Annotated in this window: 47 protein-coding genes and 1 pseudogene (1 of these 48 cut by a window edge); 24 read left to right on the top strand and 24 right to left on the bottom strand. The window is 72.7% G+C overall.

Annotated elements, in window-relative coordinates:
• From AQJ64_RS02715 to AQJ64_RS02735, 5 genes are all read left to right on the top strand, one after another.
• On the top strand, positions 1-834 hold the 3' portion of the coding sequence (locus AQJ64_RS02715; RefSeq protein WP_059202373.1) for a glycoside hydrolase family 2 TIM barrel-domain containing protein. It extends 3,081 nt beyond the left edge of the window; the window shows 834 of its 3,915 coding nt (coding positions 3,082-3,915); the start codon falls outside the window, past its left edge; it ends in the stop codon at positions 832-834.
• A gap of 93 nt (positions 835-927) precedes the next feature.
• The gene (gene lpdA, locus AQJ64_RS02720; RefSeq protein ID WP_059202374.1) at positions 928-2,340 is read left to right on the top strand and encodes a dihydrolipoyl dehydrogenase; all 1,413 of its coding nucleotides are present in this window, start codon (positions 928-930) and stop codon (positions 2,338-2,340) included.
• A gap of 141 nt (positions 2,341-2,481) precedes the next feature.
• A complete protein-coding gene (locus tag AQJ64_RS02725) occupies positions 2,482-2,970 on the top strand; it encodes a DUF7144 family membrane protein (RefSeq protein ID WP_059202375.1) in 489 nt (162 codons plus the stop codon).
• Between the two features lie 96 nt (positions 2,971-3,066).
• Positions 3,067-4,560: an AlkA N-terminal domain-containing protein gene (locus tag AQJ64_RS02730; protein WP_059202411.1), complete on the top strand. Its 1,494-nt coding sequence runs from the start codon at positions 3,067-3,069 to the stop codon at positions 4,558-4,560.
• A 10-nt stretch (positions 4,561-4,570) separates the two neighbouring features.
• Complete coding sequence (locus tag AQJ64_RS02735) at positions 4,571-5,056, top strand: methylated-DNA--[protein]-cysteine S-methyltransferase (RefSeq protein WP_055638904.1); 486 nt, start codon at positions 4,571-4,573, stop codon at positions 5,054-5,056.
• Between the two features lie 4 nt (positions 5,057-5,060).
• Here the strand turns inward: AQJ64_RS02735 and AQJ64_RS02740 are convergent, their stop codons facing one another.
• Positions 5,061-5,771: a MerR family transcriptional regulator gene (locus AQJ64_RS02740; protein ID WP_055638908.1), complete on the bottom strand. Its 711-nt coding sequence runs from the start codon at positions 5,769-5,771 to the stop codon at positions 5,061-5,063.
• A 47-nt stretch (positions 5,772-5,818) separates the two neighbouring features.
• Here AQJ64_RS02740 and AQJ64_RS02745 point away from each other — a divergent pair, with 47 nt between their 5' ends.
• Complete coding sequence (locus AQJ64_RS02745) at positions 5,819-6,271, top strand: DUF6194 family protein (RefSeq protein ID WP_055638905.1); 453 nt, start codon at positions 5,819-5,821, stop codon at positions 6,269-6,271.
• Positions 6,272-6,276: 5 nt separating this feature from the next.
• Here AQJ64_RS02745 and AQJ64_RS02750 read toward each other — a convergent pair whose 3' ends face one another.
• From AQJ64_RS02750 to AQJ64_RS02765, 4 genes are all read right to left on the bottom strand, one after another.
• Positions 6,277-7,011 carry an SIR2 family NAD-dependent protein deacylase gene (locus AQJ64_RS02750; RefSeq protein ID WP_055638906.1) on the bottom strand — a complete coding sequence of 245 codons (735 nt, stop codon included), beginning with the start codon at positions 7,009-7,011 and terminating at the stop codon, positions 6,277-6,279.
• Positions 7,012-7,075: 64 nt separating this feature from the next.
• Positions 7,076-8,854 (bottom strand): endo alpha-1,4 polygalactosaminidase, encoded by a 1,779-nt coding sequence (locus tag AQJ64_RS50480; protein WP_079061425.1) that lies wholly within the window; start codon positions 8,852-8,854, stop codon positions 7,076-7,078.
• A gap of 255 nt (positions 8,855-9,109) precedes the next feature.
• Positions 9,110-9,610: an NUDIX domain-containing protein gene (locus AQJ64_RS02760; RefSeq protein WP_055638907.1), complete on the bottom strand. Its 501-nt coding sequence runs from the start codon at positions 9,608-9,610 to the stop codon at positions 9,110-9,112.
• Between the two features lie 135 nt (positions 9,611-9,745).
• Positions 9,746-10,825: an ADP-ribosylglycohydrolase family protein gene (locus tag AQJ64_RS02765; RefSeq protein WP_059202376.1), complete on the bottom strand. Its 1,080-nt coding sequence runs from the start codon at positions 10,823-10,825 to the stop codon at positions 9,746-9,748.
• Between the two features lie 216 nt (positions 10,826-11,041).
• Between AQJ64_RS02765 and AQJ64_RS02770 the strand changes: the two genes are divergently transcribed.
• On the top strand, positions 11,042-12,160 hold the full coding sequence (locus tag AQJ64_RS02770) for a glycerate kinase (protein WP_055638322.1): 1,119 nt from the start codon (positions 11,042-11,044) through the stop codon (positions 12,158-12,160).
• 7 nt (positions 12,161-12,167) lie between these two features.
• On the opposite strand, the gene AQJ64_RS02775 is transcribed toward AQJ64_RS02770, so the two are convergent.
• The 10 genes from AQJ64_RS02775 to AQJ64_RS02820 all read right to left on the bottom strand — a co-directional run bounded on the left by AQJ64_RS02775 (position 12,168) and on the right by AQJ64_RS02820 (position 24,496).
• The gene (locus AQJ64_RS02775) at positions 12,168-13,385 is read right to left on the bottom strand and encodes an alpha/beta hydrolase (protein ID WP_059202412.1); all 1,218 of its coding nucleotides are present in this window, start codon (positions 13,383-13,385) and stop codon (positions 12,168-12,170) included.
• A gap of 206 nt (positions 13,386-13,591) precedes the next feature.
• Complete coding sequence (pssA, locus tag AQJ64_RS02780; RefSeq protein WP_240512876.1) at positions 13,592-14,446, bottom strand: CDP-diacylglycerol--serine O-phosphatidyltransferase; 855 nt, start codon at positions 14,444-14,446, stop codon at positions 13,592-13,594.
• The gene (locus AQJ64_RS02785) at positions 14,433-15,089 is read right to left on the bottom strand and encodes a phosphatidylserine decarboxylase (protein WP_055637322.1); all 657 of its coding nucleotides are present in this window, start codon (positions 15,087-15,089) and stop codon (positions 14,433-14,435) included. Before AQJ64_RS02785 ends, pssA begins: the two co-directional genes overlap by 14 nt.
• A 170-nt stretch (positions 15,090-15,259) precedes the next feature.
• Positions 15,260-16,465, bottom strand: a complete 1,206-nt coding sequence (locus AQJ64_RS02790) for an acyl-CoA dehydrogenase family protein (protein WP_055637321.1) — start codon at positions 16,463-16,465, stop codon at positions 15,260-15,262.
• Positions 16,465-16,977: a MaoC family dehydratase gene (locus AQJ64_RS02795; protein ID WP_055637320.1), complete on the bottom strand. Its 513-nt coding sequence runs from the start codon at positions 16,975-16,977 to the stop codon at positions 16,465-16,467. The genes AQJ64_RS02790 and AQJ64_RS02795 overlap by 1 nt, the downstream gene beginning before the upstream one ends.
• A gap of 2 nt (positions 16,978-16,979) precedes the next feature.
• A complete protein-coding gene (locus AQJ64_RS02800; RefSeq protein WP_055637319.1) occupies positions 16,980-17,939 on the bottom strand; it encodes an HpcH/HpaI aldolase/citrate lyase family protein in 960 nt (319 codons plus the stop codon).
• Positions 17,936-19,984 carry a protein meaA gene (locus tag AQJ64_RS02805; RefSeq protein WP_055637318.1) on the bottom strand — a complete coding sequence of 683 codons (2,049 nt, stop codon included), beginning with the start codon at positions 19,982-19,984 and terminating at the stop codon, positions 17,936-17,938. Before AQJ64_RS02805 ends, AQJ64_RS02800 begins: the two co-directional genes overlap by 4 nt.
• A 17-nt stretch (positions 19,985-20,001) precedes the next feature.
• Positions 20,002-21,345 carry a crotonyl-CoA carboxylase/reductase gene (ccrA, locus tag AQJ64_RS02810; RefSeq protein ID WP_055637317.1) on the bottom strand — a complete coding sequence of 448 codons (1,344 nt, stop codon included), beginning with the start codon at positions 21,343-21,345 and terminating at the stop codon, positions 20,002-20,004.
• Positions 21,346-21,714: 369 nt separating this feature from the next.
• Positions 21,715-22,530, bottom strand: a complete 816-nt coding sequence (locus AQJ64_RS02815; RefSeq protein ID WP_240512875.1) for a TetR family transcriptional regulator — start codon at positions 22,528-22,530, stop codon at positions 21,715-21,717.
• Positions 22,531-22,690: 160 nt separating this feature from the next.
• Entirely contained in the window at positions 22,691-24,496 is a 1,806-nt protein-coding gene (locus tag AQJ64_RS02820; protein WP_055637315.1) for a 3-hydroxyacyl-CoA dehydrogenase family protein, read from the bottom strand.
• A gap of 387 nt (positions 24,497-24,883) precedes the next feature.
• Here AQJ64_RS02820 and AQJ64_RS02825 point away from each other — a divergent pair, with 387 nt between their 5' ends.
• Together AQJ64_RS02825 and AQJ64_RS02830 are read left to right on the top strand one after the other, a co-directional pair.
• Positions 24,884-25,459 (top strand): adenylosuccinate lyase, encoded by a 576-nt coding sequence (locus tag AQJ64_RS02825; protein WP_055637314.1) that lies wholly within the window; start codon positions 24,884-24,886, stop codon positions 25,457-25,459.
• A 163-nt stretch (positions 25,460-25,622) separates the two neighbouring features.
• On the top strand, positions 25,623-26,771 hold the full coding sequence (locus AQJ64_RS02830; protein WP_240512874.1) for a tryptophan dimethylallyltransferase family protein: 1,149 nt from the start codon (positions 25,623-25,625) through the stop codon (positions 26,769-26,771).
• Positions 26,772-26,920: 149 nt separating this feature from the next.
• On the opposite strand, the gene AQJ64_RS02835 is transcribed toward AQJ64_RS02830, so the two are convergent.
• Together AQJ64_RS02835 and AQJ64_RS02840 are read right to left on the bottom strand one after the other, a co-directional pair.
• A complete protein-coding gene (locus AQJ64_RS02835) occupies positions 26,921-28,495 on the bottom strand; it encodes an alpha/beta hydrolase (RefSeq protein WP_055637313.1) in 1,575 nt (524 codons plus the stop codon).
• Positions 28,496-28,640: 145 nt separating this feature from the next.
• Positions 28,641-29,693: an Rv2578c family radical SAM protein gene (locus AQJ64_RS02840; protein WP_055637312.1), complete on the bottom strand. Its 1,053-nt coding sequence runs from the start codon at positions 29,691-29,693 to the stop codon at positions 28,641-28,643.
• A gap of 210 nt (positions 29,694-29,903) precedes the next feature.
• Here AQJ64_RS02840 and AQJ64_RS02845 point away from each other — a divergent pair, with 210 nt between their 5' ends.
• The 4 genes from AQJ64_RS02845 (at position 29,904) to AQJ64_RS02860 (ending at position 36,501) form a co-directional block, all read left to right on the top strand.
• A complete protein-coding gene (locus tag AQJ64_RS02845; RefSeq protein ID WP_055637311.1) occupies positions 29,904-30,347 on the top strand; it encodes an SRPBCC family protein in 444 nt (147 codons plus the stop codon).
• A gap of 151 nt (positions 30,348-30,498) precedes the next feature.
• Positions 30,499-32,964, top strand: coding sequence for an MFS transporter (locus AQJ64_RS02850; RefSeq protein ID WP_059202377.1), 2,466 nt, complete (start codon positions 30,499-30,501; stop codon positions 32,962-32,964).
• Positions 32,965-33,106: 142 nt separating this feature from the next.
• Positions 33,107-35,638 carry an ATP-binding SpoIIE family protein phosphatase gene (locus tag AQJ64_RS02855; protein ID WP_055638538.1) on the top strand — a complete coding sequence of 844 codons (2,532 nt, stop codon included), beginning with the start codon at positions 33,107-33,109 and terminating at the stop codon, positions 35,636-35,638.
• A 137-nt stretch (positions 35,639-35,775) separates the two neighbouring features.
• Entirely contained in the window at positions 35,776-36,501 is a 726-nt protein-coding gene (locus tag AQJ64_RS02860; RefSeq protein ID WP_055638537.1) for a class I SAM-dependent methyltransferase, read from the top strand.
• Between the two features lie 70 nt (positions 36,502-36,571).
• Here the strand turns inward: AQJ64_RS02860 and AQJ64_RS02865 are convergent, their stop codons facing one another.
• A complete protein-coding gene (locus tag AQJ64_RS02865; RefSeq protein WP_055638541.1) occupies positions 36,572-37,126 on the bottom strand; it encodes a rhodanese-like domain-containing protein in 555 nt (184 codons plus the stop codon).
• Positions 37,127-37,283: 157 nt separating this feature from the next.
• On the opposite strand from AQJ64_RS02865, the gene AQJ64_RS02870 reads away from it, so the two are divergent.
• The gene (locus AQJ64_RS02870; RefSeq protein ID WP_055638536.1) at positions 37,284-37,562 is read left to right on the top strand and encodes a metal-sensitive transcriptional regulator; all 279 of its coding nucleotides are present in this window, start codon (positions 37,284-37,286) and stop codon (positions 37,560-37,562) included.
• Between the two features lie 54 nt (positions 37,563-37,616).
• Here the strand turns inward: AQJ64_RS02870 and AQJ64_RS02875 are convergent, their stop codons facing one another.
• The gene (locus AQJ64_RS02875) at positions 37,617-38,360 is read right to left on the bottom strand and encodes a sulfite exporter TauE/SafE family protein (protein WP_055638535.1); all 744 of its coding nucleotides are present in this window, start codon (positions 38,358-38,360) and stop codon (positions 37,617-37,619) included.
• On the bottom strand, positions 38,357-40,045 hold the full coding sequence (locus AQJ64_RS02880) for an MBL fold metallo-hydrolase (RefSeq protein WP_059202378.1): 1,689 nt from the start codon (positions 40,043-40,045) through the stop codon (positions 38,357-38,359). Before AQJ64_RS02880 ends, AQJ64_RS02875 begins: the two co-directional genes overlap by 4 nt.
• 176 nt (positions 40,046-40,221) lie before the next feature.
• On the opposite strand from AQJ64_RS02880, the gene AQJ64_RS02885 reads away from it, so the two are divergent.
• From AQJ64_RS02885 to AQJ64_RS02915, 7 genes are read left to right on the top strand one after another with little or no spacing between them, the layout of a single operon-like run.
• The gene (locus AQJ64_RS02885) at positions 40,222-41,223 is read left to right on the top strand and encodes an Lrp/AsnC family transcriptional regulator (protein ID WP_059202379.1); all 1,002 of its coding nucleotides are present in this window, start codon (positions 40,222-40,224) and stop codon (positions 41,221-41,223) included.
• Between the two features lie 32 nt (positions 41,224-41,255).
• The gene (locus AQJ64_RS02890) at positions 41,256-42,089 is read left to right on the top strand and encodes a M55 family metallopeptidase (protein WP_055635132.1); all 834 of its coding nucleotides are present in this window, start codon (positions 41,256-41,258) and stop codon (positions 42,087-42,089) included.
• Positions 42,090-42,142: 53 nt separating this feature from the next.
• On the top strand, positions 42,143-43,459 hold the full coding sequence (locus AQJ64_RS02895) for a M20/M25/M40 family metallo-hydrolase (protein ID WP_055635133.1): 1,317 nt from the start codon (positions 42,143-42,145) through the stop codon (positions 43,457-43,459).
• 15 nt (positions 43,460-43,474) lie between these two features.
• Positions 43,475-45,526 (top strand): prolyl oligopeptidase family serine peptidase, encoded by a 2,052-nt coding sequence (locus tag AQJ64_RS02900; protein ID WP_055635134.1) that lies wholly within the window; start codon positions 43,475-43,477, stop codon positions 45,524-45,526.
• Positions 45,523-46,452, top strand: coding sequence for a S66 peptidase family protein (locus tag AQJ64_RS02905; RefSeq protein WP_055635135.1), 930 nt, complete (start codon positions 45,523-45,525; stop codon positions 46,450-46,452). Before AQJ64_RS02900 ends, AQJ64_RS02905 begins: the two co-directional genes overlap by 4 nt.
• Before the next feature lie 36 nt (positions 46,453-46,488).
• Positions 46,489-46,764, top strand: coding sequence for a LapA family protein (locus tag AQJ64_RS02910; RefSeq protein ID WP_055635136.1), 276 nt, complete (start codon positions 46,489-46,491; stop codon positions 46,762-46,764).
• A 19-nt stretch (positions 46,765-46,783) separates the two neighbouring features.
• Positions 46,784-47,362: a GNAT family N-acetyltransferase gene (locus tag AQJ64_RS02915; protein ID WP_055635137.1), complete on the top strand. Its 579-nt coding sequence runs from the start codon at positions 46,784-46,786 to the stop codon at positions 47,360-47,362.
• Here the strand turns inward: AQJ64_RS02915 and AQJ64_RS02920 are convergent.
• On the bottom strand, positions 47,334-47,681 hold the full coding sequence (locus AQJ64_RS02920) for a DUF6204 family protein (protein ID WP_055635138.1): 348 nt from the start codon (positions 47,679-47,681) through the stop codon (positions 47,334-47,336). The genes AQJ64_RS02915 and AQJ64_RS02920 overlap by 29 nt on opposite strands.
• Positions 47,682-47,739: 58 nt before the next feature.
• On the opposite strand from AQJ64_RS02920, the pseudogene AQJ64_RS45210 reads away from it, so the two are divergent.
• A pseudogene (locus tag AQJ64_RS45210) lies at positions 47,740-48,662 on the top strand (arginase family protein); the annotation flags it as partial.
• A gap of 22 nt (positions 48,663-48,684) precedes the next feature.
• On the opposite strand, the gene AQJ64_RS02930 reads toward AQJ64_RS45210, so the two are convergent.
• On the bottom strand, positions 48,685-49,038 hold the full coding sequence (locus AQJ64_RS02930) for a VOC family protein (RefSeq protein WP_055635140.1): 354 nt from the start codon (positions 49,036-49,038) through the stop codon (positions 48,685-48,687).
• A 315-nt stretch (positions 49,039-49,353) separates the two neighbouring features.
• Between AQJ64_RS02930 and AQJ64_RS02935 the strand changes: the two genes are divergently transcribed.
• Both AQJ64_RS02935 and AQJ64_RS02940 read left to right on the top strand, forming a co-directional pair.
• Positions 49,354-51,207 (top strand): transketolase, encoded by a 1,854-nt coding sequence (locus AQJ64_RS02935; protein WP_055635141.1) that lies wholly within the window; start codon positions 49,354-49,356, stop codon positions 51,205-51,207.
• Positions 51,208-51,525: 318 nt separating this feature from the next.
• Entirely contained in the window at positions 51,526-52,299 is a 774-nt protein-coding gene (locus AQJ64_RS02940; RefSeq protein WP_055635142.1) for a GvpL/GvpF family gas vesicle protein, read from the top strand.
• 65 nt (positions 52,300-52,364) lie between these two features.
• Here AQJ64_RS02940 and AQJ64_RS02945 read toward each other — a convergent pair whose 3' ends face one another.
• Together AQJ64_RS02945 and AQJ64_RS02950 are read right to left on the bottom strand one after the other, a co-directional pair.
• Positions 52,365-52,535 (bottom strand): hypothetical protein, encoded by a 171-nt coding sequence (locus tag AQJ64_RS02945; protein WP_055635143.1) that lies wholly within the window; start codon positions 52,533-52,535, stop codon positions 52,365-52,367.
• A 53-nt stretch (positions 52,536-52,588) separates the two neighbouring features.
• Positions 52,589-53,410, bottom strand: a complete 822-nt coding sequence (locus tag AQJ64_RS02950; RefSeq protein ID WP_055635144.1) for a class I SAM-dependent methyltransferase — start codon at positions 53,408-53,410, stop codon at positions 52,589-52,591.
• Positions 53,411-53,678: the final 268 nt, after the last annotated feature.

Raw genomic sequence — 53,678 nt, forward strand, 5'->3', positions numbered from 1 at the left:
GTCATCACCTCCTACCGCTTCGGCGGCTCCCCCCTGATCGTCTCCGGGCCCGCCCCCAACTTCTGGCGCGCCCCCACCGACAACGACCGCGGCAACGGCCAGCACACCCGCAACCAGACCTGGCGCGACGCCGGCGCCCGCCGCAGGGTCACCGGGACCGCCGTACGGGCCCTGCGCGACCGGGCCGTCGAGATCAAGGTCACCGGCACCCTGCCCACGACCACCGAGTCGGCGTACACCACCACCTACACCGTCTTCGGCAACGGTGAGATCAAGGTCGACCACACCCTCCACCCGGGCGCCTCCACCCTGCCCTACCTCCCCGAGGTGGGCACGCTGCTGTTCCTGCCCGCCCGGCTCGAACACCTGCACTACTACGGTCGCGGCCCCGAGGAGAACCACTGGGACCGCAACGACGCCACCGACGTCGGCCTCCACTCCGGCACCGTCACCGGCCAGTGGACCCCCTATCTGCGCCCGCAGGAGAACGGCAACAGGACCGACGTCCGCTGGGTCGCCCTCACCGGCCGCGACGGCACGGGACTGCTCGTCAGCGGCGAGCCGCTGCTGGAGTTCAACGCCTCGCACTTCACCCCCGAGGACCTCTCCGTCGGCGCCCGCCACGACTACCAGCTCACCCCGCGGGGGGAGGTCGTCCTGCGGGTGAACCACCGCCAGATGGGCATCGGCGGCGACAACAGCTGGGGCGCCCACACCCACGACGAGTACAAGCTCTTCGCCGACCGCGACTACGCCCACACCTACCGGCTGCGCCCCCTGACCGACCTCGCCCGGGCGACGCGGGCCTCGCGCCGGCCGACGGCCACGCAGTAGCGAGCCGCCCTCCCCGTGGCTCGTCCGCGGCCCCGCCCTGGGTACCGTTTCCCCACGGAACACGAAACGGTACCCAGGGAACAGGAACCTCTCATGACCGAGCAGGACGAGCGATTCGACGTTGTCGTACTGGGCGCCGGCCCGGGCGGCTATGTGGCCGCGGTCCGTGCCGCCCAGTTGGGCAAGCGCGTCGCCGTCGTCGAGGAGAAGTACTGGGGCGGGGTCTGCCTGAACGTGGGCTGCATCCCCACCAAGGCCCTCCTGCGCAACGCCGAGCTCGCCCACATCTTCACCCACGAGGCGAAGACCTTCGGCATCAAGGTCGACGGCACGGTGTCCTTCGACTACGGCGAGGCCTACCGCCGCAGCCGCAAGGTCGCCGACGGCCGCGTCAAGGGCGTCCACTACCTGATGAAGAAGAACAAGATCACCGAGTACGACGGCCGTGGCACCTTCCTCGACCCGCACACCCTCCAGGTCACCGGCTACGACGGCGAGACCCGCACGATCGGCTTCGACCACTGCATCATCGCCACCGGCGCCACCCCCAAGCTGCTCCCCGGCACCCGCCGCACCTCCCGCGTCGTCACCTACGAGGAGCAGATCCTCGCCGAGGAGCTCCCGCAGTCCGTGATCATCGCGGGCGCCGGTGCCATCGGCATCGAGTTCGCCTACGTCCTGAACAACTACGGCGTGAAGGTCACCGTCGTCGAGTTCCTGGACCGCGTCGCGCCCCTGGAGGACGCCGAGGTCTCCGCCGAACTCGCCCGCCAGTACCGCAAGCTGGGCATCGACGTCCTCACCTCCACCCGCGTCGACGCCATCGACGAGTCCGGGCCGCAGGTCCGCGTCACCGTCACCGGCAAGGACGGCGCCCCGCGGGTCCTGGAGGCCGACAAGGTCCTCCAGGCCATCGGCTTCGCCCCGAACGTCACCGGCTTCGGCCTGGAGAACACCGGCGTCACCGTCACCGAGCGCGGCGCGATCGAGGTGGACGGCCGCTGCCGCACCTCCGTCCCGCACCTCTACGCCATCGGCGACGTCACCGCCAAGCTGATGCTCGCCCACACCGCCGAGGCCATGGGCGTGATCGCCGCCGAGACCCTCGCCGGCGCCGAGACCATGGAACTCGACTACGCGATGATCCCGCGGGCCACCTACTGCCAGCCGCAGATCGCCAGCTTCGGCTACACCGAGGCCCAGGCCCGCGAGCTCGGCTACGACGTCAAGGTCGCGAAGTTCCCCTTCACCGCCAACGGCAAGTCCCACGGCCTCGGCGACACCACCGGCTTCGTCAAACTCATCTCCGACGCGAAGTACGGCGAGCTGATCGGCGGCCACCTCATCGGCCCCGACGTCACCGAACTCCTGCCCGAACTCACCCTCGCCCAGCAGTGGGACCTCACCGTCCACGAGGTCGCCCGCAACGTCCACGCCCACCCCACCCTGGGCGAAGCCGTCAAGGAAGCCGTCCACGGACTCGCCGGGCACATGATCAACATGTGAGCCCGGGCGGCGGGGCCGGACGGGTCGCTCACCCGAACGGCCTCGCCGCGCTCGCCGCCCCCCGGCACCCGGGATGTCCTGGCACAGCCGCAGGACCCGAGCGACGGCCCCCGCGGCGCAGCACCGGAAGGGACGCCCCCCATGACCTCCCACCCCTCTCCCCACGGCCCCACCCAGGGCGAGATAGGCACCGCCTGGTCGGCCCCGCCCGGCGGCCCGCGCCGGTCCACGGCGACCGCGCGCGACAGCTTCGCCTCCGGCGGGACCGTCTTCGCCGGCGTCCTGCTGCTCTGCGGCGGCCTCCTGGCCGTCGTCCAGGCCGTGACCGCCCTCGCCGACGACGACGTCTACGCCAGTGTCGGCTCCTACGTCTACGAGCTCAGCCTCACCGGCTGGGGCGCGATCCACCTCACGCTCGGCGTCCTCGCCGCCGCGACCGGCACGGCCCTCCTGCGGGGCGCGGCCTGGGCCCGCTTCGCCGGCATCCTCCTGGCCGCGCTCAGCCTGGTCGCCCAGTGGCTGTTCCTGCCGTACGGACCGCCGTGGTCGGTCACCGTGATGGCGATCGACGTCTTCGTGATCTGGTCCCTGGCCATGCTCCCGGAGCGGACGGGACCGGGCGCGCCCTGAGACCCGCCGCGACGGCCCGGGACAGGCGATGTCCCTGTCGGATTCTCGCCAGCGACGGGGCGGCCGGTGGTCGATGCTGGACGCATGCAGAACGCGATGCACACCGACCGCGAGCGCTGTGTGCGCGCCGTGCAGTCGAAGGACGCGCGGTTCGACGGATGGTTCTTCACCGCGGTCCTCACCACCGGGATCTACTGCCGGCCGAGCTGCCCCGCCGTACCGCCCAAGCCGCAGAATATGGTCTTCCACCCCAGCGCCGCCGCCTGCCAGCAGGCCGGCTTCCGTGCCTGCAAGCGCTGCCGGCCGGACACCAGCCCGGGCTCCCCGGAGTGGAACCGGCGGGCCGACCTGGTCGCCCGCGCCATGCGGCTGATCGCCGACGGGGTCGTCGACCGGGACGGCGTGCCCGGACTCGCCGCCCGCCTCGGCTACAGCACCCGCCAGGTGGAACGCCAGCTCCTCGCCGAACTCGGCGCGGGCCCCCTGGCGCTGGCCCGGGCCCAGCGCGCCCAGACGGCCCGCCTCCTCGTCGAGACGACCGCACTGCCCATGGCGGACGTGGCGTTCGCCGCCGGCTTCGCCTCCGTGCGCACCTTCAACGACACCGTGCGCGAGGTGTTCGCGCTGTCCCCGAGCGAACTGCGCGCCCGCACCCCGAAGAAGGACCAGCCCCCGGCCCCCGGCCCCGCGGCCCCGTCCACCGGCGGCACCCTCCAGCTCCGGCTGCCGTTCCGGGCCCCGCTCAACCCCGACAACCTCTTCGGACACCTCGCCGCGACCGGTGTCCCCGGCGTGGAGGAGTGGCGGGACGGCGCCTTCCGGCGCACCCTGCGGCTCCCGTACGGCCACGGAATCGTCGCGCTCACCCCGCACCCCGACCACATCGGCTGCCGGCTCACCCTCACCGACCTGCGCGATCTCACCGTCGCCACCAGCCGCTGCCGGCGCATGCTCGACCTCGACGCCGACCCGGTCGCCGTCGACGACCAGCTGCGCACGGACCCGCTGCTCGCCCCCCTGGTCGACAAGGCGCCCGGCCGCCGGGTACCGCGCACGGTCGACGAGGCCGAGTTCGCCGTACGCGCCGTGCTGGGCCAGCAGGTGTCCACCGCGGCCGCCCGCACCCACGCGGCCCGACTCGTCACCGCGTACGGAGACCCGGTCGACGACCCGGAAGGCGGCCTCACCCATCTCTTCCCGTCCCCCGGGGCCCTGGCCGCCGTCGACCCCGAGTCCCTGGCGATGCCCCGCACCCGCCGCACCACCTTCACCACCCTCGTCCGCCATCTGGCCGACGGAACCCTCCATCTGGGCCCCGAGAGCGACTGGCCCGCCACCCGCGCCCAGCTCCTCGCCCTCCCCGGCTTCGGCCCCTGGACCGTCGACGTCATCGCCATGCGCGCCCTCGGCGACCCCGACGCCTTCCTCCCCACCGACCTCGGAATCCGGCGTGCCGCCCAGGAGTCGGGCCTGCCGTCCACCCCGGCGGCCCTCACGGCCCGCGCGGCGGCCTGGCGCCCCTGGCGGGCCTACGCGGTCCAGTACCTGTGGGCGACCGGCGGCCACCCGATCAACTTCCTTCCCGCGTAAGGACTCCCGGATGAAGAAGCACACCGTCACCGACAGCCCCTACGGCCCCCTCACCCTCGTCGCCGACGACGACGGCGTGCTGTGCGGCCTCTACATGACCGGACAGCGCCACCGGCCACCGCAGGAGAGCTTCGGCCCGCGCGACGACACCCTCTTCGGTGCGGCCGAGGAACAGCTGGAGGCCTATTTCGAGGGCGGGCTCAAGGAGTTCACGCTCCCCCTGCGCATGGCGGGAACCCCGTTCCAGCGCAGGGTGTGGGACCAGCTCCGCAGGATCCCGTACGGCGAGACCCGCTCCTACGGCGAACTCGCCGAGTTCCTCGGCAATCCGGGCGCCTCCCGGGCCGTGGGCCTCGCCAACGGCAGGAACCCGATCGGGATCATCGTCCCCTGCCACCGCGTTGTCGGCGCGAACGGCGGCCTCACCGGATACGGCGGCGGCCTGGACCGCAAACAGCGCCTGCTGGACTTCGAGAGCGGCACGGCGTTGTTCTGACCCCTCACGTCCCGCAGACCGCCGCCAGGTCCGCGCCCGCCCGGAGCAGCGCCACGGTCCGGTCGGCGATCCGGTCGAGGCGCTCCCGCAGGACGCGCCCGGTGGCCTCCAGCCCGTCGAGCCGGTCGAGGGAGCCCATGATCTCGCGCACGGCGGGAATCCCGTACCCGCCGCCGCGCAGCGCCGCGACGACCCGGGCCGCCCGCACCGCCGGGAGACCGTAGCGGCGCGCCCGCAGCGAGGTCACCCGCTCGGGGGTGACCAGACCCTCCTGTTCCCAGAACCGCAGAGTGGAGGGTCGCACCCCCAGCGCCCCGGCCAGCTCGGTGATCGTCATCGCGTCGCTCCCGGCCTCCGGCTCACCGCTCCCCGCCTCCCGCCGGATCGCCCGCAGCGCCTCCTGGGCGCGCAGGACCTCCTCGCGTTCCCGGGCCAGCCGGACGTGCACCGCGCTGATCGCCGAGGCCGCCTCCGGGAGCGGCAGCGTCCGCAGCCGCGCGAGCAACTCCCGTGCCTCGACGGGCCCGACGGCCCCCGCGAGTCCCCGGTAGGCGCGCACCGCGTGCACATGGACCGGCGTGTAGGAGCGGTAGCCGTTGGCCGACCGGTCGGCCGGCGGAATCACCCCCAGCCGCTCCAGATCCCGCACCTGCTGCACCGAGTACCCCGACTCCCGGGCGACATCGACCGTGCGCAACGGCTCCACCCCCTCCACCCGCCAACCCCACACCAGCACTTGAAGGTCATGCTCGAACCATGAGTATGGAGCAGATCATCGAGACGGTGCGTTCCTTCGACGGCGCGCTCGTGGTCGTCCCCGCACCGGGGGGCGGCCTTCCCGAGATCGCGTGGGGAGACGCGTTCTTCTACTACGCCCCCGACGGCCGGATGCCCCTGCGCACCCAGCCGTACGGGACGATCGTCACCAAGGACTACCCGGGCGACACCGCCTCCGACCTCGCCCCGCCGGACCGCTGGCGGGTCAACGTCAAGGTCGACCGGTCCACGTTCCTCGACCTCACCGGGGAGGAACCGCGCGCCCTCACCCTTCCCCGTGACCACGCGGCCGCCGACACCGTGCTGCCCCACCCCGCGTACGGCGCGCTCGGCTGGATCTCGGTGGTCAACCCCGCCGAGGGGACCACGGAGTTGGTCCTGCGGCTCCTGCGCGCCGCCCACGCCACCGCCCGCGCCCGCGCCCGCCGCGAGCGGTGAGCCGCTCAGGCCGGTCGCGCGTCCAGCTCCCGCAGCAGCCGGGGCAGGGCCGTTCCGATGGGCTCGCGGACGACCTCGTCGGCGATCTCGTCGTAAGGGGTCGGCTCGGCGTTGACGATGACCAGGCGGGCGCCGTGGTCGGCGGCGACACCGGCGAGGCCTGCGGCGGGCTGGACCTGGAGGCTGGTGCCGACGGCGATGAACACGGTGCAGGCCTTGCTGATCGCGAGCGCGTCGCCGAGGACGACCGGGTCGAGCCGCTCGCCGAACATGACGGTGGCCGTCTTCAGGATCCCGCCGCACTCCAGACAGGGCGGGTCCGCCTCGCCGGCGTCCACCCGGGCGAGGGCGTCCGCCATCGCCCCGCGGGCGTGACACTTCGTGCAGACCACACCGTGCGCGGTGCCGTGCAGCTCCAGCACCTTGCGGTCGGGCAGGCCCGCGCGCTGGTGGAGCCCGTCCACGTTCTGGGTGATCACCCGCACCGGGATCCCGGACCTCTCCAGCTCGGCGACGGCCAGGTGCGCGGCGTTCGGCTCGGCCCGCAGCGCGCCCGTCTCCCGCCGCATCAGCCAGGAGCGCCGCCGGATCTCCGGGTCCCGCAGGTAGAATTCGTAGGTGACGAGCTTCTCGGCCTCGGGGTCCCGCCGCCACAGCCCGTTCGGACCGCGGTAGTCGGGGATCCCGGAATCGGTGGAGATGCCGGCACCGCTGAGGATGGCGACGAGTGGCCTGTTCATGGGCCCGAGGGTAGGGTTCCCGCCCGCTCGGGGCGAACGGATATCCGGCGCGCGGGCCGGGGCGTCAGCAGGTCTGGTGGACGTAGCCGTCGGAGCCCTCGGGCACGACCTCCTCGTCGCGGCGCACGACGCTGAGGGTGTCGCCCCAGCCGGAGCACGCCTGCGACAGCCCCTTCGCCGTGTACTCGACCACGAGCACGTTGTCGTCGAACGCCTCGGCGAACGCGCCGCACTCGTCGTAGTCGGCGCACTCCTCCACCACGGCGAAGTCCAGGCCCACGGCCGCCCGGTCGGCCACGAGTTCGACGGTGTTCTTCTGGGCGACGGCCAGGCCCTCGGCGTGCGCGTGCGCCGCCAGCAGCTTCATGAGCGCCTCGGCCTGGCCGGCCTCGAGGTAGGACGGGAAGCGGGTGAAGGTGTCGTAGTTGTCGGGCTCCACGGCCCGGTATCCCCTGGCCGCGCAGCCGTCGATCCAGGTGTTCAGCTCGGCGGCGATACGGCGCCGCTTGGCGTCGGTGCGGATGTCCAGGACCGCCTCGTCCCAGTCCGTGTCGTAGACGACCTCGCCGCCGGCGTCGCGCAGCAGCAGATCGGCGTCCCAGTCGCCCTCCGCGCCCTGCTGTGCCTGGAAGGCGTTGATGTTGCAGATGCTGTAGACACCGGGCGCGGGGGCGCTCTCGTGGCTGCGGCTCACCACCTTCACCCCGGCCTGAGGGGTGTACGCGCCGCCTATCTGGTAGTCCCACCGCACATGCTTCGGCGGCGGCACCACGGCGGCGGCGGACGCGGACGCCGAGGGGGACGCGGACGCCGAGGGGGACGGGGACCCGGACGGGGACGTGCCCGCGCCGGGCGCGTGCGACGCGGAAGCGCTGCTCTGGGGACGCGACGTGACCTTCACGGCCGCGATGCTCAGCCCGGTGACGGCCAGGGCCGCGGCGAGGCCGACGAGGACGCGCCGCCCTCGACGCCCGTGACCGGCCCGGGCCCCTTGCGCGGCCGGCTCCACCGGCTCCACCGGCTCCGTCGGCCCCTCGGAATCCGGCAACGTCCGCAGCGTACGGCGCAGTTCGTCTAGGCCGGGGCGGGCGGCCGGGTCCTTGTCCAGGCAGCGTTCGGCGATGCCGCGGAGCGGTTCGGCGACTCCGTCCAGGGCCGGCGCCTCGTACATCACCCGATAGCCCGTCAAGTACGGGCTGCTGCCGTCGAACGGGCGGTTGCCGGTGGCCGCGTAGACCAGCAGCGACCCCAGCGAGAAGACGTCCGAGGCCCCGGTGACCTCGCGCGGCGCGGTGAACTGCTCCGGCGACATGAAGGGCGGGGTGCCGATCAGCCGGCCGGTCATGGTGAGCGCCTCGTTGTCCACGGCGTGCGAGATGCCGAAGTCGATGACACGGGGGCCGTCCTCGGCCATCAGGACATTGCTCGGCTTCAGATCACGGTGCACCACACCGGCCCGGTGGATGTCCCGCAGCGCCTCGACGAGACCCAGCGCGAGCACCCGCAACGCGCGTCCGCGCAGCGGGCCGTCCTCGGCCACGATGTCCGACAGCGTGCGGCCCGGGACGTACAGCGTCGCCATCCACGGCTGCGCCGCGTCCGGATCGGCGTCCACCACCGGCGCGGTGAAGGCCCCGCTGACTCTGCGGGCCGCCGTGACCTCCTGCCGGAAGCGGGTCCGGAACTCCTCGTCCTGCGCGTAGGGCGGGTGCACGACCTTGACCGCCACCTGCCGCCCGGAGTCCGAACGGCCCAGATAGACGATGCCCATGCCACCACTGCCGAGCCGGCCGACCAAGGTGTAGCCGCCCATGGACTGCGGATCGCCGGGGCTCAGCGACATCGCGCGTCACCTTTTCCAAGTGCAGGGCTCCGAAAAGCTGTTCAAGAGGCAACAGACTAGGCCCTGTCCGGCCACTCACCCCCCCGCCGGGTCCACGGCCACCGTCGGCCGATCATGGCGCATGCCCCGCACGCTGTCGACGCCCGTTGTTGCCCGGAGCTTGTTCGCCGGTTGCCCGCGGCCGTCGAACCCGTCGAACCCGTCGTCCGGGACTGCGTCGAGCGCGGTCACGGCCGAGCCGACGGCGTCCGCGGGTCAGCCGGCCGGGTGGCCGTTCTCCAGCTCGACCGGTCCCGAGCCGTCCGCCAGGGCGTCCAGGGCCGCCAGGACGCGGTGGCCGAGGGCGCCCAGCAGATGGCCGGTGATCTCCTCGCGCGGGACCAGCCGCCAGGACAGCAGTTCCTCCTCCTGCAACCGGATCGCCTTGAGGTCGTCCTCGTCGAGGATCCCGCCGTCGTAGAGGTACGCCACCAGCGGCGGCCTGCCCGGTCCGACCGACCAGTCCACCGCGAGCAGCCGGCCGAGCGGACGGTCGAGGCCGATCTCCTCCAGCGTCTCGCGGCGCGCGCCCTGCCGGGGGGTCTCGTTCCGGTCGGACTCCACGGTGCCGCCCGGCAACGCCCAGCCGTCCCGGTAGTTCGGCTCGACGAGCAGCACCCACCCCCGCGCGTCCCGGAAGAGAGCGGCGGCGCCGGCCAGGATGCGGGGCAGGGAGGCGATGTAATCGGCGAAGTCGGAGGTGCTGGAGGCAGTCATCCCAGCAGGGTATCCAGCCCCGTCGCCCCCTCCCGCCGCCCGCGACCGCACGCGCCCGCCCAAGGCGCCCCGGTGCGCTCGCACACCCACCCGCACGCCCCCGCGCCCCCTACGCCCCTGTTCCTCCACCGTCCCCTACGTCTCCACCAACCGCACCGTCCGCTCCGCCAGCTCGCTGATACGGACCCCGTCGAAGCCGAACACCGCACTGTGCACGGTGTCCTCCAGCGGGTCCGTCCAGTGGGCGGGGATCGCCCGTGCCCCGGTCAGGACGCCGGCCACCGAGCCCGCAGTGGCGCCGTTGGAGTCGGTGTCCAGGCCGCCGCGGACGGTGAGGGCGATGGTGCGGGTGAAGTCGCCGTCGCCGTAGAGCAGGCCCGCGGTGAGGACGGCGGCGTTCGGGACGGTGTGGATCCAGCCCAGGCCGGACGTCTCGCCGCCGATCGTGGCGAGGGTGTCCGCCCAGCTCAGGCCCGTGTCGTGGAGGGCGGTGACCCGGCGTACGGTCCGGGCGAGACGGCTGCTCGCCGGGATGACGGCCAGCGCCTCCTCGAGCGCGCCGCGCACCGTGGGCGCGGTGAACGCCGCCGCGATCAGCGCCGCCGACCACATGGCGCCGTAGACCCCGTTCCCGGTGTGCGAGAGCACCGCGTCCCGGCGGGCGAGGGCCGCGGCGCGCCGCGGGGCGCCGGGGCTGGTCCAGCCGTAGACGTCGGCGCGGATGAGGGCGCCGATCCACTCCTGGTACGGATTGTCGTACGTCGCCGTCAGCGGCGGTCTGATGCCGCCCGCGAGGTTGCGGTAGGCGACGCGTTCCGCGGTGAACGTCTGCAGGTACGGCAGCCGCAGCAGCCACAGGTCGCCGAGCTGCTCGGTGGTGAAGGCGAAGCCGTGGGTCTCCAGCAGGTCGAGGCCGAGGATCGCGTAGTCGACGTCGTCGTCGCGGCAGCTGCCGTGGACCCGGCCGCGCACGCAGCGGCGCCACTCGGGCCGCAGCCGCCCGCGGTCCTCCTCGGTGGCGGGCTCGGGCAGATAGTCAGTGAGGGGGAGCGCGCCGGCGCGGCGCAGATAGCCGTCGATGCGGTCGCGGGTCCACACCTCGCCCTGTTCGACCGGTTTGCCGAGCATGTTGCCGGCGATCCGGCCCAGCCAGCCGCCGAGCACACGGTCGGCGAGGGCGGGCCCGGTGGTCCCGGCAGTCCCCACGGGGGTCATGGCTCCGGTTTACCCGATTCCGGACGTCCTCGCGCGGTTTTCGGCGGCCTCCACAGGCGGCGCTCAGACTGTTCCAGGGTGCGGGCACCGCATGACGGCGGGGGCGTCCTCCGGTTAAGGTCGCTGCGGCGCGACTGGCCCTGACGTGCGCGGGGCCCGGAGAGCAAGGGGATGGAAACGGTGGCGGACGCTGCAACGCAGGGCACCCGACGACGGGTGCTCGTGGCCGCGGACAAGTTCAAGGGGTCGCTGACGGCCGTACAGGTCGCCGAGCGGGTGACGGCCGGGCTGCGCCGGGCCGTGCCGGACGTCGAGGTGGAGGCCCTGCCGGTCGCCGACGGCGGTGACGGCACGGTCGACGCGGCGGTCGCGGCCGGGTTCGAACGCCGGGAGGTACGGGTCGCCGGTCCCCTCGGGCACGAGGTCACCGCCGCGTTCGCGCTGCGCGGCGACACCGCCGTGGTGGAGATGGCGGAGGCGAGCGGGCTGCAACGGCTGCCGGCCGGTGTCTTCGCCCCGCTGACGGCCTCGACGTACGGCTCCGGAGAGCTGCTGCGGGCCGCACTGGACGCGGGTGTCCGGACGATCGTGTTCGGGGTCGGCGGCAGTGCGACCACCGACGGCGGCGCGGGCATGCTGTCCGCGCTCGGGGCGCGCTTCCTGGACGAGGACGGCGAGCCGGTGGCGCCGGGCGGCGGCGGACTCGCGGACCTGGACCGCGCCGACCTGTCCGGCCTCGACCCACGGCTGTCCTCCGTGGAACTGGTCCTCGCCAGCGACGTCGACAACCCGCTGACCGGCCCGAAGGGCGCCCCGGCGGTGTACGGGCCGCAGAAGGGCGCCTCCCCGGACGACGTGGCGGCGCTGGACGAGGCGCTCGCGCACTACGCGAAGGTGCTGGAGGCGGCCGTGGGTCCGCGGGCCGCGGAGTACGCGGTCGCGCCGGGCGCCGGGGCCGCGGGCGGCATCGGCTACGGCGCCCTGCTGCTGGGTGCCCGGTTCCGGGCCGGCATCGAGGTGATGCTGGATGTGCTGGGCTTCGCGTCGGCCCTGGAGCGGGCGGAGCTGGTGATCACCGGCGAGGGCTCGCTGGACGAGCAGACCCTGCACGGCAAGGCCCCGGCCGGGGTCGCGGCCGCCGCCCGCGCCGCCGGCAAGGAGGTCGTCGCGGTCTGCGGGCGCCTCGCCCTGCCCCCGGCGGCCCTCGGCCGGGCCGGGATCCGCCGGGCCTACCCCCTGACCGGGATCGAGCCGGACGTCGCGACCTGCATCTCCGACGCCGGCCCGATCCTGGAGCGGGTCGCGGAGCGGATCGGTCACGACTTCCTGACCTGAGCCGGGGTCACGGCAGCGGGCTCAGCTCGCCGCCCAGGTCCCTGAAGAAGCTGCCGGTTTCGAGGCCGTACACCTTGCCGTTCCTGAACCACTGTCTCGAGATCTGGTGGACGATCTTCGCGGTGGTCTCCCAGACCAGGGAGTGGCCGGCGCCTTCGAGGCAGAACATCAGCTTCCTCGGTCCCCCGACGGCCTTGTAGAGGTCCGGCACGGAGAAGCGCAGGATGTCGGGGAAGGTCGCCGGGCTGTTGGCCGTCCGGTCCAGCTCGCCGTAGACGATGGCCACGGGAACCCGGTCGCCGAGCACATACGTGCCGGCCGGGTTCTTGTACGGGGCGGTCTGGTTGTTCCAGCCCCACCAGTAGGTGTTCCGGTACCGCAGGACACCCTCGTAGTCGCCCGGCGCCTCCTCCGGGCCCCACTTGCTGCCCACGGGGTCGTTCTGCATGCAGGCGTCCCACACGTGGTCCTCGATGCCGGGTTCCCACAGGGCGGGGGTGCTGCTCAGCGACGCCTTGACGCCGGTCTTGCCGGCGACGTGCATCGGGAAGCCGAACATACTGGGCGGCGCGGACACCGGCAGCGTCTGGGCCCCGGGCGGGCGTCCGAAGGGGTCGTCGGGCTTCTCCGACCACCGGCCCTTCGGCGGGAAGACCGGAGCCAGCAGGAACAGGCTCTCGACGTCCTCCGGGTGCTTGAGGGTGTAGGGACCCATCACGAGCGCGCCCGCGGACCAGCCGACGAAGCGGACCGGCTTGTCCCTGCCGGGCAGGGCCCTGATGTACTTCACCACCGCGCGCAGCTCCGCCTCCTCGCTCTCCGAGTTGCCGAGCTGGTGGGGGTACGGGGGCGGGCAGGACGCCGGGAGCGGGTTGGGGACGAGGAGCAGCTCCTGCTGGGCGGGGTTGGCGTTGCACGCGTCGTCCATCCTCGGGCGGGGCGAGCGTCCGGATCCCTGGAGATCCATGATGAAGACGTCGAAACCGGCGCCGGCCAGTTCCTGCGCCCAGCTGTACCGGGTGGGGGAGCCGCCGGGGACCGGCGGGAGGTCGAAGCCCGGGAGCGCCGGCACGCTCCTGCCGTGCAGCATCAGGACCGGCTTGCGCGGGTTGTTCCCGTTGGTGCCGTCGTACTCCCGCACGGGGAGCTGCACCGCCTCGTCGAGGTTCGCCGGGATCGTGGAGACGTGCGGGACCTTGTGTTCCGTGAGGACGAGTGAGGACATGACCATCTCCCGAAGGGTGCCAATAGGTCAATTCCTGGAAAATTCCCCCTCTTTCCACCGTCCTCTCCTTCCTCACTCTCTGTAACCGCGCGCGGATCGCGGGTAGTTGACAGGTCAAGGGCACACGCCGGACGCCCTTGAACCCGAAACGGGTGTGGCCCGAGCCGGAAAGGGCTCGGGCCACACCCGTGTGCGGTGAGGGAGGGTCAGGGCAGCTGGGCCGCCCGTGCCTCGCGTCGGTTGTCGCGGAAGTTGTTCACCCGGCGGGCCGTGGCGAACAGCGGGATCACCGCGCCCATGACCAGTTGCAGCGCGCAGCCGGTCTGCAGCAGCAGCTGACCGCTCGGGGCGTCGAACGCCCAGGCCGCCAGCAGCCCCATCGACAGCACGATCCAGACGAGCACCGCGCCGGCGAGGCGGCCCCGCGGCTTGGGGTACTCGACCCGGCTCACCATCAGCCAGGCGGTGCCGAGGATGGCCAGCAGCGTCGCCACGAACGGCAGCTCGAGCAGCACGATCGAGACGACGGTGAGTGCGCCGAACGGCGAGGGCATGCCCTGGAACATGCCGTTCGGCGGCGTCACGCAGGAGAATCTCGCCAGCCGCAGCACGACGGCCAGCAGGACGACGATCGCGCCGAGGGCCGCCACCCGCTGGTGGGCGTCGTCGGCGACCATGCCGTAGACCAGGACGAAGTACGCCGGGGCCAGGCCGAAGCTGATCAGGTCGGAGAGGTTGTCCAGCTCCGCGCCCATGGGGGAGCTGCGCAGCTTGCGCGCGACCAGGCCGTCGAACAGGTCGAAGACGGCCGCGCAGAGCATCAGGATGACCGCCGTGGCCGCGCTGTGGCGGGCCATGCCGGTCTCCTGGTCCCCGGTGAGGTGCGGGATCAGGATGCCGGTGGTGGTGAAGTACACCGCCATGAAGCCGCACGTGGCGTTGCCGAGGGTGAGGGTGTCCGCTATCGACAGACGCAGCGAGAGGGGCATCTCCTCCTCGTCGTCCGCGTCGTCGGCCTCGGGCACCCAGCCCGCCTGGGTCTCAGGGTCAATCACGGTCAATGCGAGTCACCCCCGCCACGGTCTTCTGTCCGACCTCGACCGCGATCTCCACGCCCTCGGGCAGGTAGATGTCGACACGCGAGCCGAAGCGGATGAGGCCGATCCTCTCGCCCTGCTCGACCTTCGTGCCCTCGGGGAGGTAGGGGACGATACGGCGGGCGACGGCACCGGCGATCTGGATCATCTCGATGTCACCGAGCTCGGTGTCGAAGTGCCAGACGACGCGCTCGTTGTTCTCGCTCTCCTTGTTGAACGCCGGAACGAACCCGCCGGGGATGTGCTCGACGGACGTGACCGTGCCGGAGAGCGGCGCGCGGTTGACGTGGACGTTGAGCGGGCTCATGAAGATCGCGACCCGGGTGCGCCCGTCCTTCCACGGCATGATGCTCTGCACCACTCCGTCGGCGGGGGAGATGACCCGGCCCGAGGCGATCTCGCGCTCGGGGTCGCGGAAGAACCACAGCATGCCCGCCGCGAGAGCGGTGGCGGGGACGGCGACGGCCTTGGCGACACCCGAGCGGCGGGCGCGGACCAGGCTGACGGCTGCGGTGGCGACGGTCGGCAGAAGCCACGGCGATGCTCCGCGCGCGAGGCGTGCGCCTACCAGGCGGTCGCGGTGTGCAGAGGTTTGGCTGTGGGGCATGGATGACCTTCGTAGCGGACGATGCCGCGCTTCGACGGGGGACGGCGGCTTTCCGGCGATCGTAGCGGTTCGGGGGCGCAACTGGGTAAGCCAGGAAGCCGAGTCGACGGCCGGGGGAAGTTGACGGGGTGTGATCTTCTTCTCGAAGAAAACACCCCCAACCCGGACATCTAGCCCTGGAACCGATACTCTTCGAGCAGTCGGCGCCCGATGATCATTTTCTGGATTTCGGCGGTACCTTCACCGATCAGCAGCATCGGGGCCTCCCGGTAGAGGCGCTCGATCTCGTACTCCTTGGAGAAGCCGTAGCCGCCATGGATCCGGAAGGCGTCCTCCACGACCTCCTTGCAGTACTCGGAGGCGAGGTACTTCGCCATACCGGCCTCAAGGTCGTTTCGTTCGCCGGAGTCCTTTTTGCGTGCCGCGTTCACCATCATGGCATGCGCGGCCTCGACCTTGGTAGCCATCTCGGCGAGCTTGAACTGAATGGCCTGGTGCTGGGCGATCGCCTTGCCGAACGTGTGCCGCTGCTGGGCGTACCGGACGCCCAGCTCGAAGGCACGCTGAGCGACACCGCAGCCACGCGCCGCCACATTCACGCGTCCCACCTCGACGCCGTCCATCATTTGGTAAAAACCTCGGCCGGTGACCCCGCCGAGCACCCGATCGGCGGGTAGCCGCAGGCCATCCATGATCAGCTCGGTGGTGTCGACGCCCTTGTAGCCCATCTTCTCGATCTTGCCGGGGATCGTGAGGCCGGGGCGGACCTCTCCGAAGCCGGGCTCCTTCTCGATCAGGAAGGTCGTCATCGACTTGTGGGGCGCCGTACCCTCGGGGTGTCCTTCGTCACTTCTGACCAGAACGGCCACCAGGGACGACGTACCGCCGTTCGTCAGCCACATCTTCTGACCGTTCAGGACGTACTCGTCGCCGTCCCTCACCGCCTTCGACGTGATCGCCGACACGTCCGAGCCGAGGCCCGGCTCCGACATCGAGAACGCGCCCCGGATGTCGCCGGCCGCCATCCGCGGCAGGAAGTGGTCCTTCTGCTCCTGCGTGCCGTGCTGCTTGAGCATGTACGCCACGATGAAGTGCGTGTTGATGATCCCGGAGACCGACATCCAGCCCCGGGCGATCTCCTCCACGCACAGCGCGTAGGTGAGGAGCGACTCGCCCAGGCCCCCGTACTCCTCGGGGATCATCAGGCCGAACAGGCCGAGTTCCCGGAGCCCGTCGACGATCGCCTGCGGGTACTCGTCGCGGTGCTCCAGCTCGGTGGCGACCGGGATGATCTCCTTGTCCACGAAGTCGCGGACGGTGGAGAGGATCTCCTGCTGGACGTCGGTCAGACCGGCGGTCTGGGCGAGGCGGGCCATTACTTCTCCTGCTGCTTCGGCTCCGGGCGGCCGGGCTGCTCGCCGCCGCGCTCCTTGATGTACGTCTCGGTCGGCACCATCACCTTGCGGCGGAACACGCACACGAGCGTGCCGTCCTGCTTGTAGCCCTTGGTCTCGACGTGGACGATCCCGCGGTCGTTCTTCGACTTCGACGGCCACTTGTCCAGCACGGTCGTCTCGCCGTAGATCGTGTCGCCGTGGAAGGTCGGCGCCACGTGCCGCAGCGACTCGATCTCCAGGTTGGCGATCGCCTTGCCGGACACGTCCGGCACGGACATGCCGAGCAGCAGGGAGTAGATGTAGTTCCCGACCACCACGTTCTTGCCGAAGTCCGTGGTGTTCTCGGCGTAGTTGGCGTCCATGTGGAGGGGATGGTGGTTCATGGTGAGGAGACAGAACAGATGGTCGTCGTACTCGGTGACCGTCTTGCCGGGCCAGTGCTTGTACGTCGCCCCGACCTCGAACTCCTCGTAGGTGCGCCCGAACTGCATCGTCACGCCTCCGGGATCTCGAACGTGCTGGTGCGCTTCATGCCGGCCGCGCGGCCCTTGCCCGAGATGACCAGCGCCATCTTGCGGCTGGCCTCGTCGATCATCTCGTCGCCGAGCATCGCCGAGCCCTTCCTGCCGCCCGCCTCGGACGTGTAGTAGTCGTACGCGTCCAGGATCAGCTCGGCGTGGTCGTAGTCCTCCTGCGAGGGCGAGAAGATCTCGTTGGACGCCTCGACCTGGCCCGGGTGCAGCACCCACTTGCCGTCGAAGCCGAGGGCGGCGGCGCGCCGGGCGACCTCGCGGTAGCCGTCCACGTTGCGGATCTGCAGGTAGGGGCCGTCGATCGCCTGGAGGTCGTTGGCGCGGGCGGCCATCAGGATCTTCATCAGGATGTAGTGGTAGGCGTCCGCCGGGTAGCCGGGCGGCTGCTCGCCCACGACCAGCGACTTCATGTTGATCGACGCCATGAAGTCGGCCGGGCCGAAGATGATCGTCTCGATGCGCGGGGAGGCCTGCGCGATCTCGTTGACGTTGTTCAGGCCCTGGGCGTTCTCGATCTGCGCCTCGATGCCGATCCTGCCGACCTCGAAGCCCATGGTCTTCTCGATCTGCGTCAGCAGCAGGTCCAGGGCGACGATCTGCTGGGCGTTCTGGACCTTCGGCAGCATGATGCAGTCGAGGTTCGGGCCGGCGCCCTCGACGACCGTCACGACGTCACGGTACGTCCATTCGGTCGTCCAGTCGTTGACGCGCACGACCCGGGTCTTGCCGGTCCAGTCGCCCTCGTTGAGGAACTTGACGATGGTGTGCCGCGCCTCGGGCTTGGCGAGCGGGGCGCACGCGTCCTCCAGGTCGAGGAAGACCTGGTCCGCCGCCAGGCCCTGCGCCTTCTCCAGGAAGCGGGGGTTGCTGCCCGGGACCGCGAGACACGAGCGGCGCGGACGCAGACGGTTGACGGTCATGCGGGGACCTCCAGGGGGTCGAGCTTGTTCGCTTTGCGGATCTCGTCGACGATGCGGCCGATGATTCCGGTGATGTCGAAGTCCTTCGGGGTGAAGACGGCGGCCACTCCGGCGGCCCTGAGCTGCTCGGCGTCACCATTCGGGATGATGCCACCGGCGATCACCGGTATATCTGTGGCACCGGCCACACGGAGGCGTTGCAGGACGTCCGGCACCAGTTGCGCGTGCGAGCCGGACAGGATCGACAGGCCCACCGCGTGCACGTCCTCGGCGAGGGCCGCGTCCACGATCTGCTCCGGGGTGAGCCGGATGCCCTGGTACACCACCTCGAAGCCGGCGTCGCGGGCGCGCACGGCGATCTGCTCGGCGCCGTTGGAGTGCCCGTCCAGGCCCGGCTTGCCGACCAGGAAGCGCAGCTTGCCCGTGCCGAGGTCCTTGGCGGTCGTCTCCACCCTGCGGCGGACCTCCGACATGGCCGAGCCCTCCTCGGCGGGGACCGCCACCGGCGCCGAGGAGACCCCGGTCGGCGCCCGGAACTCGCCGAACACCTCGCGCAGGGCCCCGGCCCACTCACCGGTCGTGACCCCGGCGCGGGCGCACTCCAGGGTGGCCTCCATGAGGTTGTCGGTGCCCTTGGCGGCCTCCTTCAGCCTCTCCAGCGCCTTGCAGGGCCGCGGATGGTTGAAGGGCGGCTGGTAGCGGGTGTCGCGCCAGTGCTGAAGCGAGGCGACGACCCGGGCCTCGACAGCCGGATCGACCGTCTGGATCGCCGTGTCGAGATCGGCGGTCAAGGGATTGGGCTCGGTCGTCTCGAAGATGTTGACGCCGACGATCTTCTCCTGACCGGACTCGATACGAGCGCGCCTCTCGGCGTGCGAGGAGACCAGCTGCGACTTCAGGTAGCCGGACTCCACCGCGGCCATCGCGCCGCCCATCTCCTGGATCCGCCCGATCTCCGCGAGGGACTCCTCGACGAGCCGTGCGACCTTCGCCTCGACGACGTGCGAGCCCTCGAAGAGGTCCTCGTACTCCAGCAGATCGCTCTCGTGCGCCAGGACCTGCTGGATCCGCAGCGACCACTGCTGGTCCCAGGGCCGGGGCAGGCCCAGCGCCTCGTTCCAGGCCGGCAGCTGCACGGCCCGCGCGCGTGCGTCCTTCGACAGCGTCACGGCCAGCATCTCCAGCACGATCCGCTGGACGTTGTTCTCCGGCTGCGCCTCGGTCAGGCCGAGCGAGTTGACCTGGACGCCGTACCGGAAGCGGCGCTGCTTGGGGTTCTCGATGCCGTACCGCTCCCGCGTGACCTGGTCCCAGATCCGCCCGAACGCCCGCATCTTGCACATCTCCTCGACGAAGCGGACGCCCGCGTTCACGAAGAAGGAGATCCGGGCCACGACGTCCCCGAACTTCTCGGCGGGGACCTGCCCCGAGTCGCGCACGGCGTCGAGCACCGCGATCGCGGTGGACATCGCGTACGCGATCTCCTGGACCGGCGTGGCGCCCGCCTCCTGCAAGTGGTAGCTGCAGATGTTGATCGGGTTCCACTTCGGGATGTGGGAGACCGTGTACGCGATCATGTCCGTCGTCAGGCGCAGGCTCGGCCCCGGCGGGAAGACGTGCGTGCCCCGGGACAGGTACTCCTTGACGATGTCGTTCTGGGTCGTGCCCTGGAGCCGGGTGATGTCCGCGCCCTGCTCCTCGGCGACGACCTGGTAGAGCGCCAGCAGCCACATGGCGGTGGCGTTGATCGTCATCGAGGTGTTCATCTGCTCCAGGGGGATGTCCTGGAACAGCCGGCGCATGTCACCGAGATGGGCCACCGGCACGCCGACCCGGCCGACCTCGCCGCGGGCGAGGACGTGGTCGGAGTCGTAGCCGGTCTGGGTCGGCAGGTCGAACGCCACCGACAGGCCCGTCTGGCCCTTGGCGAGGTTGCGCCGGTACAGCTCGTTGGACGCCTCGGCCGTGGAGTGACCGGCGTACGTGCGCATGAGCCACGGCCGGTCCTTCTCCCGCGTGCCTTCGGCGGGCTGACGCTCAGTCATCTATGACCCCGGGTGTCTCAGATGTTGCGGAAGCGGTTGATGGCGTCGAGGTGCTGGGCGCGCATCTCCTCGTCGCGCACGCCGAGGCCCTCCTCGGGGGCGAGGCACAGGACGCCGACCTTGCCCTGGTGGAGGTTGCGGTGCACGTCGTGGGCGGCCTGGCCGGTCTCCTCCAGCGCGTAGACCTTCGACAGGGTCGGGTGGATCTTGCCCTTCGCGATCAGCCGGTTGGCCTCCCAGGCCTCGCGGTAGTTGGCGAAGTGCGAGCCGATGATCCGCTTCAGGGACATCCACAGGTAGCGGTTGTCGTACTCGTGGTTGTAGCCCGAGGTCGAGGCGCAGGTGACGATGGTGCCGCCCTTGCGCGTGACGTAGACGGAGGCGCCGAAGGTCTCGCGGCCGGGGTGCTCGAAGACGATGTCGACGTCCTCGCCGCCGGTGAGCTCACGGATGCGCTTGCCGAACCGCTTCCACTCGCGCGGGTCCTGCTCGTGCTCGTTCTTCCAGAACGTGTAGCCCTCGGCGTTGCGGTCGATGATCGCCTCGGCGCCCATGGCCCGGCAGATGTCCGCCTTCTGGGGGCTGGAGACGACACAGATGGGGTTGGCGCCGCCGGCCAGCGCGAACTGGGTGGCGTACGAGCCGAGTCCGCCGGACGCGCCCCAGATCAGGACGTTGTCGCCCTGCTTCATCCCGGCGCCGTTCCTCGACACCAGCTGGCGGTAGGCGGTGGAGTTGACCAGGCCGGGGGCGGCGGCCTCCTCCCAGCTGAGGTGGTCCGGCTTGGGCATCAGCTGGTTGGACTTGACCAGGGCGATCTCGGCGAGGCCGCCGAAGTTGGTCTCGAAGCCCCAGATGCGCTGCTCGGGGTCGAGCATCGTGTCGTTGTGGCCGTCGGACGACTCCAGCTCGACGCTGAGGCAGTGCGCGACCACCTCGTCGCCCGGCTTCCAGGCGTTGACGCCGGGGCCGGTGCGCAGGACGACGCCCGCGAGGTCGGAGCCGATGACGTGGTACGGCAGGTCGTGGCGCTTGGTCAGCTCGCTGAGCCGGCCGTAGCGCTCCAGGAAGCCGAAGGTGGAGAGCGGCTCGAAGATCGAGGTCCACACGGAGTTGTAGTTGACCGAGGAGGCCATCACGGCCACCAGGGCCTCGCCCGGGCCGAGCTCGGGCAGCGGAACCTCGTCGAGGTGGATCGACTTGCGGGGGTCCTTGTCGCGGGTCTCGAGCCCGGCGAACATCTCCGTCTCGTCCTTGTGGACGGTGATCGCGCGGTACGACTCGGGAAGCGGCAGGGCGGCGAAGTCGGCCGGCGTCGCGTCCGGCGACTGGATCGCGTCCAGGATGTCCTGAGTGGTCACGGTGTTGCCTCCGGCGGTGAGCGCCCTGAGGGAGGGGCGCTGAGGGTTGTTTCGGTGCTGTTCGGCGGCGCTTTGTGGCGCGGGAGGTTGCCTGTGACGCAGGCGTCCGGGCGCGCAGGCCATGCGCTGCGGGGACAGCCGGCGTACGAAAGGTCTCTGCACGCCGGCCGCCCGGACACCTTCAACGTATGACACCGCGTGTCACCCCGCAAGGCACTGAGTGCCAGAACTTCCCCTCAGGTGAAATCTTTACGTAACAAATGAGCGATGATCGATCGAACAGGGTCTGAAATCCACCTGAAAAGGGGCTCTGACATGCCAAAACGGCCACCCGGAGCGGGTGGCCGTCATCACAGCGGAAGGGTGGGGTCAGCGTTCCTTGAGCGCCTGTTCGATGGTGCGCATGACCTCGTCGAGCGGGGCGTCGGTACGGGCGACCGTCACCAGCACCTCGCCCTGCGCGGAGACCGCCGCGGGGGCCGGCCTGGCCGGCGCGCCGCCGCTGCGTCCGGCACCGATACCGGTGCCGAAGGTCCGGCGGACGATCGCGAAGGCGTGGTCGAGCTGGGTCTCGACGTCGCCCTGGCCGCCGGCCCTCAGCCAGCGCCGCAGGACGTGGTTGTGGGCGGTGACCACGGCGGAGGCGGCGACCTCGGCGAGCAGCGGGTCGTCGTTGGCGTCGTCGTCGTGCGCGTGCTCGTCGAAGTGGCCGAGGAGGTAGCGGGTGAACAGCCGCTCGTAGCGGGCCACCGAGGCGATCTCCGCCTCCCGCAGCGTGGGCACCTCACGGGTCAGCTTGTAGCGGGCGACCGAGATCTCCGGCCGCGCCGCGTACATCTTCATGACCTCCTTGATGCCGCGGCACACGGTGTCGAGGGGGTGCTCGTGGGCCGGGGCCGCGTTGAGGACGGCCTCGGCGCGGATCAGGGTGTCGTCGTGGTCGGGGAAGATCGCCTCTTCCTTGGAGCGGAAGTGGCGGAAGAAGGTGCGGCGGGCGACGCCGGCCGCGGCCGCGATCTCGTCGACGGTGGTCGCCTCGTACCCCTTCGTGGCGAACAGTTCCATGGCCGCGGCCGCCAGTTCGCGGCGCATCCTGAGCCGCTGGGCGGCCGCGCGGCCGCCCGCGGCACTCTCCGAAACGTCGGGCGTGGCTGGTGTACGTGGGGACCTGGCGGGCTGGGACATGCCCCGAACGTACTGCATGCGCGCAGCTCTCTGCGCAGGTCCGGGGTTTCCCCCGCCCCTGACGGGCGGGGGGGATCCGGGCCCGGCGGGCACCAGGGGCCCGCCGGGGTCGAGCAGTCCGCCCCAGTCCCGGTCGCCTTCGGACCAGTCGCCGGCGCCGTCAGCGGCGGGCATATTCGCGGAAACCCCGGCCCGTCTTGCGGCCGAGGCAGCCCGCGGCCACCAGGTGCTCCAGCAGCGGGGCCGGGGCGAGTCCCGGGTCGCGGAACTCCCGGTGCAGGACCTTCTCGATCGCGAGCGAGACGTCCAGCCCGACCACGTCCAGCAGTTCGAAGGGACCCATCGGGTACCCGCCGCCCAGCTTCATCGCGGCGTCGATGTCGTCGAGCGACGCATAGTGCTCCTGCACCATCTTGATCGCGTTGTTGAGGTACGGGAACAGCAGGGCGTTCACGATGAACCCCGCACGGTCTGCGCAGTCGACGGCGTGCTTCCTGATCCGTCCGCACACCTCGTGGACCGTCGTGTGGACGTCCTCGGCCGTCAACACCGTGCGGACGACCTCGACCAGCTTCATGGCGGGCGCCGGGTTGAAGAAGTGCATCCCGATGACGTCCTGCGGGCGCGAGGTGGCCCGGGCGCAGGCGATGACCGGCAGCGAGGAGGTGGTGGTGGCCAGCACGGCGCCCGGCTTGCAGACCTTGTCGAAGGTGGCGAACAGCTGCCGCTTGATCTCCAGGTCCTCGGCGACCGCCTCGACGGCCAGGTCGACGTCGGCGAACGCGTCGTAGGAGCCGGCCGGGGTGATCCGCTCCAGCGTCTGCGCGGCGGCCTCGGCGGTCATCCGGCCCTTGTCGACCGAGCGCGCCAGGTTCTTGCCGATCCGGGCCTTCGCCGTCTGCGCCTTCTCCTCGCTGCGGGCGGCCAGGACGACGTCGTAGCCCGCCTTGGCGAACACCTCGGCGATCCCGGAGGCCATCGTGCCGGAACCGGCCACACCGACGCTGCGGACCTCGCGGCCGGGGGTGCCGGTCCCGCCGGCGGCGGGCGTCAGTGCGTCCGGGACGACGGTCGCGCTGCCCGGCGCCTCGTAGGTGTAGAAGCCGCGGCCCGCCTTACGGCCCGTCAGTCCGGCCGCGCTGAGCTGCCCCAGGATCGGGGCGGGCGCGTGCAGCCGGTCGCGCGACTCGGCGTACATGGCCTCCAGGACCGTACGGGCCGTGTCGACGCCGATCAGGTCGAGCAGCGCCAGCGGGCCCATCGGCAGCCCGCAGCCGAGCCGCATCGCGGCGTCGATGTCCTCACGGGAGGCATAGCGCGCCTCGTACATCGCGGCGGCCTGGTTGAGGTAGCCGAACAGCAGTCCGTCCGCGACGAATCCGGGGCGGTCGCCGACCGCGACGGGCTCCTTGCCGAGGTCGAGGGCGAGGTTGGTGACGGCGCTGACGGCGGCCGGCGCGGTCAGCACCGAGGAGACCACCTCGACCAGCCTCATCGCGGGCGCCGGGTTGAAGAAGTGCAGACCGAGCACGCGCTCCGGGCGGGCCGACTCGGCGGCGAGCCGGGTCACGGACAGGGCGTTGGTGCCGGTGGCGAGGATCGTCTCCGGGCGGACGATCCCGTCCAGCTCGCGGAAGATCTGCTGCTTGATCTCGTACGACTCCGGGGCCACCTCGATCACCAGCTCGGCGTCGGCCGCCGCGCCCAGGTCGGTGGCGGTGCGGATCCGGGCCAGGGCGTCGGCGCGCTCCTGCTCGGTGAGCCGGCCGCGCCGCACGGCGCGGGCGGTGGAGGCCTCCAGCACGGCGAGCGAACGGGCCGTGCGCTCCTCGCTGATGTCGATGCCGATCACCTCACGGCCGGCCTTGGCCAGGACCTCGGCGATGCCGGTGCCCATGGTGCCGAGGCCGACGACGGCGATCGTCCGGAGCGGGGACAGAGAGGTGTCGGAGAGGGGAGTGGCCATCGCGGGACTCCAGAAGAAGAGGGTGACGACTGGGAACGCCCCCGGGTGCGCCGCGGGAACCTCTGCGAGGCTGGGCGCACCGGGTGCGGAAAAGGGATGCGGGTGGTGCCGGGCTACGAGCGCACACGCCCGGTGCCGGTCGCCGGGGGCGCGCACAACGCCCTGCGGACGAACGGGAGATCCGACCGGCCCTGTCCCGTGGCCGGGTCGTACAGCGGTACGTGGTACCGAACCGACTTCCTTGGCGGAGGCTGCGTCACCAGGCCGCCGCGAGGAGGGTGCGAGTGGGTGACTCGCTCTCCTGAGCTTAACCGGCGGGTAACGAGCGCGCCAGCCCCCGAAATGTGAGGTAACTCGCCGAGCCGCCCACGCCCTAGGCTCGGCGCCATGGACGAAGAGTTGCGGGCGCTCACGGAGCGCTTACGGCAGGAGTCGGGCGGCACGGCATCCTACGAGCGGCTGGCGGCGGACGCGGGCCCCGACGAACTGGCGGCCGTGCTCACCGAACCGGGGCGGCCGCTGTGGGCCCGGGAACTCGCCGCCTTCCGGCTGGGCCTCGCCGGGGACCGGCGCGCCTTCGAGGCGCTCGTCCTGCTGCTCAACCACCGCGACCCGCCGCGCTGTGCCTCGGCCGCCCATGCCCTGGCCCGGCTCGGCGACCCCCGCACCGCCCGCGCGGCGGCGGCGCTCGCCACCAACGAACTGCGGGTCGCCTACGCCCTGCACCCGGTCCGCCTCCTGGTGGAACTGCGGGCGCCGGAGTCGGTGCCCGCGCTGATCACCACCCTCCGCCGGCGGCTGACGCCCCACGACCCCTACCGGCGGGTGGCCCTCGCCTGTGTGGAGGGTCTCGGCGCGCTCGGCGACGACCGTGCCCGGCCGGTTCTGAGCGACGCCCTCGCCCATCCGGCGCTCGCGGAGGCGGCCGTGCGGGCGCTGGCCCGGATCCCCCGGCAGCGCTGACTCACCGTCAACAGCGTTTTATCGCCAATTAGTTCGAGATTTGAATACCCGTTCGAGGGGAAGATCGCCTTCCGCCGAAATCCGGCTCGGTGTGCCCGCAGGGCTGCTGCCGAACTGACCGCGGACAAGGCCGGACCATTCCGGCTACGGAGGGTGAGAGACAGTGACCAGTGCGCAACTCCCGGACGAGATGGACGAGATATCCGACCTGGCCCTACGTCAAGACCCGGTAAAAACGTTCGGGCGGTTCCTCGAGGAGAAGTGGACGGCGGTCTGCCGGGGTCTGGAGATAGACCCGTGGCAGACCGAGACCGTCCTCGGGGATCTGCGAGAGGTGCTCCACCCCTGGGGCGCGCGGCCCGTCGGAACGCGCTGCGAACCGCCCTCGTTCGTCTCGGCCGACGGCTTCCCCGCCGAACTCTCCGTCAGCTGGAAGGCCGGCCGGCCCGAGGTCCGCATCCTCTTCGAGTCGCTCGGCTCCGACGGCACCCCGCTCGGCTGCCAGGAGGCCGGCCGGGAACTGACGCGCCGGCTCGCCGGGAGCCCCGGGACGGACATCGCGCGGTACCTGAGCATCGAGGACCTGTTCCTCACCTCCGACCCCGAGCGCTACCGGGCCACCCTCTGGCACTCCCTGGCCTGGAGACCGGGGCACCGGCCGCACTACAAGGTCTACCTCAACCCGCAGGTGAACGGCCTGGACCGGGCGTACGAGGTGATGGCCGAAGCCATGCACCGGCTGGGCCTCGCGGACGCCTGGCGGCCGGTGGCCGAACGCGGGAAGGAACTCGCCAAGCAGGGACACGAGCTGGAGCTCATGGCCCTCGACCTGGACGCCGGGAACACCTCCCGGGTCAAGGTCTACTACCGGCACCTTCCGATGGAGATGGCGGAACTGGACACGGTGGCGGCCCTGGCGCACCGCTACGAGCCCGAGCGGGCGGCCCGGGCGCGGTCCGTCATCTACGGGCGCGACGGCGGCACCGTGAGCAACGAGCCGATGACCTGCCTGGCGTTCCGGGAGGGCACGCCGGGCCCCGAGGAGGCCAACCTCTATCTGCGCCTGCCGGACAACACCCGCGACGACGCGGAGGCGGCCGCACGCGTCGCCCGGCTCATGGACCTGGAGGGGGTCGACCCCCGCCCGCTCGCCGGAATCCTGCGGGAACTGGGGGCGGGCGGCCCGGGGGCCGGCGGCGGGCTCCAGGAACTGTGCAGCTACCGGACGATCTCGCCGCGGACGCCCGCGGACATCGGTCTGTACCTGCGGTTCAGCACGTACGCCCAGCATCAGGCCGGCATCCCGGCCTGACCCCGGAGCGACCCGTCCCAGTGAGGCGACGGCCCTTCAGGGGCCCCTCCAGGACCGGCGCAACGGCTCCGTGCGGTCAACGGCGACCTCGCGGAGCCCTCGCGGCACCCCTTTCGCAGGGCTGCCTGTTCAGCCCCGTTCGGCCCTGTTCAGCCGCGGAAGCCCAGCAGCCCGTGCAGGACCGAGCCGTGCGCCGCCCGTGAGGCGACCTTGCCGGTCAGCGGCTTGGGGTCGGGCTGGGCCCGGCAGGTCGCGTCGACCGGGCCGATGCCGCGCGGGACCGTGCCATCGGTCAGATACGCCGCCAGGTGCTTGTCGAGGCAGCCGTTCCCGCTCAGCGTGATGCCGTGGTTCCCGCCGCCCTGCTCGACCACGAGGCTGGAGCCGCGCAGCAGGGCGTGGACGATGGCACCGCCCTCGTACGGGGTGGCCGCGTCGTTCGTCGCCTGGAACAGCAGGACCGGCGGCAGGGCGCCGTTGGCGATGTTCACCGGGCCCCGCGACCGGGTCGGCCAGAACGCGCACGGCGCGTTGTACCAGGCGTTGTTCCAGGCCATGAACGGCGCCTTGCGGTACGTCTCCCAGTTGTCCGATCGCCACTCCTCCCAGTCGTGCGGCCAGAAGGCGTCCCGGCACTGCACCGAGGCGTAGACGCTGTACCCGTTGTCCCCGGAGGCGTCCACGGCGGCGAAGTTCTCGTACGCCTGCACCAGCGGACCGGTCTTCCTGTCGTTGACGTACGCCGCGAACGCCGTGGCGAGGTGCGGCCAGTAGCCGTTGTAGTAGCCGCCCGGCAGGAAGGTGTCCTCCAGTTCCGCGGCGCCCACCTTGCCGCCGGCGGGCCTGCGGGCGAGCGCCGCCCGCATCGCGTACCACTTCGCCTCGACCTCGTCCGGGTCGCGGCCCAGCCGGTAGGTGTCGTCGTACGTGGCGATCCACGCCATCAGCGCGCGGTGCCGGTCGTTGAACGCGAGGTCCTGGGTGAGGTTGTCGTCGTACCAGACGCCCGTGGGGTCGACGACCGAGTCGAGGACCAGGCGCCTTACCCGCTGCGGGTACAGCTTGGCGTAGACCGCGCCGAGGTAGGTGCCGTACGAGTAGCCGAAGTAGTTCAGCTTCGGCGCGCCGGTGGCGGCCCGGATCGCGTCCATGTCGCGCACGGTGCCGGCCGTGTCGATGTACGGCAGTACGCGCGCGTACTTCCTGCCGCACGCCTCGGCGAAGGACCGCGCCCGCTCCAGGTTGGCCTGCTCGACCGCCTCGCCCTCCGGCACGGAGTCCGGGCGCACGGGGGCGAAGTGGCCGGGGGCGCAGTCGAGCGCGGGCGTGCTCTTGCCCACCCCGCGCGGGTCGAAGCCGATGACGTCGTACTGGGCCGCGACCGCCTTCGGCAGCGCGGAGGCGACGAAACCGGCGAGGGACAGACCGCGTCCACCGGGCCCGCCGGGGTTGACCAGCAGCGGACCCTGGTACGTCGGCGCGGTGTGCGGGACACGGGAGAGCGCCAGGGTGATCTGCTCCCCGCCCGGGTCGTCGTGGTCGAGCGGCACCTTCAGGGACGCGCACTGGAGCGTCGGCTGGTCGGTGGTGGCGCACTTCTTCCAGGTGAGCTGTGTCGCCCGGGCGGCGGCTGCGGGCGCCGGGGTCGCTCCGGCCGGTACGGCCGTGACGGTCCCGGCCAGGACGACGGCGGTGGCGCACAGCACGGCTGCGCGAGTGTTCAAGGAGTCCTCCCAGGACGGAGGGGGCCTTAAGGCGGCCGGGCCGCGTGGCTCACGGCCCTCGCGGCATCGTCCCGGAAAGATCGTCCGGAGAGAGGTATTGCGGGGCGAGTCGACCCGTTCGGGCGCGCGATGCGCTCGGACGCGGTCAGATCAGGGTGAGCTGGGTCGGCGTGGGCTCCTCCGCGGCCGGCGCGTGCTCCTCCTGCTCCGGTGGCCGGATCCGGCGCGGCATCCCCGCGGGCGCGGGCCCGATGCCGTACTCCTGGGCCAGTTCGTGCACCTGACGGGTGATCCGGCGCTGGTACCACCTGGGGGCGTAGGCGCCGTCGGCGTACAAGCGCTCGTAGCGGCGCACCAGATGCGGATGGTGCTGCCCGAGCCAGGCCATGAACCACTCGCGCGCCCCGGGCCGCAGATGCAGCACGAGCGGGGTGACGGAGGTGGCCCCCGCCGCCGCGATCGCCCGCACGGTGGCCCGTAGCTGCGCCGGTTCGTCGGACAGGAACGGGATCACCGGCGCCATCAGCACCCCGACGCCCAGACCGTGCTCGGTGAAGGTCCGTACGACGTCCAGCCGCCGCTCGGGGGCCGGGGTGCCCGGCTCCACGGTCCGCCACAGCTCGGTGTCGGTGAAGCCGACCGAGACGGAGAGGCCGACGTCGGTCACCGCGGCGGACTGCTTCAGCAGCTCCAGGTCGCGCAGGATCAGCGTGCCCTTGGTCAGGATCGAGTAGGGGTTCGCACGGTCGCGCAGGGCGGCCAGGATGCCCGGCATCAGCCGGTAGCGGCCCTCCGCGCGCTGGTAGCAGTCGACGTTGGTGCCCATCGCCACGTGGTCCCCGTGCCAGCGCGGCGAGGCCAGCTGGCGGCGCAGCACCTCGGGCGCGTTCACCTTGACGACTATCTGGGTGTCGAAGCCGATGCCGGTGTCGAGGTCCAGATAGCTGTGCGTCTTGCGGGCGAAACAGTAGACGCACGCGTGCGTGCAGCCGCGATAGGGGTTCACCGTCCACTCGAACGGCATCCGGGAGGCGCCCGGCACCCGGTTGAGGACCGTGCGGGCCCGCACCTCGTGGAACGTGATGCCGGCGAACTCGGGCGTGTCGAACGTACGGGTCGTGACCGCGTCCGCGCCGAACAGCGCGGGGTCCGCCGGACGGTCGTGGCGGGATTCCAGGGCGAGATTCTCCCAGCGCATGACGCCTCCTCCGTAGCACTGCCCATGCACCTGGACCCACAATAGAACATCTGTTCCCATGATCGTGCGAACGGGCGTCTGCCTCGGCGTTTCGCGCACCCCGTGATCGTTTTCCCCACCCCGATTTGGGCGGCCGTGGAGCGGGGTGGTTGGCTTGCCCTTCCCGAGAACTCCGAGCAACCCTGAGCAACACGGACCTGGAGGAACTTCATGGCGCAGGTCGAGGCCACCACCGAGCGCGTCGTCGCCGCGGACCCCGACAAGGTGTTCGACACGCTGGCCGACTACAGCGGCACGCGCGCGAACCTGCTGCCCGCCCACTTCAGCGAGTACGAGGTGCGCGAGGGCGGCGACGGCGAGGGCACCCTCGTCCACTGGAAGCTCCAGGCCACCAGCAAGCGGGTCCGCGACTGCCTCCTGGAGGTCACCGAGCCCACCGACGGCGAACTGGTGGAGAAGGACCGCAACTCCTCCATGGTCACCGTCTGGCGTGTCACCCCGGCCGGCGAGGGCAAGGCCCGTGTGGTCGTCACCAGCACCTGGAAGGGCGCCGGCGGCATCGGCGGCTTCTTCGAGCGGACGTTCGCGCCCAAGGGCCTCGCCCGCATCTACGACGAGATCCTCGGCAAGCTCGCCACCGAGGTCGAGAAGTAGCAACCCCCGGGCGCCGGAAGCCCGTTGACCCCTCTCACCGGTTCGGGTGGATTCCGCCCGCGACCGGGACGGCGCCGTAACCCCTCGCACCTGCCCCGAGTTGCCGCTTCACGCGGGAACCGTGCGGCAGGTGCGACGAGGGGAGCGGCCCATGGGCGGGACCACACCGGCGCGGGACGAGCCGGTCACGGCACCCCACCCCCGGGCCGAGGGGGCCGAGGGGGCCGAGGGGGCCGAGGGGGACCACCCGCCCCCGCCGCCCCCGCCACCCGCCACCGGTACGGCCCCGAGCCCCCGCCGGGCCCGCCCGGCCCTGCTCGGACTGCTGCTCGCCCTGTTCCTCGCCGCCGTGGAGCAGCCGACCGTCGCCACCGCCCTGCCGACGATCGCCGGCGACCTGCACGCCCTGGACCGGATGACCTGGCCGGTCACCGCCTCCCTCCTCGCCACCGCCGTCGGGCTGCCCGTGCACGGCATGCTCGGCGGCCGCTTCGGCCGCAAGGGCGTCCTCCAGTGCGCGCTCCTGATGTGCGTCGCGGGCGCCGCGCTCGCCGGACGCGCCCGGACCATGGATCAGCTGGTCGCCTTCAGCGCCCTCCAGGGCCTCGGCGCCGGCGGACTCCTCGGCGGTGTCCGGACGATGGTCGCCGACCTCGTCCCGCCCCGGCGGCGCGGCCGGTGGAGCGGGCTCATCGGGGCCGCGTCCGGACTTGCCTGCGTCGCCGGACCGCCCCTCGGCGGCTACCTCACCGACCGGCTCTCCTGGCGCTGGTGCTTCTACGCCGGGATCCCCGTCGGCCTGCTCGCCCTGGCCCTCGTCACCCTCGCCCCGAAACTCCCCGGACCGCGGACCGGGCCCCGCCTCGATGTGCTCGGCGCCCTGCTGCTCACCGCGGCCGCCACCTGTCTGGTACTGCTGGCCGGCCTGGCCGGCACCCGCCACGCCGGGGACTCCGTCGTCGTCGGCCTCGGCGCGGGAGCGCTCGCCGCCGTCCTCCTCTTCCTCCTCGCCGAGGGCGTCGCCACCGACCCCCTGATCCCGCTGCGCCTGTTCCGCGACCCCGTCTTCACCGTCACCGGCCTGGTCGGCCTGATCACCGGCGCCGCCCTGGCCGGCGCGGCGAGCTGTCTGCCGGCCTATCTGCAACTGGCCGACGGCACCTCCGCCACCGAGGCCGGACTCCTCATGCTCCCGCTCACCGGCTCCGTCGTCGGCGCCTCCGTGCTGTGCGGACGGCTCGTCCGCCGCACCGGCCGGCACCGGACCCCCTCGGTCCTCGGCTGCGCCCTCACCGTCCTCGCCACCTGGCTGCTGTCCCGCCTCGGCACCGGCACGCCCCGGCCGACCTCCTGCCTGTGGACCGCCGTCCTCGGCGCCGGCATCGGCCTTGTGACGCCCGTCCTCCTGCTCGCCGTGCGGAACTCCGCCCGCCCCGCCGACCTCACCGCCGCCACCGGCGCCCACACCGGCCTCCGCCGGCTCGGCGGCGCCCTGGGCGCCGCCGTGTTCGGCGCCCTCCTCGCCGGCCGGCTCACCGACGCCCTCGCCGACCGCCTGCCCGCGCCCGCGGCGGCCGGCCTGCCCGACCCGCGCTCCCTCACCCCGGACCTCGTGCACACCCTGCCCCCGGCCCTGCGCGACGCCTGGACCGGCGCCTACGCCGACGCGCTGCCCGGGATCTTCCCCCTCCTCGTCCCGGCCCTGCTGCTCGGCCTGCTCACCGCCTGCTTCCTCAGGGAGACCTCACCGTTCCGCAAGGAGACCCCCCTGCCGACCGGGGCGCCCGCCCGCCCCGCCGCCGAAACGGAGCCCGTGACCGTGACCGCCCGCATCCCGCAGGCCCGCACGCCGTACACCGCCGGCGTCCCCGTCTCCGGCACCGTCCGCCACCACGACGGCAGCGCCGTACCCCACGCCGCCCTCACCCTCATCGACGCCACCGGCGCACAGGTCGGCCGCGGTGCCAGCGGCGAGGACGGCCGCTACGCCCTGTCCACGCCCGGCACCGGCGCCTACGTCCTGATCGCCGCAGCCGGCGGCCACCGCCCCCGGGCCGTCACCGTCACGGTCGCGGAGCGGCCCGTCGAGCTCGACCTCGTCCTCGGCGGCGCCGGACGCCTCACCGGGACCGTCGTCACCGCCGACGGCACCCCGGTCCCCGACGCCGTCGTCACCCTCGCCAACGCCCACGGCGAGGTCGTCGCGAGCACCCGCAGCGACGGAGCCGGCGACTACGCCGTCACCGGGCTGATCGCCGGCGCGTACACCCTCGCCGCGAGCGCCCCCGCCTTCCGGCCGTCCGCCCTCCCGGTCACCGTCGCCGCCTCCCTGGAGACCCGCCAGGACGTCGAACTCGCGGGCGGCTCCGTGGTCCGGGGCACCGTCCGCGACGGCTGTGGCCGCCCCGTCGAGGACGCGCGCGTGACCCTCCTCGACGCGGCGGGCACCGTTCTCGACACCCTCACCACCGGCCCCGACGGGACGTTCCGCTTCGTCGACCTGGCCTCGGGCCAGTACACCGTCATCGCCACCGGATACCCGCCCGTCGCCACCGTCCTGAAGGTCGCCGGCGGCGGCCGCACCGAACACGACGTGCGGCTCGGCCACGAGCACTGAACGGTCCGCAGGCCCGGCGGCGTACCCCGGCGCGCTCCGGTGAAACCAATTACAGAATTGCCGCACATCCCGACCTGCGCGCGCCGTACGGTTGTTGCTGCGGACAGATCTTGCACAGCTCTGGGGAGAGAGGGCCTGGGCCATGGACCGTGGCACCGAGAGGGACGCACCTCCCAGCCGCGGAGCGAACAGCGCGGCGGCGGACGACACCGCCGATCCCGGTCGCGTCCCCCTGGCCGTGGTCGTCGTCGACCGCGACGGCCTCGTCTCCCACTGGAGCACCGGCGCACGCCGGCTCTTCGGCGTCGCCAAGGAGGAGGCGATCGGCGAGCCCGCCATCGATCTGCTCCCCGTCTCCGGCGCCCTCCCCGAACCCGAGGACACCTACGGCGACTACGGCGCCTACGACGGCCTGGGACCGGGCCTGGAGTCCTCCCTCGACCGGGGCCTGAGCTACCCCGCCGCCGGACGCGCCCGCCTCACCGTCCCCGGACTGGACCGCGAGCGCGCCGATGTCCTGTGGTGGGCCTACCCGCTGGTCGGCCCCGGCCGCGAACGGCTCCTCGTGCTCGCCGCCGACGCGACCGCCGTGCTGCGCCCGGAGCCGCGGACGCCGGAGCAGCAGGCCCCGGAGCAGCAGGCCCCGGATTCCTCCTCGGCCGCCGCCGTCGCCGTCGAACGCATCGCGCCCGGCTTCGCCCTGCACACCGACTTCCCCGGCGCCGACGAACTCGCCCGCCGGCTCCCCGACATCCTGCCCAGCATGAGCGTCGGCGAGAGCGCCCGCATCGTCGCCCAGGTTCTCGAACTCGGCTACCCCGTCCTGGAGTTCAGCCAGAACGACCGGGTCCCGGTCACCCCCGACTGGGGCGTCGCCCGCCGCGTCGAGCGCAGGGCCCGCCGGGAGCGGGCGGCCCGCGCCGCCGCCGAGGGGCTGCCCCTGCCGGACGACCTCGCCGACGAGGGCGAGGACCTCGAACACGCCGCGGTCCGCGAGCGCCTGGAGTTCCTCAACGAGGTCAGCGGGCGGATCGGCACCTCCCTGGACCTCTCCCGCACCATCATCGAGGTCAGCAAGGCCGTCGTCCCCCGCTTCACCGACGTCGCCGGCACCTATCTGCGCGAACAGGTCGTGGCCGGCGAGGGCTTCCCCGACGGCGTGCCCGACACCCGCACCCTGTGGCACCGGGTGGCCGTCGAACACACCGACGAACCCGGCCGCTGGGACGACGTCGTCCCCGTCGGCGAAGCCATGCCCTTCCCCGCCCACACCCCGTTCTTCCAGTGCATGACCACCGGCCAGCCCGTCCTCGTGCCGCGCATCAGCGAGCAGATGGGCCACGCCATCGCCGCGCAGTTCGAGAAACGCGACATCCGGCCCCTCATCACCGGCCGCTCCATGCTCGTCGTCCCGCTCAAGGCCCGCAACGTCGTCCTCGGCTTCATGGTCCTGCTGCGCCACCCCGAGCGCACCGAGTTCAACGACATGGACCGGGTCACCGGCGCCGAACTCGCCGCCCGCGCGGGCCTCGTCCTCGACAACGCCCGTATGTACACCTACCAGGAGTCCGTCGCCGAGACCCTCCAGGACAGCATGCTGCCGCACATCCCGCCGCGCATGGCGGGCTGCGACATCGCCACCCGCTATCTGCCCGGCACCCTCCTCGGAAGGGTCGGCGGCGACTGGTTCGACTCCGTGAAACTCCCCGGCGCCCGCACCGCCCTCGTCGTCGGCGACGTCATGGGTCACGGCCTCAACTCGGCCGCCATGATGGGCCAGTTGCGCACCGCCGTACAGACCATGGCGGCCCTCGACCTGCCGCCCGCCAGACTCCTGCGCAACCTCGACGACCTCGCCCAGCGCCTGGGCGACACCTACCTCGCGACCTGCCTGTACGCCGTCTACGACCCGATCGCGGGCGAGCTCCACCTGGCCAACGCCGGCCACATCCCGCCGGTGCTGGTCCGCGCGGCGGACGGCCGCACCGAGCTGCTCGACCTGCCCACCGGCGCACCCATCGGCGTCGGCGGAGTGCCCTTCGAATCGGTCACCGTCCGCGTGGACCCCGGCGACCGGCTCGTGATGTGCACCGACGGTCTGGTGGAGGTGCGCGGCGAGGACATCGGCGTGGGCCTGGCGGCCCTGTGCGAGTCCGCCGCCCACCCGGCCGCCTCCATGGACGACGCCTGCGACACCATCATCCGCGCCCTCGCCGCGACCTTCACCGAAGCGGGCCACGGCGACCGCAAGGACGACGTCGCCCTGCTGATGGCCCGCCTCAACGGCGTCGAACCCGACGACGTCGCCGAATGGCGCTTCCCGCTCGACGCGGCCGAGGTCCCCCGGGCCCGCGCGGCCGTCCGCGAGCAGCTCCACGACTGGGGGCTCGCGAAACTGGCGTACCACGCGGAACTGATGGTCGGCGAGCTGGTCACCAATGCCGTACGGCACTCCCACCGGCTGCCCGTCACCCTCCGGCTGGTGCGCGGCGAGACGCTGCTGTGCGAGGTGGACGACGACAACCACGACCTGCCGACCCTGCTGAGCGCCGGGCCCGAGGACGAGGCGGGACGGGGACTGCGCGTGGTGAGCACCCTGGCCCGTGAGTGGGGAACCAGTCGTACGGGCGCCGGCAAGTCGGTGTGGTTCGAACTGACTCTGCCGAGACGCTGAACAACCCACCGTCCCCCTCGGCCCGTCGGCTCTCGCCGGAGGATCCGCGCGCCCCGCTTGTCGCGGCAACCCCGGAGCGGTAGACCGTACTCGCCCGTCACTCATGACGGATCGGCGCCGCACCCTGGGGAGTTGGGATGAGTGTGACGATGCGATACCGGGAGGCCTGGGAGGGCTTCTGGCGCGAGGCCCCGCACGACACCGGTGCGGTGTTCTGGGACGCGGACCCGAAGGTGACCGCGGCGCTCCATCTCGCCCTGTTCGAGCCGTATGTCGCCGACGCCGTACTGCCGTTGGTGGATCTCGGCTGCGGCAACGGCACCCAGACCCGCTTCCTCGCCGACCGCTTCCCGCAGGTCCTCGGCGTCGACCTGGCCGCCGCCGCCCTCGACCACGCCCGGCACGCCGACCCCGAGGGCCGTGCGCGGTACCGGCTGCTGGACGCCGTCGAACGGGGTGCCGCCGAGGCCCTGCACGCCGAACTCGGCGACACCCACGTCTATATGAGGGGCGTCCTGCACCAGTGCGAGCCCGCCGACCGGCAGCCCCTCGCCGACGGGATCGCCGCGCTGCTCGGCGAGCGGGGCCGGGTCTTCCTCGTCGAACCGTCCGAGGCCGCCGGTGCCGTCCTCGGCGGCCTCGCCCACGGCCCGGCCGGCCCGCCCCCGAAGCTCGCACCGATCTTCCGTCACGGCATAGCGCCCGGCGAGGTCTCCGACGCCGCCGTGCCCGCCCTCCTCGAGGCGGCCGGTCTCACCGTCCTCGCGAGCGGCGGACTCCCGCTCATCACCACCGAGTCCACCCCGAACGGCACCGTGCTCGAACTGCCGTCGAACTGGCTGGTGGCAGGCCGAACGGACTGACCACCGAGCGGGGCCGGCGGGCGCGCCCGCGCAGGACCCGGCGCTGTGTCCGCCCGACGGGCGAACCGGGTCAGGCGGTGAGCCGGGTCAGTGTTTCCTCGAAGGGGGCCGCGTCCCGGCCCGGGCGGTTGTGGGGCAGGCGGGCGAGGAGGGCGGCCATGCCGCAGGTGTTGGTCGCGCCGGAGAACACCAGTCCGGCGCCGATCAGTCCCGACAGCCAGTGCGCCGACGGCTGGGCGAGGCCCGCCAGGAACCCGGCGACGACCAGGGAGCCGGCGGCCAGCCGCACCTGGCGCTCCATCGGCCACGGGGTGCGGGCACCGGCCTGCCGCTCCAGCGGGTGACCGGCCGCGGCCCACGCCCCGGTGCCGCCCTCCAGCGTGGCCGCCGGGACCTCGAGGTCCGCGAGCCGGGCACAGCCCCGCGCGGACCGGGCCCCGGAGGCGCACACGATCAGCAGGGGGCGCCGGAGTGCGGCCTCCGTCAGCGCGGTCGAGGCCTCGTCGAGCCGGTCCAGCGGCACGTTGTGCGCGCCGGGCAGATGACCCGAGGCGTACTCGCCCGGAGTGCGTACGTCCACGACCGTGAACGTGCCGAGCCGGGCGGCCGCCTCGGCGGTGGTCAGCGCGGTGGGGGTGGTGGACGTGGTGGAGCCGGTCGGGGCGGTCGGGGCGGTCGGGGCGGTCGGGGTGGTCTGCGGTCCGTTCACGGAACAGAACCTTTCTGTGGGGTGTTGTCCCGCACGGGTAGGATACCCGCGGGGGTATAGAGGAGGAGAAAAGGTGCAACTCGACATGTCGGCCGAGGAGCTGAAGTCCGCGCTCAACCGGCTGCGACGCGCCCAGGGACAGCTCGCGGGCGTGATCCGGATGATCGAGGAGGGCCGGGACTGCGAGGACGTGGTCACCCAGCTCGCCGCGGTCTCCCGGGCCCTGGACCGGGCCGGCTTCGCGATCATCGCTACGGGCCTGGAGCAGTGCATGACCAGCGAGGACCCGGAGGTCCGGGACTCCGCACAGATGCGCGCCCGCCTGGAGAAGCTGTTCCTCTCGCTGGCCTGAGCCGGGGTGAGCCGGCGTGAGCCGGGGGAGGGGCCGACGGGAGCGGCCCGGCGGTCACAGCACGGCCGTCAGGCCCATCCCCGCCGCGACGGTGAGCAGCACCGCGCCGAAGATCCGCTGGAGGGTGGCGGGGGAGACCCGCGCGGCGAGCCGCCGCCCGTCCCACGCCCCCAGCACGGCCGTCGCCAGGAACGGCATGATCAGCGCCCAGTCCAGGCCGCTCGCCGTCCAGGCGCGCGCCCCGAGGGCCACCAGCGCGTTGGCGACGATCACCAGCAGACTCGTGCCCACGGCGGCCCCCATGGGCACGGCCAGGACACCCACCAGCGCCGGTACGGCGAGAAAGCCGCCGCCGACCCCGAGGAACCCGGTCACCGCGCCGAGACCCGCCCCCGCCCCGGCCGCCCGGGCCGCCGAGACCGACGCACGCCCGCGTGGGGCACGGCGGCGCAGCATCCGCACGGCCGCCACGGCGGCGAGCACCGCGAACATCGAGGTCAGCACGGACTGCGGGATCCGCGCGGAGAGGGCGCCGGCCGTCGCGGCGGGCAGTACACCCGCCGCCGCGAACAGCAGCCCCGCCCGCCAGCGCACCGCCCCCGCGCGCGCGTGGGCCACGAGCGCGGTGACCGAGGTGACGATCACGATGACCAGGCTCGCCGTGGTCGCCGAGGCCGGGTCGAAACCCAGCAGATAGATCAGCGCCGGTACGGTCAGGATGCTGCCGCCCGCCCCCAGCGCGCCCAGGGCGACACCGACCAGGGCCCCGGCGAGCAGCGCCAGCGCGAACGCGCTCACCGCACGGTCCCGGCGGCCCCGCGCGCGCTCTCGACGGGCAGCCCCAGGGCGGCCCACTCCCGCATCCCGCCGACCACGTCGGGCGCGGACACACCCCGCGCGGCGAGCAGCTCGGCCGCCTGCCGGGAACGGTTGCCGGACCGGCAGATCAGCACCGGGTCCCGGCCGTCGGGCAGCCCCGCCGGCGCGTCCGCCAGCACGGACAGCGGCAGGTGGACGGCGCCCGGCGCGTGACCGGCGGCGAACTCGTCCTCCTCACGGACGTCGACCAGCACGGCCGACCCCGCCTGGAGCAGCCGGTGCGCCTGGGCAGGGGTGACACGGCTCGTGCCGAGACGCAGACCGGCTCCGGCCGCCGCGGCGAAGCCGTCGTCGACGGCCACCACCGCCCGGCCCGCCGCGTCGAGCAGGGACGCGGCGATCGCCGCCCGCATCCCGCCCGCGCAGTGCACCCACACCGTGCCGGCCGGCACCTCGTCCAGCCGCCGGTGCAGCTGGTGCACCGGGATGTGGACGCTGCCCTCGATCCAGCCGGCGGCCCGCTCGCCCTCGCGGCGCACGTCCAGCACGACGACGTCGTCGCGGCGCGCCCGGGCCGCGGCGAGCCCGGCGAAGGTCGACCGGGGGAAGGAGGCGGGCGCCGTCCCCTCGGGCAGCCAGTCGGCCGGGGAACCGACGGCCGCCGCGGCCGGCCGGTCGATGCCGACCCGGATCAGCTCCCGCTGCGCCCGGGAGACGTCCTCGGCGCTCGCCGCGAGCAGCGTCACCGGCTTGCCCCACGGAACCATCCAGGCGAGATAGGTCGCCAGCTGCCCGTCGACCTCGAAGTTGAACGCGCCCGCCACATGCCCCTCGGCGAACGCCACCCGGCCGCGCAGGTCCACCACCCACTCACCGGCCGCGAGCCGCCGGGCGAGCTCGGCCGCGTCGGCCCGCCGGGGCGGCGTCAGATCCACCGGCGCCGGCCCGCCCGCGTTGGCCGGGCCCATGTGCGCGTAGTACGCGGGCACGTCGTCCAGACCGGCCAGCAGCTCCTTCACGAACGTGTCCACGTCCTGCGCCAGCGCCGGATTGGACGCCTTCTCCGCGCCGATCGTGCTGCTCTCGCCGCCCGCCTGCCCGGCGGAACAGAAACTTCCGAAACCGTGCGTCGGCAGCACGGACACCTCGTCGCCCAGCTCGGCCGCGAGCCGGTGCGCGGAGGCGTGCTGCGCCCGGGCCAGCCGCTCGGTCAGCCGGGGCTCGACCAGGTCCGGGCGGCCCACGCTGCCGATCAGCAGCGACCCGCCGGTGAACGCCGCCACCGGCCGCCCGGACTCCTGAAGGACGTACGCCGTGTGGTGCGGGGTGTGCCCGGGCGTGGCCACCGCGCGCAGCACCAGGTCCTCGTCGACCGGCTCCAGGTCCCCGTCGGCGACCGGCACGCGCGGGTACGCCACCTCCGCCCCGGCCGGCACCAGGTAGCGGGCCCCGGTCAGCCGGGCCAGCTCCAGGCCGCCGGTCACGTAGTCGTTGTGGACGTGGGTCTCGGCGACGGCCACGATCCGCACCCCGCGCCGGGCCGCCGCGGCGATCACCCGGTCGATGTCCCGCGGCGGATCCACGACCACCGCGGCCCGGGCGCCGCCCGCCAGATAGCTGCGGTTTCCCAGCCCCTCGGTCTTCAGGACGTCGGCAAAGAACACGGCACTCTCCCTTGCTGGAAAATTACCCCCGGGGGTATCTGTTCCTCACCGTAACAGAGATACCCCCCGGGGTATTCCGGCGGGTGTTTCCCGGCCCCGGTCCCGCGCGACTTCGCCCGCCCCGGATGGCACCGTGTCCCCGGACACCCCCGCCCCCGGCCCAGGAGAACCACCCGGTGAACCCACCCACGCTCGACGCCCTCGACCTGAAGCTGCTCCAGGCACTGCAACTCGACGGACGGGCGCCGTTCAGCCGTATCGCCCAGGTCCTGGGGGTCTCCGACCAGACCGTCGCCCGCCGCTTCCGCCGACTGCGCACCACCGCCGGGCTGCGCGTCCTCGGCATGACCGACGAGGTCCGGCTCGGCCGCAGCAACTGGATCGTCCGGCTGTCCTGCACCCCCGACGTCGCCGACCCGCTCGCCGCCGCCCTCGCCCGCCGCCCCGACACCATGTACGTCGCCCTGATCTCCGGCGGCACCGAGGTGATGTGCGCGATGCGGCCCCGCAGCCGCCGTGAACGCGACGAACTCCTCCTCGGCCACCTCCGCCGCACCCCGCGCGTCACCTCGATCAGCGCCCACTGCCTCCTGCACTCCTTCTACGGCGGCCCCCTCGGCTGGCTCACCAAGACCGACGCCCTCACCCCCGACGAGGCCGCCGCCCTGCGCCGGGCCCACCCCGGCACACCCGCCGCACCGGTGGACGTCGACCCGGACGACGAACGCCTGCTCGCCCTGCTCCGCGAGGACGGCCGCGCCCCCCTCACCGAACTCCAGACCGCCACCGGCCTCACCGAGTCCGTGGTCGGCCGCCGCCTGGAGCGGCTGCTCGCGACCGGCGTGCTCTACTTCGACGTCCAGCACGACGTGGAACCCCTCGGCCAGGAGATCGAGGCGATGCTCTGGCTCACCGTGGAACCGGCCTCCCTGGCGGGCGCCGGCCACGCCCTGGCCGCCCACCCCGAGGTCCGCTTCGCCGCCGCGACCACCGGTCGGGCCAACCTCTTCGCCGCCACCCTGCACACCGGCCCCGGCGCCCTCTACGCCTACCTCAGCGAGCGCATCGGCGCCCTGGAGGGCGTACGGTCCGTCGAAACCCTCCTGGCACTCCGTCAGGTGAAACAACTCGCCTACGACCGGAGTCGCTCCCCGGGCGACCGGGGTGCCCCGCACTAGGCTCGGCAGCCTCCAGCGGAAGGGGCCCGGACGTGAAGATCCTGATCAGCGCCGACATGGAGGGCGCCACCGGCGTCACCTGGCCGGCCGACGTGCTGCCGGGGACCCCGCAGTGGGAACGGTGCCGGTCGATGTTCACCTCCGACGTCAACGCGGCCGCCCTCGGCTTCTTCGACGGCGGCGCCGACGAGGTCGTCGTCAACGAGGCCCACTGGACCATGCGCAACCTCCTCCTCGAACGCCTCGACGACCGCGTCGAGATGCTCACCGGACGGCACAAGTCCCTCTCCATGGTGGAAGGCGTCCAGCACGCGGACATCGACGGCATCGCCTTCGTCGGCTACCACGCCGGCGCCGGCATGGAGGGCGTCCTCGCCCACACCTACCTCGCCAACTCCCTCACCGGCGTCTGGCTGAACGACGTACGCGCCAGCGAGGGCCTCCTCAACGCCCACGTCGTCGCCGAGTACGGCGTCCCCGTCGTCCTGGTCACCGGCGACGACGTCGCCTGCGAGGACGCCCTCGGCTACGCCCCCGAGGCCCTGAAGGTGGCCGTCAAGGACCACGTCTCCCGCTACGCCGCCGTGTGCCGGACACCGGCCCGCACCGCCGCCGACATCCGCGCCGCCGCCAAGGAGGCGGCGGCCCTCGCCGTGCGACGGGATCCGGTCGACGGCGGACCGTACACGGTCGCCGTCGAGGTCGACGCCGAACACCTCGCCCTCGCCGCCACCGTCGTACCCGGCGTGATCCGCACCGGCGAACGTAGGATCGCGTACACCAGCGGCACGATGTACGAGTGCATTCGCACCTTCAAGGCGGTCACCACCGTCGTCTCGGCCGCGATCGAGGAGCAGTACGGCTGAAGCGGCACAGCAGCGGCCGAGCAGCAGGGCCGCACGGCGGGAACAGGAGCGGGATGGCTGACGCGCAGGCACGGGACGAGGTCGTCCGGTTCACCTCCGACCTCATCCGCATCGACACCACCAACCGGGGCGGCGGCGACTGCCGGGAACGGCCCGCCGCCGAGTACGCGGCCGCACGGCTGGCCGACGCCGGCCTCGAACCCGCCCTCCTCGAACGCACCCCCGGACGCACCAACGTCGTCGCCCGCGTCGAGGGCACCGACCCCCGCGCCGACGCCCTGCTGCTCCACGGCCACCTCGACGTCGTCCCCGCCGAGCCCGCCGACTGGACCGTGCACCCCTTCTCCGGCGAGGTCCGCGACGGGGTGGTGTGGGGCCGTGGCGCCGTCGACATGAAGAACATGGACGCGATGATCCTCGCCGTGGTGCGCGCCTGGGCCCGGCAGGGCGTACGCCCCCGCCGCGACATCGTCCTCGCCTTCACCGCCGACGAGGAGGCCAGCGCCGAGGACGGAGCCGGATTCCTCGCCGACCGTCACGCCGCCCTCTTCGAGGGCTGCACCGAAGCCGTCGGCGAGTCCGGCGCGTTCACCTTCCACGACGGCGCCGGCCGCGAGATCTACCCCATCGCGGCGGGCGAACGCGGCACCGGCTGGCTCCGCCTCACCGCCCGCGGCCGCGCCGGTCACGGCTCCAAGGTCAACCGGGAGAACGCCGTCACCCGGCTCGCCGCCGCCGTCACCCGGATCGGCGAGCACACATGGCCCCTGCGCCTCACCCCCACCGTCCGCGCCGCACTCACCGAACTCGCCGCCCTCTACGGCCTGGAGAGCGCCCTCGACGACCCCGACGCCGTGGACATCCTGCTGAAGAAGCTCGGCCCGGCCGCCTCCCTCGTCGAGGCGACGGTCCGCAACAGCGCCAACCCGACCATGCTGGAAGCCGGTTACAAGCTCAACGTGATCCCCGGCGAGGCCGTCGCCCATGTCGACGGACGCTATCTCCCGGGCACCGAGGACGAGTTCGCCACCACCCTCGACGAACTCACCGGCCCCGACGTCGACTGGGAGTTCCGCCACCGCTCCGTCGCCCTCCAGGCACCCGTCGACGCCCCCCTCTACGCCAAGATGCGGGCCGCCGTCGAGGAGTTCGCCCCCGAGGGGCATGTGGTGCCGTACTGCATGTCCGGCGGCACCGACGCCAAGCAGTTCTCCCGGCTCGGCATCGACGCCGCCTACGGCTTCGCACCGCTGAAGCTGCCCGAGGGCTTCGACTACCAGGCCCTCTTCCACGGCGTCGACGAACGCGTCCCCGTCGAGGCCCTGCACTTCGGCGTCCGCGTCCTCGACCGGTTCCTGCGCACGGCCTAGACGAGCGGGGAGAACGTGCAGATCCTGCCGTACGGTTCCTGGCCCTCACCCCTCGACGCCCGCCTCGCCGCGGCCCACGACGGCCGGCCCGAGTACGTCGGCTTCGTCGGCGACGAGGTGTGGTGGACCGCGCCCCGGCCCACCGAGGACGGCCGCCGCACCCTCGTCCGCCGCCGCACCGACGGCACCGAGGAATCCCTCCTGCCCCCGCCCTGGAACGTCCGCAGCCGCGTCCACGAATACGGCGGCCACCCCTGGGCGGCCGCCCGACTCCCCGACGGCCCGCTGCTGGTGTTCGTCCACCACGCCGACCAGCGTCTGTACGTCCGCGAACCCGGCCACGAGCCGCGCCCGTTGACCCCCCTCTCCGCCCTCGGCGGGGGACTGCGCTGGGCGGAACCCCAGTTGATCATCGATCGGGGCGAAGTCTGGTGCGTCCTGGAGGAGTTCACCGGACCCGCCCCCACCGACGTCCGCCGTCTCCTGGCCGCCGTCCCCCTCGACGGCTCGGCCGCCCGCGACCGCACCGCCGTCCGTGAACTCACCGACGACCACCACCGCTTCCTCACCGGCCCCCGCCTCTCACCCGACGGCCGGCACGCCGCCTGGCTGGCCTGGGACCATCCCCGGATGCCCTGGGACGGCACCGAGGTGATCGTCGCCGAGGTCACCCCGGACGGACCGGACGGACCCCTGAGCGGGGCCCGGGTGGTGGCGGGCGGCCCGGCGGAGTCGATCGCCCAGGTGGACTGGCAGCGGTCGACGGGCGGCGGTATGCAGTCCGCGGTCGACGGCGTGCGGTCCGCGGGCGACCGTATGCAATCCACCGGCGATCGTATCCAGCCCACGGGCGACCGCCTCCTGTATGCAAGCGACCGCACCGGCTGGTGGAACCTCTACCGGGACCACGAACCCCTCTGCCCCCGCGAGGAGGAGTTCGGCGGCGCCCTCTGGAAGCTCGGCCTGCGCTGGTTCGCCCCCCTCGACAACGGGCTCGTCGCCGTCGTGCACGGCCGGGGCGCCACCGCCCTCGGCATCCTCGACCCGGAGACCGGGGAGCTGGTCGACGCGGCGGGGCCGTGGACGGAGTTCGCGTCCACGCTGGCCGTGCGCGGGGACCGGGTGGTCGCGGTGGCGGCCAGTCCGCGGACCGGCTACGAGGTGGTGGAGCTGGACGCCCGGACCGGGCGCGCCCGGGTGATCGGGGGTGCGCACGAGGACGCGGTGGATCCGGTGTACTACCCCGAGCCGCAGATCCGCACCTTCGCCGGCCCCGACGGGCGGGAGGTGCACGCCCATGTCTACCCACCGCACCACCCGGCCTGCGCGGCGCCCGGACACGAGCTGCCGCCCTACGTGGTGTGGGCGCACGGCGGGCCCACCGACCGGGCGCCGCTGGTGCTGGATCTGGAGATCGCCTACTTCACCTCCCGGGGCATCGGGGTCGCCGAGGTCGACTACGGCGGGTCGACCGGATACGGGCGGGAGTACCGGGAGCGGCTGCGGGAGCAGTGGGGAGTGGTGGACGTCGAGGACTGCGCCGCCGTCGCCCGGGCACTCGCCGACGAGGGCACCGCCGACCGGGACCGGCTGGCGATCCGCGGCGGCAGCGCCGGCGGCTGGACCGCCGCCGCCTCGCTGACCGGCACCGAGGTGTATGCGTGCGCCACCATCCGGTATCCCGTACTGGACCTGGTGGGCTGGGCGACCGGCGAGACCCACGACCTGGAGTCCCGTTACCCGGACACCCTGGTCGGGCCGCTCGCCGAGGTGCCCGCCCGGTACGCGGAGCGCTCGCCCGTCGAGCACGCCGAGCGGATCACCGTACCGTTTCTGCTGTTGCAGGGCCTGGACGACGTGATCTGCCCGCCGGTGCAGTGCCAACGGTTCCTGGCCCGGCTGGCGGGGCGGCGGGTGCCGTACGCCTATCTCGCGTTCGAGGGCGAGGGGCACGGGTTCCGGCGGGCGCAGACCACCGTGCGGGCGCTTGAGGCCGAGCTGTCCCTGTACGCTCAGGTGTTCGGGCTGCGCCCGCCCGGCATCCCCACCCTGGAGTTCACGCAGTGAAGGACCTCGTGCGGCCGTCCCGGCTGGCCCCCGGCGCCCGGGTGGCCGTCGTCGCCCCCAGCGGACCCGTGGCGGAGGAGCGGCTCCAGGCCGGGCTCGATCTGCTGCGCGGCTGGGACCTCGACCCGGTGGCCGCGCCCCACGTCCTGGACCGCCACCCGGACCTCGGGCATCTCGCCGGCACCGACGCCGACCGGGCCGCCGACCTCCAGCGGGCCTGGTGCGACCCGTCCGTGGACGCCGTGCTGTGCGCCCGGGGCGGCTACGGCGCCCAGCGCGTCGTCGACCTGCTGGACTGGGCGGCGATGCGGGCGGCCGGGCCGAAGGTGTTCGTCGGGTTCAGCGACAGCACCACGCTCCATGAGGCGTTCGCGGTGCGCCTCGGCCTGGTCACGCTCTACGGCCCGGTCGCCGCCGGCGTCGACTTCGTCAAGAACGCCCGCGCCCAGGACCATCTCAGGGCCACCCTCTTCGCCCCCGAGACCGTCCGCACCCTCACCTCCGCCACCCCTGGCCGCACCCTCGCCCCCGGCCGTGCCCGGGGCGTCACCCTCGGCGGCTGCCTCACCCTCCTCGCCACCGGACACGGCACCCCGCACACCCGGACCGGCGCACGCGGCGGGCTGCTGCTGATCGAGGACGTGGCCGAGCCGCCGTACGCCGTGGACCGTGCCCTCACCCAGCTGCTGCGCACCGGGTGGCTGGACGGCGTGGCCGGCGTCGCGCTCGGTTCCTGGGACCGCTGCGGGCCGTACGAGGAGCTGCGGCCGGTGTTCGCCGACCGGCTCGGCGGGCTCGGGGTGCCGGTCGTCGAGGAACTCGGTTTCGGGCACTGCGAGGGCGCGCTGACCGTGCCCTTCGGGGTGGGCGCCGTGCTCGACGCGGACGCCGGCACCCTCACCCTGGACGAGCCGGCCCTGCGCTGACGTGCGGGGCGGCCGCTCGCGGCCCACCCTGGACGTATGACCGCGAAGTCCGCGAAGACGGCGAAGTCCGCGAAGGCCTCCGGGACGCACCGCGGCTCCGGTGGCTGGCGCGCGTCGCTGACGCCCGGCCGGGTCACCATGCTGGTGCTCGCCGCGCTCACTCTGATCTTCATCTTCGAGAACACCCAGGAGACCAGGATCAGACTGCTGATCCCCGAGGTGACCATGCCGCTGTGGGCGGCGCTGCTCGCCACCGGGCTGATCGGCGCGCTGTGCGGGGCGTACTTCCGTATGGGCCGCCGTCGCCGCTGACCGGCCGTAGGCTGGCGGGATGCCGCACACCGCCTCTCGCCACCTCGCCGAGGGCCCCCGCGTGGGGATACGTCACTTCACCTACGCCGACGGGGCCGAGTTCACCGCGCGGGTCCGGGAGAGCGAGGACCTGCACCGTCCGTGGCTGTTCCCGCCGGCCACCCCCGAGGCGTACGCCGCCTACGCGGGACGGCTGATCGAGGACCCCACCAAGGCCGGATTCCTCGTCTGCGAGAAGGAGCACGAGAAGGAGCACGAAGGGGCGGGCGCCGGGGCCGTCGCCGGGTTCATCAACATCAACAACATCGTGCACGGCGCCTTCCAGTGCGGTGCGCTCGGCTACGGGGCCTTCGCGCACGCGGCCGGCCGGGGGCTGATGCGCGAGGGGCTCGACCTGGTGGTCGGGTACGCGTTCGGGCCGATGCGGCTGCACCGGCTGGAGATCAACGTGCAGCCGGGGAACGCCGCCTCGATCGCCCTCGCCCGTTCGTGCGGGTTCCGGCTGGAGGGATTCTCCCCGAAGATGATCAACATCGACGGGGAGTGGCGCGACCACGAACGGTGGGCGCTCACCGCCGAGATGCGGACTTCCGGTTGATCTTCATGGTGTCGAGGTCCGTCACCGTCGACCTCAGCCCGGCGAACCCGTAGCCGAGCTCGCGCAGGGCCGTCTCCGCCCGGTCCTCGGCGAGTGCGCCCGCCATCTCCTCGCCGTCCGCCGCGTCCGACACCACCACGAACCGCATCGAGAAGTGCTTCAGCGGCCGCGGCTCGTACGACAGCGTGCCCTCCTCGGTGAAGCGCATGCTGTCCAGGCCGTGGCCCGCGGCCTCGGCGACCAGCCGGGCACGGGCCTCCTCGGTGAGACCGTCCCACGTACCCCGGACGATCACCCGGTAGGTGTGCCGCTCAGTCATGTTCGCTCCTCGCTCAACTCCTTGGACGGCCGAGGGTACGTCGGCGAGGATGCGGCGCATGCGGAATTTCGTCGTGGTGGACGCCCCCTCGAACCTGGGTCTGCGGCCGCCCGCATCCGGTACCGTCCCCGGCTGCCACAAGCTCGCCGGCGCCCTGCGCGAGCAGGGGATCCTGCGGCGGCTGGGCGCGGCCGAGGGCGGGGTGGTCGTCCCGCCGCGCTACGACCGGGGCGACTGGCGGGAGGGCGACGGCGTCTTCAACGCGGCCGCCCTCGCCGCGTACACCCGCCGGCTCGCCGACCGGATCGAACGGCACGTCCGGGCCGGCGGCTTTCCCGTCGTCCTCGGCGGGGACTGCTCGATCCAGCTCGGCGCGTCGCTCGCGCTGCGCCGCCTCGGCCGGTACGGGCTGGCGGCCGATGGGGGCACCTCCCACGCCCTTAAGGCAGTGGGGGAGCCTCGCCCGACTTCCGGCACCCCGGCAACTCCGACCGCGTCGGCGCCGCGGGCGGCGAGGAGGCGGCGCTCGCCACCGGCCGCGGCCAGCGCGACCTCACCCACCTGGAGGGTCTCGGCCCGTACCTCCGCGACGAGGACATCCGCTTCTCCGGTGTCCGCGACGCCTACGCGGAGGATCCCGAGGTCGTCGAACTCCGCGCCCTGAAGGTGCCCGTCGTCACCGTCGGCGAGCTGCGCACCTGGGAGCCCGAGGCGCTCGGCGACGCCACCGCCCAGGCCTTCGAGATCCCGCAACTGGACGGCTTCTGGGTCCACTTGGACGCCGATGTGCTCGACCCGACGGTCATGCCGGCCGTGGACAGCCCCGACCCCGACGGACTACTGCCCGGCGAACTCCTCGCCCTGCTGCGGCCGTTGCTCGCCTCCCCGCGCTGCGTCGGTCTCAACGTCACCATCTACGACCCCGATCTGGACCCCGACGGCACCGCCGGCACCCTCCTCACCGACATCGTGGTGTGCGCTCGCCCCCTTTGGGGAGTAGGCCCTACCCGGCGGCGTTCCGGTCGACGTACTCGTACACCGAGCCGTCCGGGTGGCGGACGACCAGGGTGCGGCCCGCCGGGGTCGGCACCGGGCCCGCGATGATGTCCGCGCCCAGCTCGCAGAGCGTCCGGTGGGCCTCCTCGACCTCCTTGACGGCGATCGTCGCCGCCACCTTGCGCAGCACCTCCAGCTCCTCCTCGGGCCCGCTCATCAGCAGGAAGCAGCCCACCGCGGCCACCTCCACACCCCCGCGCCCGAAGCGGAGCGCTCTGGTGCCCGCGAGCCGCTCGTAGAACGAGACCGAGGCCTCCAGATCGTCGACGCAGACCCGCAGCGTGGCTCCCAGAATGTCCATGCGGCGAGCCTGGCCGCGGCGCGCGGCGACCGGGATTCCTTCACCCGGTCCCGCCCGTGGGCCCGTGGCGCCCCGGCTGAGCCACGCCGCCCGGCGCGCGGAACACGGTCCCCGGCCGGGCCACGGCCCTGGCCTTCGCCGCGCGGGGGCCCGCGTCGGGCAGCCGGGTCCAGGCACATGTTTGGCCGCCCAGGCCGGGGGGACGCGGAAGCCCCGGACGACCGATCGGCACCCGGAGGTGAACCGTGGCCCGACCCCGCACCGTGAACGCCCGTGCGACCCGCCCCCACACCCCTTCCGAAGGAGGCCGGCCCGATGGACACCGCTGAACTCACCGAACTCGGACAGCAGTTGCGCGTGGACAGTGTGCGTGCGGCGGCCGCCGCCGGCTCCGGGCATCCGACGTCGTCGATGTCGGCCGCGGACCTGATGGCGGTGCTGCTCGCGCACCACCTGCGCTACGACTTCGACCGGCCCGCCCACCCGGCCAACGACCGCTTCGTCCTCTCCAAGGGCCACGCCTCCCCCCTCCTCTACGCCGCCTACAAGGCGGCCGGCGCGATCGGCGACGACGAACTCCTCACCTTCCGCACGCTCGGCAGCCGTCTCGAAGGGCATCCCACCCCCAGGCGGCTGCCCTGGGTGGAGACGGCCACCGGCTCGCTCGGCCAGGGCCTGCCCGTCGGCGTCGGTATCGCCCTCGCCGGCAAGCGACTGGACCGCACCGGCTACCGGGTGTGGGTGCTGTGCGGGGACAGCGAGCTCGCCGAGGGCTCGGTGTGGGAGGCCGCCGAGCACGCGGCGTACGAGCATCTGGACGATCTCACCGCGATCGTCGACGTCAACCGGCTCGGCCAGCGCGGCCCGACCCGGCACGGCCACGACCTCGGCGCCTACGCCCGCCGCTTCCAGGCCTTCGGCTGGCACACCGTCGAGATCGACGGCCATGACGTGGACGCGATCGACCGGGCGTACGGCGAGGCGGTCTCCACCCGGGGACAGCCCACCGTGATCCTCGCCCGCACCCTCAAGGGCCGGGGCGTGGCGGGCGTCCAGGACCGCGAGGGCCTGCACGGCAAGCCGCTGCCCGACCCCGAGGAGGCGATCGAGGAACTGGGCGGCCCGCGCGACCTGCGTGTCGAGGTCCATGAGCCGCCCGCCGCCCGCGCACTGCACTCCGTCCCCACCGGACAGCCGGACCTGCCCCGCTGGGAGAAGGACTCCGGCGAGCAGGTCGCCACCCGGGACGCCTACGGGCAGGCCCTCGCCGCCCTCGGCAGCGCCCGCCCCGACGTCGTCGCCCTGGACGGTGAGGTGAGCGACTCCACGCGCGCCGAGTACTTCGCCAAGGAACACCCCGACCGCTTCTTCGAGTGCTACATCGCCGAACAGCAGCTCGTCGCCGCCGCGGTCGGCCTCGCGACGCGCGGCTGGGTGCCGTACGCCTCCACGTTCGCCGCCTTCCTGACCCGCGCCCACGACTTCGTCCGCATGGCCTCGGTCAGCGGTGCCGGCATCAACCTGGTGGGCTCGCACGCGGGCGTCGCCATCGGGCAGGACGGGCCCTCGCAGATGGGGCTGGAGGACCTCGCGATGTTCCGGGCCGTGCAGGGCTCGACCGTGCTCTACCCGTGCGACCCCAACCAGACCGCGCACCTGGTCACCACCATGGCCGGGCTCGAGGGCATCCGCTATCTGCGCACCTCGCGCGGCGGCGGCCCGGCGCTGTACGGGCCCGACGAGGAGTTCCCCGTCGGCGGCAGCAAGGTGCTGCGCTCCGGTGACCGCGACCGGCTGACGATCGTCGCCGCCGGTGTCACCGTCCCCGAGGCCCTCTCGGCGGCCGACGCGCTGGCGGGCGCGGGCATCGCGGTACGGGTCGTCGACCTGTACTCGGTCAAGCCCGTCGACCGGGTCACCCTGCGCCGCGCGGCCGAGGAGACCGGCTGCCTGATGACGGTGGAGGACCACCATCCGCAGGGCGGTCTCGGCGACGCCGTCCTCGACGCGTTCCTCGACGGCCGTCCCGTGCCCCGTCTGGCGCGGCTCGCGGTCCGTACGACACCGGGCTCGGCGTCCCCGGCCGAGCAGCTGCACGCCGCGGGCATCGACGCCGAGTCGATCGCCGCGTCCGTCCGGCTGCTGGTGGAGACGGCGGTCGTGCCGTGAGCCGGGCCGCCGGCGACGGCGTACCCACCCTGCGGGCGGGTACACGCGGGTACACCAGGGGAGGACCTCGTCGCGTACGGAGGACGCGGTAGCGCGGGCGGACGGCCGGGAGGACGATGAGGGGAACCGGGAGGACGAGGAGGAGGTGGGTACGAGGACGAGGACAGGGGATCGCCATCACCGGCGGCATCCGGATCAACCTGCTCGACATCGGGCTGCTCACCGTCGAACTGCTCGCCGTCGGGCTCCGGCTCGTGGTCGCCCCGTCGGGGGCAGGCGCCCGGTGCGCCCGGCAGGACGTCCGTGAGGAGAAGCTCCATGACCGGACTGCGTTACGTCTACGCCGTGTGCCGGCCGCTCGGCGCACCCTTGCAGGCCGATCTGACGGGGGTCGCGGGCGATCCGCCCCGGCTGCTCACCCACCACGGTCTGATCGCCGTCGTCAGCCATGTACCGGAACGGGATTTCTCCGCGGAGGCGCTGCGCCGCCGTCGGGAGGACCTGGACTGGCTGGCCGCCACCGTCCGCGCCCACCAGCAGGTCGTCGACGCGCTCACCGCCGTCACCACCCCGCTGCCGCTGCGGCTCGCCACCGTCTTCCGCGACGACAGCGGCGTACGCGTGATGATGGAGGAACAGGAGGACCACTTTCGCCGCACGCTGGACCGGCTGACCGGCCGCGTGGAGTGGGGCGTCAAGGTGTACGTCGAACCGGAACCCGAGCCCCTCGCGACGGCGCCGCCGGCCGCGCAGGAGGACATCCGGCGGCGCGCCGAACGCTACGCGGCCCGGCTGCACTCCACTCTCCTCGCGCACGCCGAGGACGCCCGGCTCCACCCGCCGCAGAACTCCTCCCTTTCCTCGGCCGGTGCGGGGCAGAACGTGCTGAATGCCGCCTATCTGGTTCCGCGTGCCCAATCCGAGGAATTCGTGGAGATCGTGGACCGTACGAAGGGCGAGGAAACCGGAATCCGTGTGGAACTCACCGGACCGTGGGCCGCCTATTCGTTCGTCGAGCCTTCGTCCGCCGAGCCTTCGTCCGCCGAGCGCGGAGGCGAAGGGGAATCCGGTGGACCGGGGGAGCAGGCATGACGGTCGTGGAGCGCCGTGCGGCCCGAGGACCTGGATCTGGTCCTCGGGCCGCACGGGCTTCTACCTCACCACCTGTACCAACGGCCCCTGCCCCCCGCCGCGGAAGTCCCGCGGAAAAGGAATCCGAGCAGCCAGACGACGAGAACCGCGAGTGCGATCCACCACAGCAGCTTCACCGCGAACCCGGCGCCGAAAAGCAGCAGTACCAACAACAGAACCAGCAGGATGGGAACCATAGTGTCAACCTCCTGCAGTGCGGGTTTCCCGGAATCCGCGAATCATCCGCGGCTCAGGTGTCCTTTCGGCACAGAATCTCTCCGTGCAGCACCGCGAACCAGCCGTCCTCCTGCCTGCCCCAGTCCCGCCAGGCCTGCGACACGGCCCGCAGCTGCTCCGGCGTGGCGTGGCCGCCCCCGGTGGCGCGTTCCGCGTACGCCGACGCCAGGGTGCGGTCGGCCCACAGACCGCTCCACCACGCCCGCTCCTGGGGGCTGCTGAACGTCCAGGTGGCGGAGGTCGCCGTGATGTCGGTGAAACCGGCCGCCAGCGCCCAGGACTTCAGCCGCCGCCCGGCGTCCGGCTCACCCCCGTTGGCCCGCGCCACCCGCCGGTACAGGTCCTGCCAGTCGTCCATGCCGGGCGAGGCGGGGTACCAGATCATCGCCGAGTAGTCCGAGTCGCGCACCGCGACGTACCCGCCCGGCTTCGTCACCCGCCGCATCTCGCGCAGCGCCTGCACCGGATCGCCGACGTGCTGGAGCACCTGGTGGGCGTGGACCACGCAGAACGAGTCGTCCGGGTGGTCCAGGGCGTGGACGTCCGCGACGGCGAAGTCGACGTTGGTCAGGCCCCGGTCGGCGGCCGTGGCCCGCGCCTGCTCCAGGACGTCCTCGGCGCGGTCGACGCCGGTGACGTGCCCGTCGGGGACCAGGGCCGCCAGGTCGGCGGTGATCGTGCCCGGCCCGCAGCCGATGTCCAGGATCCGCATGTGCGGCTTCAATGAACCGAGCAGGTAGGCCGCGGAGTTGGCGGCGGTGCGCCAGGTGTGGGAACGCAGCACCGACTCGTGGTGCCCGTGCGTGTAGACGGCGGTCTCCTGTGCCTTCGGCATGGCTCAGCCCCTCTTCTCGACATACCGGCCCCCGGGCTCCGGGAGTCCGGGGCGATGCTCGTCACCGTACGCGCATCGACCGCATCTTGAGACCATCTGTTTCGACATGTGGACTGATGGTGTGTCAGGGAGCTGGGATGCCCCGCCGGGTACCCTGAAGCCGCCGTCACCCGTGCGGGCGGCATCCGCGACCGGGAGGGTCCTCGCATGCGCCTGCTGCTCGTCCGCCACGGCCAGACCCCCACGAACGTCGACCACCTCCTCGACA

The organism is Streptomyces griseoruber (genome assembly GCF_001514205.1).
In the GTDB taxonomy this organism is placed as follows: Bacteria; Actinomycetota; Actinomycetes; order Streptomycetales; family Streptomycetaceae; genus Streptomyces; species Streptomyces griseoruber.

What these genes read in the sequence shown, in the direction of transcription:
- AQJ64_RS02725 (WP_059202375.1), top strand. Translation starts at nt 2,482, where the DNA reads ATGACCTCCCACCCCTCTCCCCACGGCCCCACCCAGGGCGAGATAGGC.
- AQJ64_RS02855 (WP_055638538.1), top strand. Translation starts at nt 33,107, where the DNA reads ATGGACCGTGGCACCGAGAGGGACGCACCTCCCAGCCGCGGAGCGAAC.
- AQJ64_RS02845 (WP_055637311.1), top strand. Translation starts at nt 29,904, where the DNA reads ATGGCGCAGGTCGAGGCCACCACCGAGCGCGTCGTCGCCGCGGACCCC.
- AQJ64_RS02950 (WP_055635144.1), bottom strand. Translation starts at nt 53,410, where the DNA reads ATGCCGAAGGCACAGGAGACCGCCGTCTACACGCACGGGCACCACGAG.
- AQJ64_RS02940 (WP_055635142.1), top strand. Translation starts at nt 51,526, where the DNA reads ATGACCGGACTGCGTTACGTCTACGCCGTGTGCCGGCCGCTCGGCGCA.
- AQJ64_RS02850 (WP_059202377.1), top strand. Translation starts at nt 30,499, where the DNA reads ATGGGCGGGACCACACCGGCGCGGGACGAGCCGGTCACGGCACCCCAC.
- AQJ64_RS02910 (WP_055635136.1), top strand. Translation starts at nt 46,489, where the DNA reads ATGACCGCGAAGTCCGCGAAGACGGCGAAGTCCGCGAAGGCCTCCGGG.
- lpdA (WP_059202374.1), top strand. Translation starts at nt 928, where the DNA reads ATGACCGAGCAGGACGAGCGATTCGACGTTGTCGTACTGGGCGCCGGC.
- AQJ64_RS02930 (WP_055635140.1), bottom strand. Translation starts at nt 49,038, where the DNA reads ATGGACATTCTGGGAGCCACGCTGCGGGTCTGCGTCGACGATCTGGAG.
- AQJ64_RS02915 (WP_055635137.1), top strand. Translation starts at nt 46,784, where the DNA reads ATGCCGCACACCGCCTCTCGCCACCTCGCCGAGGGCCCCCGCGTGGGG.
- AQJ64_RS02815 (WP_240512875.1), bottom strand. Translation starts at nt 22,530, where the DNA reads ATGTCCCAGCCCGCCAGGTCCCCACGTACACCAGCCACGCCCGACGTT.
- AQJ64_RS02765 (WP_059202376.1), bottom strand. Translation starts at nt 10,825, where the DNA reads ATGACCCCCGTGGGGACTGCCGGGACCACCGGGCCCGCCCTCGCCGAC.
- AQJ64_RS02800 (WP_055637319.1), bottom strand. Translation starts at nt 17,939, where the DNA reads ATGACCGTCAACCGTCTGCGTCCGCGCCGCTCGTGTCTCGCGGTCCCG.
- AQJ64_RS02745 (WP_055638905.1), top strand. Translation starts at nt 5,819, where the DNA reads ATGGAGCAGATCATCGAGACGGTGCGTTCCTTCGACGGCGCGCTCGTG.
- AQJ64_RS02730 (WP_059202411.1), top strand. Translation starts at nt 3,067, where the DNA reads ATGCACACCGACCGCGAGCGCTGTGTGCGCGCCGTGCAGTCGAAGGAC.
- AQJ64_RS02945 (WP_055635143.1), bottom strand. Translation starts at nt 52,535, where the DNA reads ATGGTTCCCATCCTGCTGGTTCTGTTGTTGGTACTGCTGCTTTTCGGC.
- AQJ64_RS02735 (WP_055638904.1), top strand. Translation starts at nt 4,571, where the DNA reads ATGAAGAAGCACACCGTCACCGACAGCCCCTACGGCCCCCTCACCCTC.
- AQJ64_RS02775 (WP_059202412.1), bottom strand. Translation starts at nt 13,385, where the DNA reads ATGTCCTCACTCGTCCTCACGGAACACAAGGTCCCGCACGTCTCCACG.
- AQJ64_RS02895 (WP_055635133.1), top strand. Translation starts at nt 42,143, where the DNA reads ATGGCTGACGCGCAGGCACGGGACGAGGTCGTCCGGTTCACCTCCGAC.
- AQJ64_RS02820 (WP_055637315.1), bottom strand. Translation starts at nt 24,496, where the DNA reads ATGGCCACTCCCCTCTCCGACACCTCTCTGTCCCCGCTCCGGACGATC.
- AQJ64_RS02790 (WP_055637321.1), bottom strand. Translation starts at nt 16,465, where the DNA reads ATGGCCCGCCTCGCCCAGACCGCCGGTCTGACCGACGTCCAGCAGGAG.
- AQJ64_RS02825 (WP_055637314.1), top strand. Translation starts at nt 24,884, where the DNA reads ATGGACGAAGAGTTGCGGGCGCTCACGGAGCGCTTACGGCAGGAGTCG.
- AQJ64_RS02805 (WP_055637318.1), bottom strand. Translation starts at nt 19,984, where the DNA reads ATGACTGAGCGTCAGCCCGCCGAAGGCACGCGGGAGAAGGACCGGCCG.
- AQJ64_RS02760 (WP_055638907.1), bottom strand. Translation starts at nt 9,610, where the DNA reads ATGACTGCCTCCAGCACCTCCGACTTCGCCGATTACATCGCCTCCCTG.
- AQJ64_RS02920 (WP_055635138.1), bottom strand. Translation starts at nt 47,681, where the DNA reads ATGACTGAGCGGCACACCTACCGGGTGATCGTCCGGGGTACGTGGGAC.
- AQJ64_RS02935 (WP_055635141.1), top strand. Translation starts at nt 49,354, where the DNA reads ATGGACACCGCTGAACTCACCGAACTCGGACAGCAGTTGCGCGTGGAC.
- AQJ64_RS02750 (WP_055638906.1), bottom strand. Translation starts at nt 7,011, where the DNA reads ATGAACAGGCCACTCGTCGCCATCCTCAGCGGTGCCGGCATCTCCACC.
- AQJ64_RS02795 (WP_055637320.1), bottom strand. Translation starts at nt 16,977, where the DNA reads ATGCAGTTCGGGCGCACCTACGAGGAGTTCGAGGTCGGGGCGACGTAC.
- AQJ64_RS02860 (WP_055638537.1), top strand. Translation starts at nt 35,776, where the DNA reads ATGAGTGTGACGATGCGATACCGGGAGGCCTGGGAGGGCTTCTGGCGC.
- AQJ64_RS50480 (WP_079061425.1), bottom strand. Translation starts at nt 8,854, where the DNA reads ATGTCGCTGAGCCCCGGCGATCCGCAGTCCATGGGCGGCTACACCTTG.
- AQJ64_RS02785 (WP_055637322.1), bottom strand. Translation starts at nt 15,089, where the DNA reads ATGCCCCACAGCCAAACCTCTGCACACCGCGACCGCCTGGTAGGCGCA.
- AQJ64_RS02840 (WP_055637312.1), bottom strand. Translation starts at nt 29,693, where the DNA reads ATGCGCTGGGAGAATCTCGCCCTGGAATCCCGCCACGACCGTCCGGCG.